Genomic DNA, 56,922 nt, shown 5'->3' with positions numbered 1-56,922 from the left:
GATGCAAAGATCCCGACCGTGTGCGCATCGCTCGACCAGGCCCTGGAAGCGCTCGACAAGGACCGCGAGTTCCTGACCCGCGGTGGCGTGTTCAGTAACGAGATGATCGATGCCTACCTGGCGCTCAAAGAAGGTGAAGTCCAGCGTCTGCGTATGACCACGCACCCTGTCGAATTCGACATGTACTACAGCCTGTGATGTTCTTGGCTTAGTTGGGGCGGACGGGGCGGCCCGCCGGCCCGTCCACCCCGGTGCTGCAAATGATAAATGTTGATGCGTTTGATCTACTGGCGACGGCTGTCCTGCTGTTGAACGAAAAAGGGCATGTCGAATGGGCCAACGCTGCAGCCGAAGACCTCTTCGGCCGGTCCCGCAGACAACTGCATGGCCATTCTGCTGCGACCTTGTTTGGCCATCCGGAGGCCGTGCAGTCGTCCATCGACCGTGCCGTATCCGGCCATTTTGCCGATGTGCGCCAGTTGTCTTCGTTGCGTCGAGCAGGCGAGTGCGTCGAGGTCACCGTGACAACGGTGTCACTGAGCGGCCAAGCCTGGCCTGTGCTGATCGAGGCGCGCGAGATCGAACAGCGCGTGCTGGCCGATCGCAATCACCGCCTGGTCGAAGAAATCGAAGCGCATCGCGAGTTGTTGCGTAACCTGGCGCACGAGGTCAAGAACCCGCTGGGGGGGTTGCGTGGTGCGGCGCAATTGCTCGAGGCCGAGCTGCCCGATGCGGCGCTGGCCGAATACACCCAGGTCATTATTTCCGAAGCCGATCGCCTGCAAGTCCTGGTCGACCGGCTCAGTGGTCCGCAACGCGTTCCCCTGAATGCGCGGCCCGTCAATATTCACGAGATCTGCGAGCGCGTCTGCGCGCTGATCCAGGCCGAGTTTCGCGAGAAAATCACGCTGGTGCGCGACTATGACGCATCGGTGCCGGATTTGCAGGGCGATGCCGCTCGTCTGATGCAGGCCGTCCTGAACGTCGCACGTAACGCGGCTCAGGAGCTATCTCTGCAAAAGACCGGGGCAGACGTGCCTTCGCCGCAGATTACGCTGCGCACGCGTGTTGCGAGGCAGGTCATGCTAGCCCATCGCCAACATCGTTTGGCGCTCGAACTGGCGATCATCGATAACGGGCCCGGCGTGCCCGAGGCGATTCGCGATCGTATTTTTCATCCCCTGGTCACCGCACGGCCAGGCGGGACAGGACTGGGCCTGAGCCTGGCCCAGGATTTCGTGCAGCAGCACGGAGGCATTATCGAATTTGAATCCCGCCCCAGGCACACAGAATTCCGTCTGGTCTTACCGATGGAGCAGCCACAGTGAGCAAACCTGTTTGGATCGTTGATGATGACCAGGCCATCCGGTGGGTCCTGGAAAAAGCGCTCGCTCGTGCCGATGTGCCAACGCGCAGCTTTTCCCAGGCCACCGATGTGCTGGATGCGTTGGAAACCGAAACGCCGTCCGCCCTGGTCTCGGACATTCGCATGCCTGGCGGCAGCGGGCTGGACTTGTTGCGCCAAATCAAGGAGCGCCATCCGCGCCTGCCAGTCATCGTCATGACTGCATTCGCTGACCTGGATAGCACCGTGTCGGCGTTTCAGGGCGGCGCGTTTGATTATCTGGCCAAGCCGTTCGACGTGAACGAGGCGGTTGCCTTGATCGAGCGCGCAGTGCTCGAATCCGCGCCCGAGGAGAAAACCGTTGCCGGCGAGGGTGCAGACCCTTTGCAAAACAATGAGCGCTGGATGATGACGCAGTCGGCCTCCAGCGCCATGCAAGAAGTCTTTCGCGCGATCGGCCGTTTGTCTCAATCCAAAGTCACCGTATTGATCACCGGCGAGTCTGGTACCGGGAAGGAGTTGGTCGCAAGGGCTTTGCATGGTCATGGTGCGCGGGCAGGCGGGCCGTTCGTGGCGCTGAACGCCGCCGCCATTCCGCGCGATCTGCTCGAGGCCGAGCTTTTCGGCCACGAGCGCGGGGCCTTTACCGGCGCGAATACCTTGCGCCGTGGCCGTTTCGAAGAAGCCAACGGCGGCACGCTGTTTTTAGACGAAATCGGCGATATGCCGATCGAGCTGCAGACGCGTTTGTTGCGGGTGCTGGCCGAAGGCAGTTTTTATCGGGTGGGCGGCGCTCAACCCGTGCGTGTCGATGTGCGCATCGTCGCCGCCACGCACCAACCGCTGGAGCAGCGCGTCGAACAGGGCCAGTTTCGCGAGGACTTGTTTCACCGTTTGAATGTCATTCGCCTGCGCTTGCCGCCGTTGCGCGAGCGTGTCGAAGACATTCCGGCCTTGGCGAATCATTTTCTGGCTGCCAGTGCGCGCTCGCTGGGCGTTCCGGTCAAACGCCTGACCCCGGATGCGATTTCTGTTCTGACCCGATTCGATTTCCCGGGCAATGTCCGCCAATTGGAAAATTTCTGTCATTGGCTGACCGTCATGGCGCCGGGGCAGATTATCGAGCGGGCCGATCTGCCGCCAGAAATCCGCGCCATCGAATTGGAGCAGCAGGCGCCACATCATTCCGGGGCGGCGGCGCCCAACGTGATCAACGGTGGGGCTGCCAGTCCGATGGGGGCCGGTACGGCAGGCAGGAGCAGTTTCCCGGCTGCCGCTGCTGCCCCAGCCTATGCGGCATCCGCGCCGGCAATGCCGGCTGCCAACGCGGGTATTCCGGACTGGCAAGGTGCGTTGTTGCGCGAAACTCAGCAACGCCTGGAGCGCGGCGAACCTGCCGTCATGGCGACACTCACCCGTCAATTTGAACGCATTCTGCTGCAAACGGCGCTCGACGCCAGTCGAGGCCGGCGGGTCGAGGCGGCTTCGCGCCTGGGTATCGGCCGCAACACAATCACCCGTAAACTGCGGGAACTCGGCATTGAAGATTAATGCCGCACTCGCTCGTGTTTACCGGGCAGGGGCGAGTGTCTTGGGACTGTATAGATAGTGTGGTGCAATAGGGGCTTCGGACTTGTAGGAGTTCGCAGTGCCTAAAGTTGTTCGTCGCAAACATCCTGAACCAGTCTCGGCCTCTACACAGGCCGCAGCCGCGCAAACTGAAGCTAAAGCAAGCAAGGTTAAGATGACCAAGACCAAAGCTGCCAAGGTTAAAGAGGCGAAGGCCAAAGGGCTCAAGCTTATAGACGTCAAGGCCAAGGACGCCAAAACAAAGGGCCGCAGCATCAAGGTCAAGGGCGCTAAAGCAAAAGGCGCTGACGTCACGCCCAAGCGTGCCAAAGCAAAGGATTCCGGCGCCAAAACCAAGCGAACTAGAATCAAGCAGACCAAACCAAAATCTGCCGCCGAGCTATCGACGCAGGTCTGGTCGGCCGATACGATTCCCGATCTGCCCCACATGGAGGCAGAAGGCATCGCGCTACTCGGCGAACACCTCACCGGAATCAGAGTCTTTCTGGAATATGGTTCGGGCGGCAGCTCATTGATGGTCGCCCAGGCAGGCGTCAAGAGCATTTATTCCGTCGATACCGACAAGCAGTTTTTAAAGGCTGTCAGGCAGCGGCTGCTGGACGAAGGCATACCGCGTCGCCGCTACATCCCCATCTACGCGGACATCGGCGCCACCAAAGAATGGGGCAGGCCGGTGGACGAGTCTCACGCCAGAGATTGGCCTGCTTATTGCACGGCCCCTTGGGAAAAACTCCTCAAAACCGGTGAGCGGCCCGACCTGGTATTGATCGATGGGCGGTTCCGCGTTGCTTCGTTCCTGATCACGATGCTGATGGCGCCGCCGGGCTGCGTCATTTTGTTCGACGATTATGTGGACCGGCCCGAATATCATGTCGTCGAACGCTATCTGCAGCCGGCGCGCTTGGCAGGCAGAATGGCGGAATTCGTCGTGGAACCCGTTGCAGAGCCTTTCGCGGCATTGATCGATCTGTTGAAATACAGCACCGAGTCTCGGTGAGTTATGCCCGCTGGGCTTTTGACGAGGGTCATACACCCAGCAGGCTTTCGCATAACCGGGGTGAACGCAGCTTTTGCAGCCACCATTTCAGTGCCTGTCCTGGGATCGGCTCGCGCCAGGCGTAGACCAGTTGTTCGGTAATCGGCACTACGTCATCCGTGGGGCATTGCACCAATTGCCCTCGCATGATGTAGGGCGCTGCTAGCGACAGGGGCAGGTAGCCGCATCCCAGACCGCGCACCTGCGCGTCGATCTTCGCTTGCATGGTCGGCATCATGATGAAAGGCTGCTGGTTCAGCAGACCGCGCGTGCGCGGCGGCAGATCGCGCGACGTATCGGCCAGCGCAATGGCGCAGTGGGCCGAGATATCGGCCGCCGTCAGTGGGCGATTCAACTGCGCAAGCGGATGATGGGGCGCCACGCAAAAGCCGAACTGCAGTTCGCCTAAGGGCTGTGACCAATAGGCCCCAGAGGGCACCCCCGCTGCATCCGCGCCAATGACCAAATCTGCGCGCCCTGACGCCAAAGCGTCCCAATTTCCGCTGAGCACCTCGGTGGACAGCCGCAACGTCGTGACCGAAGCCAGCTCGCGAAACTCGGCAATCAAGTCATACAGCTGCGCCAGGGGCAGTACGGCACTGACTGCCACCTTCAGATCCAGCTCCCATCCCGTCGCCACTCGTTTGACGCGTCCCGCCAGCGCATCCAGCGATTGCAACACCTGCCGGCCATCCTGTAGCAGCGTTTCCCCCGCAGGCGTGAGGTGAGCGCGGTGGCCGCTGCGATCAAATAACAGCACATCCAGCGCGTCCTCGAGCTTGCGTACAGCATAGGTCACTGCCGAGGGCACTTTGCCCAACTCGCGCGCCGCCTTGGCAAAACTGCCGTGCCGAGCGATGGCGTCGATCATATAAAGCAGTTCAGGCGTGATGGCTTGCATGGCAAAAAGTCATTCAAATAAATTGAATGATCTCATCAAACCAATTCAGTCTCAAGCCCATGTGATCCGCGCACAATACGTTTCATGGATGGTGATTAGACAACAACGTCTCACCACGAATCATTCAGATTATCGAAAGGAGCTTACTATGTTGACCCTGCGCCGTAGCAACGAACGTGGTCATGCCAATCACGGTTGGCTCGACAGCTATCACACCTTTTCTTTTGCGAACTACTACGACCCGGCGCACATGGGGTTCGGTTCGCTGCGCGTCATCAATGACGATCGTATCGCCCCGAGCCGTGGCTTTGGCACGCATGGCCACCGCGACATGGAGATCATCACCTATGTGCTCGATGGCGCTGTGGCGCACAAGGACAGCATGGGCAGCGGCTCGACCATCCGCCCGGGCAACGTACAGCGTATGAGCGCTGGCCGCGGTGTGTTGCACTCGGAATTCAACCCGCTGGAAGACCAGACCACGCATTTGCTGCAAATCTGGATCGAGCCCAATGTCACGGGTATCGAACCCGAGTACGAAGAGCAAGAAGTGCCCGAAGCCGAAAAGCGTGGCCGCCTGCGTCAGGTGATCTCGCCCGACGGTGCCGATGGCTCCATGCGCATTCACCAGGACGCGCGCTTGTATGTCGGCCTGTTCGATGACGTGGAAACCGCTGAATTGCCTCTGGCCGCGGGCCGTCGTGCCTGGGTGCATGTGGCGCGTGGCGAGGTGACGGTCAATGGCCAAGCCCTCAAGGCCGGCGACGCGTTAGCCCTGATCGACGAGGCTGCGGTACGCATCAGTGACGGCAAACAGGCCGATGTGCTGGTGTTCGATCTGGCCTGAGGCCGCTGGCAGGACCGGGTCCAGCCGGACCCGGCGGTACGTCCCCGCATGGTTATCCGCGATAGCCATGCGGGCTGTAATCCCCCAAAATGCGCTAAACACGCCCGCGCGGCGCGACACCCCAGGAGAACCGCATGTCCCTAGTTGAAACGCTCATCGTCCCCCGCACCAGCGATCTGGGTGACGGCGTTACCGTCCGCCGCGCCTTGCCGTCGGCCCAACGCCGCACCGTCGGCCCGTTCGTCTTCCTGGATGAGATGGGTCCCGTGTCGTTCGAACCGGGCGCCGGCATGGACGTACGTCCTCATCCGCACATTGGTTTATCTACCGTGACCTTTCTCTACGAGGGGGCCATGATGCACCGCGACGGCGCGGGTAATGTCCAGGAGATCCGTCCCGGCGAAGTCAACTGGATGACGGCCGGCCGTGGGATCGTCCACTCCGAACGCAGTCCCGCTGCACAACGCAGCGCGGGCCAGCGTATTGCGGGTTTGCAGCTCTGGGTGGGCTTGCCCAGCCAGCATGAGGAAACCGACCCTGGATTCGTTCACTACGGTCTCGACGCGCAGCCTATCGTCGAAGGAGAGGGCGTACGCGCCCAGGTCGTGGCAGGCTCCTTGTTCGGCAAAACCTCTTCAGTGCGTACGCTGTCGCCCCTGTTCTTCGGCGACATCGTGATGAAGCCCGGCTCCACCGTGGTCATTCCCGCCGAATACGAAGAACGCGCCGCCTACCTCAGCCGCGGCTCCGTCGAGGTCGATGGACAAGTCTATCAACCCGGGCAGCTCATCGTGTTCGCCGCGGGCCAGCCCGTGACTGTACGAGCCGTGGACAACGTCCGCTTTGCGATACTGGGTGGCGAGCCGCTGGATGGTCCGCGCTTTGTCTGGTGGAATTTCGTCTCCAGCCGCAAAGACCGCATCGAGCAGGCCAAAGCAGACTGGCAGCGTGATCGTTTCAGCCAGATCGTGCCGGGTGACGAGACGGAATATATTCCGCTGCCCGCGCCGAAAGTGTGAAAAACTATAGCGGATCCTACCGAGGCCTTCGCATCCGGCCAGCTGTCGGCCTGGCCGATCAGTCGCCTGCCGTCGAGAGCCTCGCCGAGCATACCCCACAGCGAGAGGAGGGCAGCAGCTCATGACCCCATTCTCTGATCCAACGGCCGTAGCGAACTATGCGGAAAGGACAGCGAGGATCGTGCCCGGTCTTCGGGACTTGCACAGGATGACAGGCGTTCTGTTGGCCGAACGTGCACCTGCCGACGCGCGCGTCCTGGTGCTCGGCGCTGGCGGCGGGTTGGAGTTGAAGGCCTTCACCGACATGCAGCCAGGCTGGAGCTTCGACGGTGTAGATCCGTCTCCCGAGATGCTCGATTTGGCTCGCACAATATTGGGCCCGACAGCGTCCCGCGTGCGCTTGCACGAAGGCTATATCGACACCGCGCCCAACGGGCCCTTTAATGGCGCGGTCTGCCTGCTGACGCTGCATTTCCTGCCGCGCGAGGAACGCCTGCGAACCTTGAAGCAAATGCTCATGCGGCTCAAGCCCGGGGCGCCTTTGGTCATCGCGCATCACAGCTTTCCCACCGAAGATCCTGCCAGGGATCGGTGGCTCGCGCGTAATGCGGCATTCGCGACTGCCTCTGGCGTCCCTGTGGCACAGGCCCAAGGCGGTATCACCGCGATCAAGGAACGGCTACCGGTGCTTTCGCCGCAACAGGACGTCGACCTGCTGCGCGAGGCTGGATTCACAGACATCGACCTGTTCTATTGCGCGTTCACGTTCAAGGGGTGGGTCGCCTACAGACCATGACTCGTCGCCGTGTCCGCGCGCATATACGTTGGCGACGGATACGACCCCGTGCGAACACGTAATGGCGGATCAGCGCCCGCGCGCGTACGCCTGTTGCCGCTGCTCCACCAACGCCTCGCGTCGCACAAAGTCCCGTACAAAATCCGTGGCAGGGTGGTGGTGCAAGTTATACGGCGTATCCCATTGCACGACTTTACCTTCGCTCATGATGCCGATGCGATCGGCAATAGCAAAAGCTTCGGCCTGGTTATGGGTGACGAGAATAGCGGTGTGGCCCGTGGACTTGAGAATATCGCGCACCTCGAACGCCAGGCGTTCGCGCGTATCTACATCCAGATTGGAAAAGGGCTCGTCCAGCAGCAAGAGATCGGGCGAGGGCGCCAGCGCCCGGGCCAGCGCCACACGCTGCTGCTGTCCCCCGGAAATCTCGTGCGGATAGCTATCGGCCGCTGCCGACAAGCCGACCAGATCCAGCATTTCCTTGACGCGCGCCGCGCGCTGGGCCTTGTTCATCACCTTGCGCAGCCCGAACGCCACATTTTCCGCGGCCGTCAGATGGGGAAACAGCGCGTAATCCTGGAACATCATCCCTACACGGCGGTGTTCCGGGGCGACCAGCACGGACTCGGATGAAATGATGGTGCCGTCCAGTGCAATAAGCCCGGCACGCACCGGCTCAAAGCCCGCGATGGCGCGCAAAATCGTGGTCTTGCCGCAGCCGGACTGGCCCAGCAAACAACCAATATGGCCAGCCGGCAGCGCCAGCGACAGATCCTGCACCACCGGGCGCAGGCCCTGCGGCGTATCGTAGGCCAGGCGGATGCGGTCGAGTTCAAGCAAATCGGCCACGTTCAATGTCCCATTTTCAAATTAGTACGTGCCAGCAAAATCACCGGCACGAGGCCCGCGACCACGATGGCCAAGGCCGCGACGGCGCCTTCCTCGTAGGTGCCGCGTGCGGCTTCGGCATAAAGCCACGTCGCCAGCGTCTCGAAATTCAGCGGCCGCAACAGCAGCGTGGCCGGCAATTCTTTCATCGTATCGACAAACACCAGCAGCGCCGCCGTCGCCAACGCCGGCTTGAGCAAGGGCAAATGGACCCGGCGCAGCGTCCCGCTCGCGTTTTCACCCAGCAATCGCGAGGCTTGCTCCAAAGACGGCGGAATGCGCGACAGGCCGGCTTCGATCCCGCCTACCGAAATCGCCAGAAAACGCATGGTATAGGCGCATACCAGCGCACCCGTCGATCCCATCAACAGCAAGCCCTGCGTACCAAACACCGAGCCCAGTTGACGATCGATCCAGGTAAACGGCATCAGCAAACCGATCGCCAGCACGGTCCCGGGTACGGCATAACCGAGGCTGGCAATCCGGGCGCACGCGCGGCCCGGATTCAGCCGCGCACTTTCCCGCAGCGTCCGTCCGGCCCACGCCACGATCAGCCCGCAGCCCAGCGTGACCACTGTCGCGGCAAACGCTACGGTGACTGTGTTGGTCAAGCCATTGATCAACTGATCAGACACCCCGCCCACGAGATGCAGGCGTTTGGACGTCTCTACCACCAGATACCAGGCCGGCGCGATAAACCCCAGCAACACCGGAATCCAGCCCAGCACGATAGCCAGCAACGCGGCGCTGCCGCGCAACCGTCGAGCCTGCATGGGCCGCATGCGCTGCGTGTTGGCGTAACGTTGCCGCTTGCGGCCGTGACGTTCCAGCAAAATCAGCCCCACGACGATGGCCAACATCGTCAACGCAATCTGCGCTGCGCTTGCCAGGTCCGAGCGTGTCACCCATGTCGTGTACACCGACACCGTCAGCGTCTGCACGCCTAAAAACTCGGATGCGCCGATATCGTTCAGCGTTTCCAGCAACGCCAGGCTGGCACCCACCGCAATCGCCGGGCGCGCCAAGGGCAGGGCAACGCGCACAAAGACACCGACTTTACCCGCGCCCAGCGTACGTGCCGCCTCGAGCAGGCTCGCGGCTTGCGTCATGAACATCACGCGCGTGCTCAAATAAACATACGGGTACAACACGAAACCCAGCACAAAAATGGCGCCATAAATCGAGCGCAAATCCGGCAGGCGAAAATCCCGCGGGCTGTCATAGCCCAGTATCGTACGGATCGCCGTCTGAATCGGCCCGATCGGATGCAGCAAGTCCAGATAGGCGAACGCGATAATGTAGGTCGGGACGGCCAGAGGCAGCAGCAGCGCCCAGGTCAATATCCGCCTGCTGGGAAAATCGTACGCGGTGACCAGCCAGGCCGCGCCGGTGCCCAGCATTGTGACCAATATCCCAACACCCAGCAGCAGCATGGCGGTATTCGCCAGCGCCTGAGGCAGAACGTACGTCGCCAAGTGCGACCAGTGCGACAGGTCCGCATCCAGCGCCTGCCAGGCCAGCGCGCCGAGGGGCAGCAACACCGCGAACGCGATCAGGGCCGCGCCCAGGAGCCAGCCCGCACCGCGTTCAGGGCCGCGTAGTCGCCAGGGGCGTGGCAAAGAATCAGTTTGCATACAAAGAAAGAAACATCCTAGCGCTGCGCCTGCAGTTTCCGTCGTTCGGTGGAAAAAGCAAATGTCAGGCGCCTTGCGGTGCCTGACACTGGTTGATGACTGTCCGCCGAGATAGGCAGCAGCGCTGGCGGTGATAATGAGTTAAGGCTGAGGTGCGGGCTGCATGATATCTGATGCAGCCCTTGGCTCCGCCTGTCGCCTCGACGCGATCAATTATCGAAGCCGACCTTATCCACCAATTCGCTGGCTTGCTTGCGATGCTTCGCGATTTCCGCCACGGGCAGCGAATCGATCTTCAGTTCGCCAAAACTCGCCACCACGGGGTCCAGCGTCACGCCGGGACGGATGGGGTATTCGTAGTTGGCGCGCGCGTACAGGGCCTGTGCCGGCTCGGAAACCAGGAACTCCAACAGTTTGACCGCGTTTTCCTTTTGCGGGGCATGGGCCGCCACGGCCGCACCACTGATGTTCACGTGCGTGCCATCGCCGCCATTCTTGAATGTCGGGCGCACCACCTTGATCGCGTCGCCCCATTTGCGGGCGTCGGTACCGGGTTCGGCGTTTTTCATGTGGCCGACATAGTAGGCGTTGGCGATACCGATATCGCAAATCCCGCCCAGAATGTCGCGCGCGACGTCACGATCGCCGCCCGCGGCCTTGCGTGCCAAGTTGGCCTTGACCCCGCGCAGCCATTTTTCCGTTGCCTCGGCCCCGTCATGCGCGATCATCGCCGCGACCAGGCCGGTGTTGTACGGGTGCTGGCCCGAGCGGATGCAGACCTTGTTCTTCCATTGCGCATCGGCCAGGTCTTCGTAGTGGAAGCTGTCCAGCTTGAGATCATTGGCCACATACAGCACACGGTCGCGCAGCGACAGGGCATACCATTTGCCGTCCGCACCGCGCAGATTTGCCGGAATGACCTTGTTCAGCGTCTCCGACTGGACTGCTTGCGTAATCCCGCCGTCCACCAGATCGATCAGGTTGCCGATATCGACCGTCATCAGCACATCGGCCGGCGATTGTGCGCCCTCGGCTTTGACGCGTTCGAGCAGGCCATCTTTCACAAAGACGGTGTTGACCTTGATGCCGGTTTCCTTGGTAAAGGCGTCCAGCATCGGCTGGATCAATTTGGGTTCGCGCGTGGTGTACAGGCTGACTTCCTCGGCTGCATTGGCCGGCGTGGCGAGCACGGCGCCCGCGAGCGCCAGCGCGCCAAAGAGGGGGGACAAGGAAAAGCGTCGGGTCGACATAGAGGGCCTGGCTCCGATATAGCGTTAAATAGACGACTGAAATGCCGTTTGTTTCGGGCACCGCTTTGGACCTGGGCCGCGAGTGGCGCCAGGCGGGGCAGGTTCCCGGTAACGAAAATTATTATCAAGTGGGTGCGACAATAACAGGAACCGCCCAACCGTTCAACTGAGCGTCAGCTAAAGCCCTGTTTCCGGGGCTGATCCGGGGTTCTACCAAAAAGTTATAAGAGAATTACGGAATAATGAGATGAGTTATCAAGTAGTCTTGGTAAAATCGGGAAAACCCTGAGCCCCGCGCCAGCTTATTGCAAGCCTTTTGCACAGCGCGGAAATCCACTCGGCGCACCTGGTGCGTTGCACTTTTTCAACGACATGGCAGCTTTTAATACCGAACGCGTACTCAGCGTGCGCCACTGGAACGATACGCTTTTTTCCTTTACCACCACACGTGACTCGGCCTTGCGTTTCCACAACGGCCACTTTGTCATGATTGGCCTGGAAGTCGAAGGCAAGCCCCTGATGCGCGCCTACAGTATTGCCAGTGCCAACTACGAGGAAAACCTCGAATTCCTGAGCATCAAGGTCCAGGACGGCCCCTTGACCTCCCGTTTGCAGCACCTGAAAGAGGGGGACTCCATCCTCGTCAGCCGCAAACCGGTGGGGACATTGATCGTCGACGACCTCAAGCCCGGCAAAAACCTGTTCCTGTTCGGCACGGGCACTGGCCTGGCGCCCTTCATGAGCATCATCAAAGACCCGGACGTCTATGAACGGTTCGAAAAAGTCGTCCTGGTGCACGGCGTGCGCTGGGTGAGCGAGTTGGCCTATGCTGATTTCATCGAAAACGAGCTGCCCAACAACGAGTTCTTTGGCGACGTAGTGCGCGACAAACTCGTCTACTACCCCACCGTCACGCGCGAGCCGTTCCGCAATCAGGGCCGCATCACGCAACTGATCGAAAGCGGCAAGCTCTGCGCCGATATCGGCCTGCCACAGATCAACCCGGAAACCGATCGCGCCATGCTCTGCGGCAGCCCGCACATGCTGGCCGATATCAGCGCGATGCTGGATTCCCGGGGCTTCCAGGTATCACCGGGCGTCGGTGAGCCGGGCGACTACGTGGTTGAGCGCGCCTTTGTCGAAAAATAGCGCATGCACCGCACTCGCGTAGCGAGTCGGCGGTATTTGCCACCAAGAAAAAGAGGATGCGCGACGCATCCTCTTTTTTTCGCTTCACGTCTGGATCGACGTCCCCGTGGCGTCACGTCGTTGCTCTGCAATGATCTCCTCTCTCGCTCCCGCGAGAGCCACACCCAACACGGTGACCGCGTTCTGTTCACGGTCATGTAGCAGAGTTGCCATGGCTGTGGCAATGTCCGCTCCCGCCATAATGAGTGTCCTTGCGTCTATCCGATTGCCTTGCTTGCCCAGTTCCATCAGCAGTCTGTCAGTCGGCACTCCCAGGTCAATCAGCGCCTGCAGTTGGGGAATCTTTTTGTCGCTGATGAATTGTTCCAGCAACCCATCAGTATCCACCTGCATCCCCACCAACGTCGCCACTCGGGCGCGCTTGACGGCAGCCGGCACCGTGTCGTCCGCGGCCAGAGCTAACAGCGCTTTCTGTCCAGCCGGGACGCCTCCTGCGCGCAGTAATTTCTCTGCGGCTTGGGAGTCGTCAGCCTCGATGGCGTGCATCAGGGCGATAGACAAATCGGCTCCCATGGTTATCAGGTCTCTTTCGTCTATGACACTATCGTTGCTGACCGCGAGCGCCATCGTCTTATGAATGTTTACCCCCCAAGCCGCCAATCTGGCAGCCTCTTCTCGGTACTTCGTTTCCAGCAACGACAGCAATGCCCCCGGGCCGTCTGCGCCTAGGTCGATCAAAGTGCGTGCCAAGTGGCCATCGTTACGTTGCGCGGCCTCTACCAGTGCCTCCCGTCCGTTCGTCAAATCTGGAATGAACCGGCGTGCCAACGCCGATTCGCCGTTTTTGATGAGATGAATAAGTGCTTCAGTCGATACATCCAGCGCTCGGGTCAAGGCTCGTGCGCCATCCATGTCGCCGGCCAGCACCCTGTCAATCAGTGTGGCCGGTGCAGCCTTGCCGGCTTTGATCAATGTGCGGATGCCATTTAAATCATCGGCGCCACTCAGTTGTTTCAACGCATCAGCGATGTCTGCTTCTCGTTCAAGCAACATCGCCGCCTCTGTTGTATCTCCGTTGATTGCGGCAGACAGGAGCGCCACGTTTTTCTCAGTGGGTGAAAGATCCGAGATTTTTTCTTTTCTCAGCTCGATTTCTGCGGATAGCCCGTTCGGCAGCGCGGATGCGTCGGCTCCTGCGGCAATTAATAGTTTTATCGCCTCAAACCTGTCCGGATCCTTGCGGCGTTGGCTATTGGACCACATGTCATGCAATAGCGTCGACGTGGACATACCAGTATTAATCAGTGTTTTTGCCGCAGCAAAGTTTCTTGTATGAGCAGCGCGCTCCAACGTTCTTTGCAGAGTCACCAGGCCAGCAGAGGCCAATGCTCGCAGCGCGTCAACATTCCCGCTTTTCGCCAACTCGTCGCATCCTAGCTGCCCGGAGTCCATCTGTTCGGCCAACACAAGCATGGCCGCAATGTCCCCGCTATCCGCCAGCCTCAACAGTGCTGCCGTGGCGCTCGAGGGTTTCGTGTCGCCCGTTTGCTTGCTTACCAATTCGTCCGTCGCGATCAGCCGGCTCAAGCCCAGGCTGTTGAGCTCGCTCTTAGGTCTTTTCGCCAAGGTCGTCAGCGCCGTCGTGACGTCCGACCCGGTTTGAATCAAAGCTCTCCTTCCGGAGGTCGTGACGCTGCGTGCGACCGTAGCACTCCTGGCGGCAGGAGACTGTGTCGCCATCAAGACCAGCGCATCGGATCCTTTTGCGCCAAGTAAAACCAACGCCTTTGCGGCATCCAACCAGTATTTTGTACCCGCATATTCGAGCGCGACTGTTGCATCCACCCCTAGCGATATGAGCAATTTTGCCGCGTTCGGGTCCGACTGATTTTCATCATGTTGCAGCACCTCCGCGAGCGCCTTTGATGCCTCCTCCCTTGGCATGCTGGCGACCAGACGTCTTGTTATTTCTGTATGGCCTCGTTCCGCTGCGGATTTCACTGCGCGAGGCAGGCCGGCATGGGCACCGTTTTTGATCAGCGTATCTACCAACTCGGGATTATCTATGGGGGATTCGGCCGCGTACATGATGGGGGTATATCCGAACTGATCTTCGACATTAATCAGATCGACGTCGAACTCATTGGCGAATTGCGCGAGATTCGATGCTATTGAATAGCTGCCGGAGGTAATAGCGATATGTAGGCAGTTCTGACCGTTTTCGTGCCGGTCTTCGACGGTCCACACCGTGTCATCGTCTGCCATCAATGCCTCGAACATCGGCCAATCGTCTGCTCGGAGGGCGTGAGTCAGGCGGTTTCGATCATTCCGTTCGGCTTGCGAGGCGGGCAGCTCGGGCGCAGGGATAGCGCAAGGCGGGTTGCGTGTGACGTTGATGTCATGGGGCATGGGAGCTTCCCTGGGGGAAAATACGATGGGCCATCGAAATGGGGATCGCCGCCCAGCCACAAACTAATATGTCTCTGGTTTGAGCGGCTTTGGTTGTGTAAGTATCAATTTCATTGATGTCGTTCCATACGTATATATCTAAGGGCGGCTTGAGTCGTCACTGAACCGCTGCCCCGAGCTCGGCCAGGTCTTTGATGGCGCTCTGGTATGAGGATGGATCCTCGCGCATGGCACGCCTGAGCGTTGCATGGATGTCTACGCCTAGGGCAATCAACCGGCCCGCCGCCTCTCGAAACCCGGCATGCAACAGCGACAGCAAAGCGCCAGGACCATCTGCGCCTATCGCGATCAATGCTGCCGCCATATCCTCATCGCCATTTTCGGCCGCCTGCGTCAGCGCATGCCGTCCATCGGTCAAGGCGGAAAGGAGTGTGCGTGATGCATCGTGGTCTCCTGCTGCAATGAGAGTAATAAGCGCATCGCCGGCAATGTCCTCAAACTGAGCCAGAGGCTTTGCGACATCCAGGTCGCCGTCCCGTACCAGATCGATCAGCGTCTGAGACGAAATCGCGCCTGCGTTAATTAACCTGGATATTCCCAGTGTTTTTTCTAAGTCGTTCAGACCTTCGGCTTGGTGCAGGCACTTTAAGGCAGCCTTCGCGTCTGATACGCCGCTACTCAACATCACGATCTCTGCTATGTCATCTTTCTTTATCGCAGAGAGCAAGGTTATGATTTTCTCACCCTCTGAGAGAGCCGCTATTTCGGTTTTCCGTTTTTCGAACGCTGCTGCGATGTCGTCTGTCAACGGTAACGATTCTGCCCCTGCGGCGATCAATAGCTTTATTGCTCCGCACGAGGTGGGATCCGACCAGTTGCGGTGCTGAAGGATCAGTTCGTTCATCGCCGCATTTGCCGGCACACCGGCGGCGATCAGGGTTTTGACTCCCACAAAATGGCCGTCCAGAGAAAGCTGGCGCAGATGCTGTTCTGGATAGGTCATGAGCGAGGAAGGCATCAGCGATTTTATGGTCGCGACATTGCCGCTGTTGGCCAGTTCGCTCCAATCGAGATGCTCGGAGGCGATGGCTTTTCGTAATCTCACCACGGCCGTTGTATCAGCGTCCTTTGCCAGCCTTGACAGGGCGGCTGTCTGGCTGTGCAGCTTTGCGGACGAATCGAGCGCATGTCTGCTGTGGTTTTCGAGAATCAAGCGCCGCACAGCATGGCCGTGGGCTTTCTCGTCGGGATTCTTTGCGAGACTGATGAGTGCCGTCATGACATCTGCGCCCGCCCAGAGCAAGAGCCTTAGCGCGTTGGTGTCGCGCGATATTGCGGCTGAGGCCAGCGCTCGCGATCCGTTGGCGCCCATCAAAAGCAATATGCTCGCCGCCTCTTCGCATGAGCTTTTCGTCGCGTAATCCAATGCGTCCGAAACATGGGCTCCCAGCGAGATCAGCAGCTTTGCAGCGTTGGCTCTGGCTTGAGGCGTATGTGCTTCATCGGCCACGACGACTTGTGCCAGGGCCTTTGATGCATCGGCGCCGGCATCCAGCAGGCGTCTCGCTGTTTCGGTGTGGCCTCTTAGCGCGGCGCAATGCAAGGCCTCTGATAGATTGTCTTCGCGCAAGGCTTGCAGCAGGGGTGCCTGAATTTCGCGTGCATGTGGAGTTTCAGCAAAACTGTCCGCATCAGTCGAGAACAGCAGTTCTTGCGAGTAATTGAGTCCATTGAACATACGGGGGGCTCCTGGGGGCAAGGACGATAAAGATATCGTCCCATTTTGTAAGGAGGCACCCGCCATCTGTTTTCCACGCCCCGAAAAATCGGACACTTCTGTAATACGAGGCTTGAGTCGACCAGACGCTGCGCGATGTATCTCTGTGCCATCGTGAGAACACTCGGCCAGACAACATGGAGTGGGCCACATCGCGCCGCACGCAACCGTGCCGAGGCGATATGGCCCTAGGAACTGCCGCCAATCAGCGGGCGTCCGATCATTCCGGCGTAATACCCGCCTTGCGGATGATATCGCCCCATTTTTCTGACTCGCTGCGTTGAAAGTCAGCGAGTTCTTTCGGTGTCGATGTGGCCGGCGCGGTGCCGGTGGATTCATAGAAGTGTTTGGCGGCTTGGCTTTCTGTGGCCTTGGTCAGCAGATCGTGCAGTTTGGTGACGATCTCGTCTGGCGTACCGTCTGGCACGTACGCGGCGAACCAATAACCCATTTCATATCCCGGAACGCCGGCTTCAGCGATGGTGGGCAGATCAGGAGCGAGCGGCGAGCGCTGGCTACCGGTAAAACCTAGGGCGCGCAGCTTGTCCGAGGCGACTTGGGGCAAGCCAGTAGCCGTGTCCGTGATCATCATGTCGATCTGGCCGCCCAGCAAATCGGTGACCGCCAGCGGATTGCTCTTGTAGGGCACGTGCAGCAATTTGATGCCAGCCATCTGCTGCAGCAACTCGCCGGCGATGCGGCTGCTGGAGCTGCCGCTGCCGAAACTCAGCTTGCCGGGCGATTGCTTGGCAAGGGCGAGAAAATCGCTCACGGTTTTTGCCGAAGACGAGGGGTTGATCACCATGATCTGGCCGCCTTTGCCAAGCAAGGTGACCGGCGAGAAATCCTTGACCGGATCGTAGGGCAGGCTTTTGTACAGATGTTCGTTTGCGGCGTGCGTGGTGTTGGTGGTGATCAATACCGTATAGCCATCGGCGGGCGCCCGGGCGGCGGTCTGCGCGCCGATGATTGCGCTGGCGCCAGCTCTGTTTTCGATGACGACGGACTGTCCGGTTTGTTCGGAGACGCCTTGGCCGATGGCGCGGCCGATCTGGTCGGTGGCGCTGCCGGCAGCAAAGGGCACGATGAATGTGATCGGCTTATTCGGAAAATTCTGTGCCGCGACGGACAAGGGCAGGGCAGTGCATAGCGCGGCAATCATGCGTAAAGGGGTCAGGTGCATCGTAGTCTCCGTGTGTTGTTGTGTTAAAGGTATTGCCGTGAACGGTGTATTGCTGCGGAAAACGAGGGCTATCCAGACAACCTGGCGTCGCCATAGACAACCGCGGGCGGGCTAAAGACGGCGCTCAGTCAGAACGCCGCCGGAAATCATGCGTTCGACAGAGCGTCGCCTGGCACGTTGGGCAAGCGTTGCGCGAGTTTCGCGCTCACTTCGACTGGCAGATCCAGTAGATGAAACGACAGGCTCTTGCCATGCGCGTCCAGGTTCAATGCATCATTCACGCCGCCGTCCAATACGCCCTCCAATACGAAATTCATGGCTTGCAATGTCGCAATCTCATAGCGTGTGACGCGAGCCGGATGACGATAGTCGAACCATTGCGCCACGCGCGCATCCGTGACTTGCTCGACGAGCACGTCGTAGCACTCCTTATCCCAGGCAATCAGACTGAGATTGGAAATATTGCCCTTGTCGCCAGAGCGGCTGTGCGCCAGACGATACAGGGGCACCGATACGGTGGCGGCAGGTGAGTTGCCAGGCGAGGGCGTCGTCATTGTTGGGTCTCCAGCATCGTCCAGCCGCTTTCCACGGCATCTCGTGCAATGGTGCAGGACACCATATTCAATCGTGGCCGCAGCGAGGTGCGTACGCCACCACCGCCGGCTGGGCCGCAGCAATAGAGCGCCGTCACTTCGCGCAGCAAGCGTTCCGCTGTTTTCGCCTCGATGTGTTCGGCCGCCAAGCGCAGACGCACGTCGCGCGCGTTTCCGGGTGCCTGCGCCCGCAGCATGCCGCCGTTGTCGTCACCCAGAATGCTGACGACGCCAATCAAGTCCATGCGTACCTTCAACGCCGAGCCGAGGCGTTTTTGCACCATATCGGCTGCGAGGCGGGCGCGGGCTTCGGCCTGTACGCCGGCGTAGGAAATTTCTGCCTCGGCCAGCCAGCCGCCGCGATGACAGACGTTGACTTTTAATTCATTCGGGCGCGGGTGTCCGGTAATACCTGTGACGGCTACGCGATCAGGGCCGATCGTTTGAACGGCGGCCTGGCTCAGGTCTGCGACGACATCCGGCGTCAAATAGCTTGCGGGGTTATGGACTTCATAAAGCAGTTGCTCTTTGACGGTGCGCGCGTCTACGACGCCTCCGGTGCCATCAGGTTTGGTAATCACGAATCCGCCGTCCGCATCGATCTCGGCAATCGGATAGCCTGCTGTATGAATGTCGGGCACGTCTTTCAGTCCCGGCACGCAAAAATAGCCGCCCGTGACTTGGGTGCCGCATTCGAGCATATGGCCTGCCATTGTGGCCCGGCCCAATCGTACCCAGTCGTCTTCGGCCCAGTCGAAATGCGCCAATGCAGGCCCCAGCGTCAATGATGGGTCTGCCACGCGTCCGGCCACGACTATTTGCGCATCTGCGCGCAATGCCGCCGCGATTTCGCTCGCGCCCAGATAGGCCGTGGCGCTGACGACGTCCATCTCGTCGAAAGCCGGCCCCAGGCGCTCGCGCAGCAGCGCGTGCTGCTCCCGTGTGGTCAATGCGTCGCCGTGCACGACGGCAATTCGCGGCGTAGGCAATCCCTGCGCGCGCGCCAGCTCAGCAATACGGCGCGCGGCGCCCGGCGGATTTGCGGCCCCAAAATTACTCACGATGCGCACATCGTGTTGCAGGCAGCTCGCCAGAATGGGATTCAACAAATCATCCAGCAAAGGCTCATAGCCGCTGTCCGGATTGGCATTGCGCGCCAATTGAGCCAACGCCAGTGTGCGTTCGGCCAAGGTCTCGAAAATCAGCGTGCCGCCGCCGCGCGCGGCCAGCGACCGTACGATCGGCAATGCGCCATCCGTGCGGTCGCCGGAAAACCCCGTGGCACAGCCAATCAAAAAAGGCGCTGCTGTCATTGTTGTCTCGCGATCAAATTCTTGTCATGTCTGCACTTGCTGTGCAAAGTCGACTCACTATAGGTAGGCTTGCTTAATAAGTGAAATAGAAATAAAAGATCAATTCATCCAAAATTTCTATGAATCTATCTACCCGCCAACTCCGCGCATTCGTCGCGCTGGCCGACGAGAAACACTTCACCCGAGCCGCGCAGCGGTGCCATCTGACGCAACCGGCGTTTAGCGCGTTGATCCGTACGCTCGAGGACGCCGCCGGGGTGCGGCTGTTCGACCGCAATACGCGCAATGTCGAGCTCACCGCAGAGGGCAGGGTGCTGGACGCTTCGGCGCGCCGTTTGTTAGGCGAGTTCGATCTGGTCGTCGAGGACCTGCGCGACCATGCTGCGCGGCGACGCGGACACGTCACTATTGCGGCCTTGCCGTCTTTGGCGGCGGGGTGGCTGCCTGGATTGTTGGCGCGCTTTCATCGGGACTATCCGGGGGTCACTCTGCAGTTGCGCGATGCGCTCTTGGATCCGTGTCTGGATATGGTGCAAAGCGGTGCGGCCGATTTTGCCGTCGCGGCGCAGCGTGCGGATATGACAGACCTGGAAAGCGAGTTTCTCCATGCCGACCGATTTTTTCTCGTTTGCCGAAAGGACCATCCTTTGGCCGCGCGCGATCAGGTCCGTCTGCGCGATCTCATCCGGTGGCCTTTGATCCAGTTGGCGAGAGGCAGCAGCGTGCGCCGGTATCTCGACGAGGCCTTGGGCCCGGCCTCACCGCAGTCATTGCTCGAAGTCGAGCACTTGGCTACCGTGACCGGGCTCGTCCTGGCCGGTATGGGTATCAGCGTCGTGCCGGCTATGACGCTGTTTCATTTCCGGCGGGACGAGCTGGTGATCAAACCCCTGGCAGGCAAACCCCTCACACGGCCTCTGTATTTGGTGCGCCGCGAAGGCCGCGCGTTGTCGGTCGCCGCGCAGACCCTGTATGACTTGCTGCGAGAGCACCGTCAGCGCATTGGAATATCGATTTCGGCTGAATCAGGCTGAATTAGCCAAAAAGCGGCGAACGCCTCTATTCTTGTCATATAGCTGTCGACAATGTCCGAGTCAGCCAGGCGGCTCAAAGCATCCCGCCTCGCTTTCGCAAATACCTATTGCCGTTTAAACTTCAATAGTCCAGTATTACGATCGATTATTCTTCAAGGATTCGGCTTATGAGCAAGCAAATCATCCATACCGATGCGGCCCCGGCCGCCGTTGGTCCTTATTCGCAGGCCGTTGCCGTGACTGGTACCAAGACGGTTTATCTGTCCGGCCAGATTGGCCTGGAGCCGGGCACGGGCGATCTCGTATCGGAAAACTTCGACGCTCAGGTGCGTCAGGCTTTTGCCAACATGACCGCCGTCATCCAGGAGGCAGGCGGGACGCTGAACGACATCGTCAAATTGACCTTGTTCCTCACCGACTTGAACAAATTCACCGCCGCCAACGCCATCATGGCCGAATTGATCCCGCAGCCGTTCCCGGCCCGTTCGACGGTCGGTGTGGCCAGCTTGCCCAAAGGCGCGCAATTCGAGGTCGAAGCGATTCTGGTTCTGGCCTGAGGCGCCTGGTTTTTTCGCATATGCCGGCAACTGCCGCTGCCCGCAATCGTACCGGCGCGCCCAAGCGCGCCGGCGTGGATGCGGCTGCCGATAGCGCGGCCAGCTTGCGACCCGAAGCGAAATCGGGTACCAAATCGGGCCCGGCCCGGTCGCTGACCGATGTGCAGCGCAAGCTGCATAGCCTCGGCCTCGTTACACCCAACGACTGTATCTTGCACCTGCCGCTGCGTTACGAGGACGAGACGCGTATTGTTCCGATAGGCTCGTTGCGCCCCGGTGCGCCTGCGCAGGTCGAGGGCGAAATCCTGCGTAGCGAGGTGTTGTTTCGTCCGCGCCGCCAGTTGACTGCCGTGATGGCGGACGACAGCGGCGAACTGCAATTGCGCTGGCTGAATTTCTATCCGAGCCAGCAAAAACAACTGACGCCGGGCCGCCGGCTGCGTGCCCGGGGCGAGGTGCGTGGCGGTCTGTTTGGCCGCGAGATGGTGCATCCGCGCATGACCAGCGCTGATGCCGCCTTGCCCGAGGCGTTGACCCCGGTTTATCCCAGCACAGAAGGGCTGACCCAGCCGTCGTTACGCAAGGCCATTGCCCAGGCCCTCGATCAGGCCGATTTGAGCGATACGCTGCCCGACGAAGCCCTGCAACGTTATGCGCTGATGCCGTTTGCGCCCGCCATCCGCCTATTGCATGCGCCACCGCCAGGTTTATCCGAGCAAGACCTGGTCGAACGCGGTCATCCCGCCTGGCACCGCATCAAATTCGACGAATTGCTCGCCCAGCAGTTGTCGCTGGCCGCAGCGCGCGCGGCGAGGCGCAGCATTCGGGCTGTGCCATTGCCTCTACAGGCCGACCCGGCCGACGCTGGTGACGATTTGGTGGCGCGCCTGTATCGAGCATTGCCATTTACGCTGACTGCGGCACAACAGCGCGTCATCAAGGAAATCTCGGCCGACCTGGCGCAGCCGTATCCGATGCATCGTCTATTGCAGGGCGATGTCGGCAGCGGCAAGACCGTGGTCGCCGCTGTCGCAGCCGCTCAGGCCATTGCCTGCGGCGCACAGGTGGCATTGATGGCGCCGACAGAAATCCTGGCTGAACAGCATTTCCATAAATTGGTGTCGTGGCTGCAGCCGTTGGGTGTGAACGTCGCATGGCTCAGCGGCAGCCAGACGGCAAAGGCCCGGCGCCAATCCGCTGCCGGTGCGGCCGACGGCAGCATTCAGCTGTTGGTCGGCACACAGGCGCTGATACAGGACCATGTCGAGTTTCAGCGTCTAGGCCTGTCTATTGTGGATGAGCAGCATCGCTTTGGCGTAGGTCAGCGATTGGCCTTGACGCGCAAAGGCGAGGTCGCGCCTGACCAAGCAGAACAGATTCCCACGATCCCGCATCAGCTCAATATGAGCGCCACGCCGATCCCGCGTACCTTGGCGATGACTTTTTTCGCCGATCTGGACGTGTCCGTCATTGACGAGCTGCCGCCGGGCCGCACGCCTGTGGTGACCAAGCTCGTCTCCGATAATCGCCGCGAGGAAGTCATCGCGCATATCGCCAACGCCGTACGCCAGGGGCAGCAGGCGTATTGGGTCTGCCCGCTGGTCGAGGAAAGCGAAGCCCTCCAGTTGCAGACTGCTGTCGACACGTACGGCGCCATGTGCGCGGATCTGCCCGACTTGCGGATCGGCCTGGTGCATGGCCGCCTGCCGCAAACCGAAAAGGCCGCGGTCATGCAAGCCTTTCGTGATGGCGAGATCGATTTGCTCGTGGCCACCACCGTCATCGAGGTCGGTGTTGACGTGCCCAAGGCATCGCTCATGGTGATCGAACACGCCGAGCGTTTTGGCTTGGCACAATTGCACCAATTGCGCGGCCGAGTGGGGCGGGGCAGTGCCGAGTCCGTTTGCGTACTGCTCTACCAGACGCCGCTGTCGCAAATCGCCCGCCAGCGACTGCGGGCCATGTTCGAGACCAATGACGGTTTCGAGATCGCGCGCCGCGATCTGGAGCAGCGTGGCCCGGGCGAGTTTCTAGGCACCCGTCAATCGGGTATGGCGCTCTTGCGATTTGCCGATCTCGAAAGCGATGTCGGTATTGCCGAGCAGGCGCGCGAGGCTGCCGCATGGCTGCGTGCCGATCATCCCGATGCGGTAGCGGCGCATTTGGCACGCTGGATGCGTGGACGCGAAGACTTTCTGCGGACCTGAGCCTACTATGCACATCCTGCGCGCCATGCAATCTCTCATGCTTCGCCTTTTTCGGCTGGCCCGCCTCAGGGCAAACATCGCCCCTTTCCATCCCGGTATGAATGCCGCGGTTTCCCGGAGCATAAGATGACTCTGACTGAACTCAAATACATCGTCGCCGTCGCACGCGAACGGCATTTTGGCCGTGCGGCCGAAGCCTGCTTTGTGAGTCAGCCCACCTTGTCCGTGGCGATCCGCAAACTGGAGGATGAGCTGGGCGTGACGCTGTTCGAACGGGGCGGCGTCGAAGTCGGCGTGACCGCTATCGGTCAGCGCATCGTGACCCAGGCGCAAAAGGTGCTCGAGGAAAGTGCCAGCATCAAGGAAATCGCCCGTCAGGGCCATGACCCGTTGGCTGGTCCGCTGCGCGTCGGCGTGATTCACACGATCGGGCCGTATCTGTTGCCGCATCTGGTGCCGACGCAGATTGCCCGTACGCCGCAGATGCCGTTACTGCTGCAAGAAAACTTTACCCTGCGTCTCGTCGAACTGCTGCGTCAAGGCGAAATCGATTGCGCCATCATGGCATTGCCTTTGCCCGAGGCGGGATTGATCACGCAACCGCTTTACGATGAACCCTTTGTCGTGGCAGTGCCGCGCGATCACGAATGGGCCGACCGAGAAGCCATCAGTTCCGAAGACCTCAAACAGCAGACTATGCTGCTGCTGGGCACGGGCCATTGTTTTCGCGATCAGGTCTTGGAGGTCTGTCCCGAGCTCTCGCGCTTTTCCGCCGCGAGCGATGGCATTCAGCGGACCTTTGAGGGATCGTCATTGGAGACCATCCGCCATATGGTCGCTGCCGGCATAGGCGTGACCGTCCTGCCGGTGACGGCCATCCCTGAATCCCCGCCACCTAAAGCGCTCTTGCGCTATTTGCCTTTCGAGGGCCGCCCGCCCGAGCGGCGTGTGGTGCTGGCGTGGCGCCGCAGTTTCCCCCGTCTGGCCGCTATTGAAGCGTTGGCCCAGGCCGTCTACGAATGCGGTTTGCCTGGCGTGACCATGCTCGATCACGAGGCGGCGGTAGAAAGCTGATTTTTTTCAGTTTTGCGACAGGTTGAGTAAGGCCCTCAGGCGATAAACAATCTATATCAATCCAGTGGTATTCTTATTCTGTCTACAACCCGCACTAGGAGCACTACATGGCAAAGTCCAAAGCAAGTAGTACCGCCGCTGTTCGCATCAATATCGGCATTTCGGACAAAGACCGCGAGGCAATTGCGGCCGAGCTCTCCAAGGTGTTGGCAGATTCCTACACGCTGTATCTGATGACCCACAATTTCCACTGGAACGTCACGGGGCCGCTGTTCAACACCCTGCATCAGATGTTCATGACGCAGTACTCCGAGGAATGGGCTGCGCTGGACGATATCGCCGAGCGCATTCGTGCGTTGGGCGTCCATGCGCCGGGCACCTATCGCGAGTTCGCCAAGCTGTCCTCTATTTCCGAGCCGGCCAACGTGCCCGACGCCATGGAAATGGTGCGTCTGCTGGTCAAAGGCAACGAAGCCGTCTCGAAAACCGCTCGCTCCGCCTTTGACAAGGCCGACAGCGCCAACGACCAGCCTACCGCTGATTTGTTGACCCAACGCATGGACATCCACGAAAAGAACGCCTGGATGCTGCGCAGCTTGCTCGAGTAATCGTCATCTTGCGTTCCATAGTTCCATAGTCAGTGCCGCCGGCTTCTCACCAGAGAGGCCGGTGTCGTTTTGATTCGTGCCATGGCGTGATTGCCTGGCACCTTTCGTCCTTTACCCGTCTATTCGTCTGCATGGCTCATTCATCCGGCTTATCCGCTCATGTTCCCGCGTCTGTCCTGATCACCGGTGCGACAGGGGGAATCGGTGGCGCGTTGGCGCTGGAATACGCCCGTGCCGGTACCAAGACATTGATCTTGCAGGGGCGCAATCGTCAGCGCCTGGATGAGTTGGCCCAGGATTGCGGCGCCATGGGCGTGCGCGTGATCGTGCACGAACTGGATGTACGGGACCATGACGCGCTGCGGCAGTGGCTGATGCAGATCGGTCAGACCGAAGCCCCCGACCTGGTGATTGCCAACGCCGGCGTCAACATTAATACCGGTCCTCAACAACAGGGTGAAAGCTGGGACGATATGCATCGTCTTTTCGACGTCAATGTCAAGGCCGCCATGGCCACCCTGCACGCCAGTTTGCCGGCGATGCAGGCGCGCCGCGGTGGGCAGATTGCCTTGATCAGCTCGCTCGCTGCTTGGCGGGGCCTGCCCGAGACCCCTAGCTACAGCGCCAGCAAAGCGGCTGTCAAAGTCTATGGCGAGGCGATGCGCGACCTCTTGGCCGGGCAGGGGGTCAAGGTCAATGTCATCATGCCCGGCTACGTCGAATCGCAAATGTGCTTTGACATGCCCGGTCCCAAACCCTTTTTGTGGCCTGCCGCCAAGGCGGCTCGCGTCATCCGGCGCGGCCTCGCCCGCAACCGCGCGCGCATCAGTTTTCCGTTTCCCTTGAATTTGGGCTGTTTTCTGCTGTCCATCATCCATCCTGCTGTGTCCGGCTGGATACTTCAGCGGTTAGGCTATCGCGGCTGACGCTTGACTGTGCAGGATTTCCGCCTACTGCACGCGCCATCTCGTGTGCGAGAGCGCCGGTAACGCGGAATTGGTACACTATCCGGTTTAGCCTCGCACTTTTCGCGGGCGTCTTTCCCTATTCAAAGCCGTGATATCTACCGCCAATCTCACTATCCAGTTCGGTCCCAAACCCCTTTTCGAGAACGTCAGCGTCAAGTTCGGGGAAGGCAACCGCTATGGTTTGATCGGGGCCAACGGCTCGGGCAAGTCGACCTTTATGAAAATCATCGGCGGCGACCTGGAGCCGTCCGCTGGTAACGTCTCGCTCGAACCCGGTGTACGCCTGGGCAAGCTGCGTCAGGATCAGTTTGCTTTTGAAGACCTGCGCGTTTTGGACGTGGTCATGATGGGCCATACCGAAATGTGGGCCGCCATGACCGAGCGTGATGCGATCTACGCGAACCCTGAGGCGACCGAGGACGATTACATGCGCGCGGCCGAGCTCGAGGCCAAGTTCGCCGAGTACGATGGCTACACCGCCGAAGCGCGCGCCGGCGAACTGCTGTTGGGCCTGGAATTCGCGGTAGACCAGCATCAACTGCCCATGCGCGAGATCGCACCGGGCTGGAAACTGCGTGTGCTGCTGGCGCAAGCTCTGTTCTCCAATCCCGATGTGCTGCTGCTGGACGAACCGACCAACAACCTGGATATCAACACGATCCGTTGGCTGGAAAATGTGCTCAACGGCTATCAGAGCACGATGATCATCATCAGCCACGATCGTCACTTCCTGAACCAGGTGTGCACCCACATGGCCGACCTGGATTATGGCGAGATCCGCATTTATCCGGGTAACTATGACGACTATATGCTGGCGTCGACCCAGGCACGCGAACGTCTGGTCGCCAACAATGCCAAGGCCAAAGAGCGTGTCGCCGAACTGCAGGACTTTGTGCGCCGCTTTGCCGCCAACAAGTCCAAGTCCCGCCAGGCCACCTCGCGTCTGAAGCAGATTGACCGTATCAAGGCCGAGCAGGTCGTGGTCAAACCCTCGTCGCGCCAAAACCCCTATATCCGATTCGAGCAGAACAAGGTCATGCACCGCTTGGCGGCGACCATTGAAAAGCTCTCCAAGTCCTATGATGCACCGGTCATCCGCGATTTCTCCGCGATGATCGATGCGGGCGAAAAGATCGCGATCATCGGCGCGAACGGTGTGGGTAAAACGACGCTCTTGCGCATGTTGGCGGGCGATCTGGCAGCGGATTCCGGCACGCTGAAATGGTCGGATAACGCCGATCTGGGCTATATGGCGCAAGACGTGTCCGATCAATTCCAACAAACGGATATCAATTTGTTTGATTGGATGAGCGACTACCGTCAACCGGGCGATGACGATCAATCCATTCGTTCCGTGCTGGGCCGTTTGCTGTTTTCGGCCGATGATTTGCCCAAAGCACCCAAGGTCTTGTCCGGCGGCGAAAAGAACCGCATGACTTTCGGCCGCTTGATGTTGGGTCGCCATAACGTCATGCTGCTTGACGAGCCCACCAACCATTTGGATATGGAATCCATCGAGTCGCTGCAGTTCGCGCTCGAGAAATACCAGGGCACCCTGATTTTCGTGTCGCACGACCGCGAGTTCGTGTCTGGCCTGGCGACGCGCATCATCGAAGTCCTGCCGGGTGGCGAGATCGTTGACTACCGTGGCGGTTACGAGGATTACCTGTCCTCGCGTGGCATCGAGGGCTGATCCCGCACTGGGAACATTGCAGAGGTAGTCGCAACAGAACCCCGCGCCTGGATAGCGAATCCGAGCGCGGGGTTCTTTGCATGGCCGCTTTCTCGTGACGGTGTCCGCCGATGATCTATATATCTAAAAGTAATTTATCAATTATGAAAATATAGTTTGAGTTCATATAACGAATTGTTAGATTAGGACCTAATTACTCTACGCCCGCGTTGCACGAGCCTGTCTATGAATCTGACCTTCGATCACGTCCACAAGAACTTCGGCGATTTACATGTCGTCGACGGCTTTTCCAGTGAGTTCAGAACTGGCGAGCTGGTGGCATTGGTCGGGCCGTCGGGCTGCGGCAAATCGACGCTGCTGCACATGGCTGCGGGATTGGAGTCGCCGACGCAGGGGCAGGTCTTGGCCGACGGCAAAGCCATCACCGGGCCGCATCCCAGCCGCACGCTGGTATTTCAAGAGCACGCGCTATATCCGTGGCTGACGCTGCGCGACAATGTGTCGCTGGCGCTCGAGTTTCAAAACATCCCGAAAGCCCAGGCGCGTGACAAGGCGGTGGCCTGGTTGGCGCGCGTAGGGTTGGCGGGATTTGAAAACTACTATCCGCAACAGGTCTCGGGCGGTATGCGCCAACGTGCCGCATTGGCTCGCGCATTCATTGCTCAGCCGCAAACCATGCTGATGGACGAGCCTTTTGGCGCGCTGGATGCCTTGACGCGGCTGAGTCTGCAAGACGTTTTGCGTCAATTGATCAAACAGGAAAAGCCTACGGTTCTGCTGGTGACTCACGATGTCGATGAGGCGTTGTTCCTGGCCGACCGTATTGTGGTGTTCAGCCCGCGCCCGGCGCGTGTGCTGCGCGAATTCAATCTGACGCAGCGGCGCAAGACCCACGACCTCTCGGACCTGGCTGCCGAAAAACGCGAAATCCTCAGCCTGCTGGGCATCCAAGTCGCCGAAAGCGCCGACGACAGCGAGGGCGATGTCGCGTTGGCAGCTTGATTTCATACGTCTGTTCAGACGTGTCATCCGAATCTATCCATACCTATACCCCTATCCGGGAGCACAAATGAGATTGAAGCAATGGTTGTCCTTGCCGCTGGTCGCGGCGTTGGTGGCGGCGGCGCCGGCGTTGGCCGCTGAGAAATTGCGTGTGGGCTATCTGCGTGTGATGGACGATGCGCAGGCCATCGTTGCACAAGAAGGCGAGTTCTACAAAAAGGCGGGCCTGGACACTGAGCTGATCGAGTTCAAATCGGGCACTGACCTGATCAAGGCCATTGTGGGCGGACAGGCCGATATCGGCGTATTGGGCTTTACCAACGCGGTAGCCTGGGCGTCAAAAGGCGCTGATCTCAAAGTCGTCGGCGGAGCCCAACAGGGCTATCACTCGCTGATCGTTCGCGACGACGCAGGCGTAGAGAAAATTGCCGATCTCAAAGGCAAGACCCTGGCCTCACAACAAGAGGGCAGCACAGCGGATGTGGTGCTGAAAGGTGTCGTGCTGAAAGAAGGCAATCTGCAGCCTTCGGACGTGAACATCATGGGAGTGAGCCCGGCGGTTGCCGTGCAATCGCTGGTGGGCAAGCGTGTCGACGCAGCCTTCCTGTTTGAGCCGTATGACCGCATTGCGCAATTGGTTGCGCCGGTCAAGCAGATCTACGAAGTCGGTCAATCCTGGCCGTTTCCCTGCATGGTGGTGATCACGTCGGGCGAGGTTCTTGCAAAGCGTAAGGATGCAGTATGGAAGGCCCTGGACGCACAGAAGGCCGCCATCGATCTGCTGCAGAACAATCCAGAACAAGCCTCCAAACTGATCGCGTCGTATTTCATTGCCGAGCCTACGCTGAAAACCCTGAACAAGGGCGAGCTGCCGCGCGAAACCATCATCACCGACGCGATCAAGACGCAGGTTTTCACGGCCAAGCTGACCGACAAAGACGCAGCCCGCATGCAGGAAATCGCGGATATTCTGCAAGCGCAGGGGTCGCTGAAGACGCGTGACGGCAAGCCGTACGACGTGTCCAGCATCATCGATCTATCCTGGCAAGAGGCTCGCAAGCTTTGACCTCATCGACTCGTGTAACGGGACTGCGCAAGCACCTCGCCGGGGTGCTTGGCGTAGTCTTCATTTTGTTCCTGTGGCAGGCGGCTGCGTGGGCGTTGCCGGACTTTCTGATGCCAGGCGTGCCGGCCGTCGTCGAGCGCTTGTTCAACGACCTGGGCGAGTCATCTTTCCATCAGAGTCTGATGGGCACGCTGGGGCGTCTGGGTGCGGGTTATGGGCTGGCTTTGCTGGCCGGGGTGGGCTTTGGCCTGATCGCCGCGGTGCTGTATTTTTTTCGCGAAGTCCTGCGCAGCGCGATCGTCATTCTGCAGTCGATCCCGTCTATTGCCTGGGTGCCGTTGTTCCTGATCGTGATGGGCTTCGGCAGTGCTCCTATCATCATTGTCGTGGCGCTGGCGGCGTTTTTTCCAGCGGCTCTCAGCGTGATGAACGCGACGGAATCCGTGCAGCGTGTGCATGTATCGGCTGCGCGTGTGATGGGGGCCACACCATGGGGGCTGATCAAACGCGTGTACCTGCCTGCGGTCATGCCTGAGCTTATTACCGGCGCGCAACTCGCATTCGGTAATGCGTGGCGTGCCCTGATTTCGGCGGAAATGCTGATCGGTTTCGGCAAAGGCCTGGGCCGCTCGCTGGCCTATTCAGGCGAGATCGCCGATATGACGGGCGTGATGGCCAATATCCTGGTTATTGCGATCCTTGCTGCACTGATTGATCAATTCGTACTCGAAAACCTCAAGCATCGCTTGTTGCGTTATCAGTACGTATAAAAGGAGAGGGCGGGTGGCAACCCGCTCGCATCTGGGCTCATGAAGGCATTGAATGTTCTTTCTCGCGCAGGCCGGCGTGCATTGCTGGCTGCGCTATGGGGGCCGTTGATCGCCTGTCTATGGGTGCCGATCCTCGCCTCTGCCCAGACTGCCGCTGTGGCTTCATCGCAGTCGGAAGAGGCATTTTCCCAGGCACGCGCGCGAGGTAGCTTGGTCGTAGGCGTGCCTTATCTGGCGCCCGAGCCAGCCGCTGGCGCGAAGATTCGCACCCCGGAGCGCCTGGACACGGTGATGGCCCAGCGTCTGGGCCAGCAGCTGGGGCTGCCCGTCAAAGTCGTACAAGTCGATCCCGCGCGGCGGTTGTCGGCGTTGGCCGCAGGCGACGTCGACGTGTTGATTGCTGATCGCGTGCCCGATCCGGGTGCGGCAAAGCATTCCGGGGACGCTCGAGCAGCTTCGAGTGCTGCGATGCCGAGCACACTGTTGGACGAGTCACGCTTAAATCTTGCGACATCAGACGGTCAGGGGACGGCCGCTATTCCTACCGGCTATGCTGCCCGGCCAAAGGCCATCATTCGTAGCGATACCAAGCTGCGCCAATGGAAAGACGTCAAAGGCCTGACTGTTTGTATGTCTAGCGCTGCTTTCCACGCTCAAGCGCTAGCAACTCAATGGGGAGCGACGGTGCGCCCTTACCGTGTGCCGTCAGATGCCTTGGTCGCGGTGCGAGAGGGGGGCTGCGACGTCGGGCTCATTGATGACGTTGCCTGGGCTCCGCTCATGAAATTTCCCGAGTGGAAAAAATTTTCTTCCACGCTGGACGAAGCCGGCCCGCGGGTCGAGCGCGTCTGGTTAGTATCGACGAACGATCGCGTCACAAGGGCTTGGCTGACCGATGCTATGCAGCAGTGGCGTCGTGAAGGTATTGTTCAGGGCATGGTAGACAAATGGGCCCGCGACGTCGCGTTCGATGTCTATCTGGATCAAGAGGTCCCAGACTGCCACGGATGAAAGAGGAGCCTGCTCGTCTACAATTCCGGCCCATGAGCGATACCTTAAGCGCGCCTTGCACCTACGAAGAGGACATCAAAAAAAGCCGTTTCGCGGCCTACGCGGCTCCCGTGGCCAGCGTCGGCGAAGCGATGGATTTTTTTGCACAGCATAGCGATCCGGCGGCCACTCACAACTGCTGGGCCTATCGCATTGGTCAGGCCTATCGTTTCAACGACGACGGAGAGCCAGGCGGCACCGCTGGCCGGCCTATTCTGCAAGCCATCGAAGGCCAGGATCTCGACCGGGTCGCGGTCCTGGTGGTGCGCTGGTTCGGCGGTATCAAGCTCGGCGCAGGCGGTCTGGCGCGCGCTTATAGCGGCTGTGCGGCACAGTGCCTGCGCTTGGGGCCGCGTACCCCGATCATCGCAACTGAGACGGTTACTTGCCGGTGTAACTACGCGGAATTGCCGTTGATGAAGGCGCGTATCAGTCAGGCCGGCGTTGTGATCGACGCGGAGCATTTCGATGGCGACGGCGCAATGTTGACGCTGATCGTACCGTGTGCTGTGCTGGATGAATTGGAGCGCACCGTCGCGGATATCACCCGAGGCCGGTCTGAATGGCAGGTGGTATGACGATGCTACGGGTACCGCGATTGCTACTGCGGCTGCATACAACTATGCGCTTAAGCGCGGCGATTTGACTCGCTGCTCTTAGATGCTATTAGAAGACGCTATTAAAAGCGATATTTCGCTGTCACGTTGCCTCCGGTCTCGTGATAACCCGCATTGCCTTGGTGATGGAACACCTCGATGTTGAGCGACACGTGGCGGTTCATGTCGCCTTGTACGCCCAGTTTCACTTGGCCGATATTGCGTCCGCTATTCATGTTCGCCTCGGCGTTGTCCATGCTCACGCCATAACCCTTGTTGGCATGCAGCCAGTTGGCTTCGATGTGCGGTGTGATGACGGAGGTCAAGCCGGTCGTAATGTGTGCGGCGGCACGCACGCCGAATGCTGTTTGCACGCGTGATCGGTTTATGAAATCGACATCGGTGCCGTCGGCTTGGCGGAAGTTTTCGCTGCGCACATTCTGGTACATGACCTGTGCGTGAGGTTGCAGCACATACTTCACGTTATTGCGGTCGGCGAGCGGGATGTGGTAGCCCAGCTCCAGCGATGCGGTCATGCCTTTGGAGTCGTATTTTTCCGCCGGCAGATCACCGCCTTTGACGCGATTGTCGAAGTGGTTCCACAACACTGAGCTATCGGCGTAAAAGCCGTGTTGGGTCGCAACGCTCTTTTGGTAGGTGCCGTACAGACCGACACTATAGCCATTGACCTTGCCTTTGGTTGAGTAGTCGAAGCTATTTGAGTTGGTATGACCGCTATAGTGGCCATAGCCGCCCATGACGCCGATCGTGAATTGATGCTGGGCATGGGTCGATTGCGCCAGCATATCGACGCCCATCATGACGGTGTTCTTGTCGGCCGCGGTACGCAATTCACCAGAGTTGTCTTTCAGATGGCCGCGCGAGCCGCTGTATCGGATCCATGCACTGCCTTGCTGCGGGATGGCTTCAGTCTGGTAATAGCTGCCTAGACGATCGTTCAGATTCATCTGGAACATCGTATTAGCCGCCCACGCGTTGCTGATGTATGAGCCTGCTGCAGGGCGGATCGGCATGATGACTGCGGCTGGCGATTCGTCAAGCATGGGTGATGCTGGCTGCGCCTGCTCCAACATCACGGGTTGTGCCGGGACGGGCGCTGTTTGGCTTTCTGCGGTCGTACCGCTGACTTCGTCATTTACTGTCGCCGCGTTGTCGCTCTTTACCTCCGTGTTATTTGCGGATGCCGTGGCATCGCCGCCCACCTCTACGTTGTCTATGGGTGCTGTGGTGTCATTGGTCGCCTCCACATTATGGGCGAGGAGGGCACCAGGAGTCTTTTTGTCTGATTGATGGGAATCTGCGTCTGGTGCCTCGTCCTTCGAGCTCCAGAAATATTCTTGCGCTTCTGCTAACGCCGAGCCCGTGGCGTCTTTCAACGCTTCCAGGGTTGCGGCTCCGGATTCTGTTTGTGTCAACCAGACGGCCGTAGCGCTAACGGCCACAGCGACGGTGATATATGGATGCTCATAGGCGCCTCGACCGAGATACTTCACGGCCTCAATGGCAGTGCCTACAACACCTCTGTCAGCATCGGCTATTTGACGTACGTAAACAACAGGATCGGGTGGAACGGCTGGTACAAATCGATTGGTGTCGTCGAAGTATGACGCATCAAACAGGTTGATGCCGCCTCCAGCAGCATCAGCCTGCGCCGCAAGCGTCGCAAGCGCCAAACTCAGTACCGCTATCAGGCACGTTTTGCTGCTGCGCTTCTTCGTCCCGCAGCACCAGTTGATGTCGCCTCTGGCATGACGATCCAGTGCAGAGAGTAAACCGCGCTTGTCCATGTTACTTGCCTCCTTGGCCATACAGGCAAGCAGGTAACATCCCGCGGTATCGAGCGTTCTGTTGTTGCCGCAAAAATCCGTTAATTCGGACGCAGCGATGCGCTGACGCAGTGGCGGCGACTGCGTCAGCGTTCAGGCTTTTTTACTGCTGCTTATCGTCTCCTGCATCTTTGGCTGCAGCGATATCCTGATGCACTTTCTCCATATCCAGGCCCTTGACCTTTTCCAGCAGTTCGCCCAATTGCCCGGCCGATAACGCGCCTGGTTGAGAGAACAGCAGAACCTGTTCGCGAAACACCATCAGGGTCGGGATAGAACGGATCCCCAGGGCGCCGGCGAGCTCCTGCTCGACGTCCGTGTTGACCTTGGCGAAAGTCACATCGGGATGTTGTTCTGCAGCCTGTTCGAACACCGGCGCAAAACCGCGGCACGGGCCACACCAAGGGGCCCAGAAATCGACAATCACAGTGTTGTCGGGCGTGATCGACTCTTGGAAAGAGGCTTGAGTGAGTTCAACGATATTGCTCATACGATGCTCCGATAGACCTTGCTTTTCAGTATGCATAAACAAGGTTGTGTGTAGGAAGTCCACGTTCTTCAGAGCGTGGGGCGGCCAGCTTGGTATGGTTGCCTGAGAGTGTTCAGGAGGCGCTGCCCTGGTTTTTCAACGACGCCAAGATTTCATACGAACGCAAGCGGTCCTCGTGACGATAGAAGTCCGAAACGATCATGACCTCGTCCGCCTCTGTGCGCGCGATCAATGACTCGAGACCCTGCTTGACAGTTTCCGGACCGCCTACGATAGAGGCGGCCAGTTTTTGATGCACCGCTTGCTGCTCCCATTCGTTCCACAACCCGTCCATGCTTTCGACAGGCGGTTGCAGCGGCAGGCGGTTGCCGCGGATCAAGGACAAAAACTTCATTTGCTGGGTGGTGGACAACATGCGTGCCTGTTCATCGGTGTCGGCGGCGACCACCGGCACGCCAATCATGGCGTAGGGGCGTTCCAGCGTCGCGGAAGGTTTGAACAAGTGGCGATACAAGCGCATCGCTGCCATGCCTTCAGGCGAAAAGTGTCCTGCGAACGAGAACGGCAAGCCCAGCTCGGCCGCCAGACGTGCGCTGAAATCACTGGAACCCAATAACCAGATCGGAATGTCCAATCCCGCACCGGGGATCGCACGCACCGCTTGATTCGGCACTGCGGGCGCCAGAAATGCGCGTAGTTCGGCCAGCAGCTCCGGAAAATCGAAACCGCTGCGGGGACCGCGGCGCAGGGCCTGCTGCGTGGCGCCGTCACTGCCGGGCGCACGGCCCAGGCCCAGATCGATACGGCCCGGGAACAGGCTTTCCAGTGTGCCGAACTGCTCAGCAATGATCAGCGGTGCGTGATTGGGCAGCATGATGCCGCCCGATCCTACACGCAGCGTCTTGGTATGAGCCGCGACTTGGCCAATGATCACAGCAGTCGCGCTGCTGGCCACGCCCGTGATGTTGTGATGTTCCGCCAGCCAGAATCGCTGGTAGCCCCAACGCTCGACATGTTGCGCCAGATCGACCGTATTGCGGAATGCGCCTGCGGCGTCGCCGCCTTGCACGATAGGGGCAAGGTCGAGCACGGAAAAGGGCACGCGGGCCAACTGGGACATGGGGAAATTCTCCGGAAATAGTAGGGCGGAATGCGTCGGCTACGCCCTGCATTCCTCTAATACTTGGGGAGTGTATCGGTGAAATCAAGCTGATACCCGATCAACCTTGTGGTTGATCGGGTTGATAGCGAGCGTCAATGATGCCGATGCGCAAGCGTCATGCCTGCCACATATTGGCGTCGCCAGGGGTGCGATGTCTTCGCCTGGCCTACCCAGGAAAGAAGGCGTAGCGGATGACAAACAACGCTGCGACCAGCCAGGTCGCGGCATGGATCGTGCGGAAATGGCCGGTGAAGGTCTTCAACACGACATAGCTGATGAAACCAAACGCCAGGCCATTGGCGATAGAGTACGTAAAGGGCATGACCAGCGTGGTCAATGCAGCGGGCGTCGCCTCGGAAATATCGTTCCAGTCGATGTCGATCAATTCGCGCATCATCAGGCCGGCGACATAGAGCAGGGCCGGCGCAGTCGCGTAGGCCGGCACGGACCCGGCCAATGGAGAAATGAACAACGCGGCCAGAAACAGCAGCGCGACCACCAGCGCGGTCAGTCCTGTGCGGCCGCCGGCCTGCACGCCTGAGGCGCTCTCGACATAGGCGGTCGTGCTGCTGGTGCCCAGCATCGAGCCCGCCACGATGGCGGTGCTATCGGCGAACAATGCGCGGCCCAGGCGGTTGGGGCGGTCCTCGGGCACGAGCCCGGCGCGCTTGGCAACGCCCATGAGGGTGCCGGTGGCGTCAAAGACCTCCACCAGCACAAAAACCAGGATCACATGTACAAAGCCCGTATGCAAGGCACCCAGTATGTCGAGCTGCATGAACGTCGGTGCGAGGCTGGGCGGCGTCGAGAATACGCCATGGAATTCGTTATGGCCCGTCGCCATCGATAGCAGCGTCACTACCAGGATCCCAATCAGAATGGCGCCGCGCACGCGCAATGCGTCCAGGACCGCAATGACGAAAAATCCCAGAATCGCAAATAGAGGACCGGCTTCGCGCAGGTCGCCCAGTGTCACCATGGTGGCTGGATGCGGCACCACGATTTTGGCCGACGACAGGGCAATAATGGCCAAAAACAACCCGATACCGGCTGCAATGGCGCTACGCAGTGAGTGCGGGATGCCTTTGATCAACCAGGCCCGCACGCCTGTTATGGTGAGCACCAGGAAAATCACGCCAGAAATAAAGACCGCGCCCAGCGCTTGTTCCCAGGTATAGCCCATGGTCTTGACGACCGTGAAGGCAAAAAAGGCGTTCAAGCCCATGCCCGGGGCCATGCCGATGGGCCAGTTGGCCACCAGCGCCATGATCAATGAGCCCAGCGCCGCAGCCAGGCAGGTTGCGACGAATACGGCGTCGCGGTCCATGCCGGTGGAGGAGAGAATGTTGGGGTTGACGAAAATGATGTACGACATGGTCAAAAACGTCGTCAAGCCCGCGACGATTTCGGTCCGCGTATTCGTACCGTGTTCGCGTAATTGGAATAGCTTCTCCAGCATGGCAAGTTCCCGGGTTGGTTTTTATAGGGTTATCAAGCCGCCATTTTCGCACCAGATGTAAACTCGCGGCCATGATCATTCTAGGTTTTGAAAGCTCGTGTGACGAGACCGGCGTTGCCGCCGTCTGCACAGAGCGCGGCTTGCTCGCGCATGCCCTGCATTCTCAGATCGCCATGCACCAGGAATACGGAGGCGTGGTGCCCGAGCTCGCCTCGCGCGACCATATCCGGCGTGCGGTGCCGCTGGCCCGCCAGGTGCTCGAGCAGGCTGGGTTGACGTTGAAAGACGTGGAGGCGGTGGCCTATACCGCGGGGCCGGGTCTGGCCGGCGCGCTGCTCGTCGGCGCCAGCGTCGCCCAGGCATTTGCCTGGGCGCGCGGCTTGCCCGCCATCCCGATTCACCATCTCGAGGGGCATCTGCTGTCGCCCCTGCTGGACACGCCAAGGCCTAAATTCCCTTTTGTGGCGCTCTTGGTGTCGGGCGGACATACCCAGCTGATGCGTGTCGATGGAGTGGGGCGGTATGCGCTGCTGGGCGAGACGCTGGATGACGCGGCTGGCGAGGCGTTCGACAAATCTGCCAAACTGCTGGGCCTGGGTTATCCGGGCGGGCCGGCGCTGTCCCGTATGGCCGCCAATGGCGACGTGCAGCGTTTTACGTTGCCGCGCCCGATGTTGCATAGCGGCGATCTGGATTTCAGCTTCAGCGGCCTGAAAACCGCGGTATTGACCCGTGTCAAAGAGGCGGAGCGTGCCGGGACGTCGCTGGATGAGCAGACGCGTGCCGATCTGGCTGCCGCCACGCAGGCAGCGATTGTCGATGTGCTGGTGGCCAAGGCGGTCAAGGCACTGCAGCAGACCGGTCTGAAACGATTGGTCGTCGCGGGCGGCGTCGGCGCCAATCAATTGCTGCGTGCCCAGTTGGCCGAAGCGATGCGCCCCTTGCGTGCGCAAGCCTATTTTCCGCCGTTGGCTTTGTGTACCGATAACGGCGCGATGATCGCCTTTGCGGCCGCCGAGCGGGTCAAGGCAGGCCTGGTGACGTTAAAGCCGGGCGAGCATGCCTTTACGGTGCGCCCGCGCTGGGATCTGGCAGATATTTGCGTCGATACGCCCGCCTGAGTTGGTGCAGGGGCATCAAAATCAGGCGGCCTGCAGGCGGATTATCGCCAGGCAGGCCGCTGTGTCGTCGTAATAAAGGACGCCCGATCACCTGAGGCAGCCATCGATCGAAGGCTGCCTTATTTCTTTTTCGAGCCGATGCGGCTTTCTTTGCCCGACAGCAGGCGGCCAATATTGGCGCGGTGGCGATAGAACAGCAGCAGACTGATTATTGCCAGAGCAATGCCCACGGGCCCTTGCGCATACCAGGCCACGCCCGAGCCGAACAGGTAATACACCGGGGCAAAAAACGCAGCGACCAGCGCAGCCAGCGAGGAATAGCGCGTAAATACGGCAATGATCACCCAAGTGGCCGCAGTGGCCAGCGCCAGGCCTGGGTGAATCGCGAGCAGGATACCCAGTGCCGTCGCGACGCCTTTGCCGCCTTTGAAGCCCAGAAAAACAGGATACAGATGCCCCAGAAAGACGGCCAGCGCGACTAGCGCGTAGATCGTCCAGGGCAGGCCCGGCGCCAGGGTCTGCGCCAGCCACAGGGCGAACCAGCCTTTGGCGGCATCGCCCAGCAGGGTCAGCGCCGCTGCCGCCTTATTGCCGGTACGCAGCACGTTCGTGGCGCCGGGGTTCTTGGAGCCGTAGCTGCGAGGATCCTGCAAGCCCATGAGTTTGCTGACGACCACGGCGAACGGAATCGAACCGATCAGATAAGCCAGCGCGATCAACCCGGCACTGAAGAAGAACGAGGGGGCAGTGTGCACCATGAGAAAGTGTCCGTTACAGAAAGGTCGTGGCTGCGGATTCTACCGCGCGCGACGCATGGCTGTGTGTGGGGGTTATCCATAGAGCTATTTGTCAGTCACCTTCCGGCGGTACAATCGACCCCGTTTCATTTTGTTGATTTTGCGGGATGCTCAATGCGAATACTGGTTTCGAACGACGATGGCTATAGCGCCCCTGGGCTCGAAGCGCTGGTTCAGGCGCTGCAAGGGCTGGGCGAGATTACCGTCGTTGCTCCCGAAACCAATCACAGCGGCGCGTCGAATTCCCTGACGCTGAACAGGCCCTTGACGGTGCGTACCGCAGCCAATGGTTTTGTGTGCGTCAATGGCACGCCTTCCGATTGCGTGCACGTGGCGCTGACGGGTTTGATGGACGAACGGCCGGATCTGGTCGTCTCCGGCATCAACAACGGCGCCAATATGGGTGATGACACGCTCTATTCGGGTACCGTCGCGGCCGCCGCCGAGGGCTATCTGTTCGGTATTCCTGCGATCGCGTTTTCCTTGGTCGAAAGAGGCTGGGAGCATATCGAATCGGCTGCGCGGGCTGCACGCTCGGTGGTCGAACGCCAGCTTGCACAGCCGCTGGCTTCGCCGGTCCTGCTGAACGTCAATATTCCATGCCGTCCTTTCGAACAGATGGGCGGTTTGCAGGTCACTCGCCTCGGCAAGCGTCATCCTTCCCAGCCGGTCGTACGTACGACTACGCCTTATGGCGATACCGTCTACTGGATAGGGCCTGTGGGCGTGGCGGCGGACGCTTCGCCAGGCACCGATTTTCATGCTATTTCCGAGGGCAAGGTATCTCTGACGCCGTTGCGCCTGGATTTAACCCAACACAGCCAATTGGATGAACTCCGGGGCTGGGCGGAGCCGCTATGCGCAAGCCTGTGAGCCCACCCATCCCGCCCGGCCGCACCAAAGCCACCCCGGGTTATGGCAGCACCGGCCTGGCCCCCGGCTATACCGCCACCAACAGCAATACGCGGATTTCGCCGGCCACGCTGGCCAAACCCGCTGCCATCGGCAACCCGGCAGCTCAGGTCAGTAACCTGGGCCTGAATTCCGACCGCTTGCGTCAGGCCATGGTCCAGCGCCTGCGTAGCCAGGGAGTCACCGATGAGCGCGTACTGAGTGCGATGGCGGCGGTGCCGCGCCATGTATTTGTGGACGAAGCTCTCGCCAGCCGTGCATACGAGGATGCGGCGTTGCCGATCGGGCATTCGCAGACCATTTCGCAACCGTGGGTGGTGGCGCGGATGATCTCGGCTGTCTGTGAGGATCGAACCCCCACGCGCGTGCTCGAGGTGGGCGCTGGCTGCGGCTATCAGGCCGCGGTGCTGGCTCAGTTCGTACGTGAGGTGCATGCCATTGAGCGCATCCGCGGGTTGTTCGAGCTGGCACGCAGCAATCTGCGCGCTTTGCGTCTCGCAACGCGTGTGCGCCTCGTGCATGGCGACGGCATGGTAGGCTTGCCCGGCGTAGCGCCGTTCGATGCTATCGTTGTGGCTGCGGCCGGTCTGGCTATTCCGCAAGCGTTGCTGATGCAATTGGCGCCAGGCGGACGTCTGATCGCCCCCGAGGGGACGTCCAGCCAGCGATTGGTATTGGTTGAACGCACCGGGACTTCCACCTGGAAGCGCACCGAATTAGAAGCAGTACGTTTCGTCCCATTGCGGGCCGGAATCCAATCTTGAGCAACAGGAGAATTACATGCTCAACGGGCAGTTGCCACTGACCGCTCTTTATTTTCCTCAGGTGTCGTTTGCACGCCTGAAGCGGCCCGCCATGTGGGCGGCCGGCGCGCTGGGTTTGAGCCTGATATACGGCTGCTCAACCTCGACGTCGCGCGCGCCCGTGGTCGATCTATCCAATCAGCCTTCAGGCAGCAGCATGGCATCCGCCGGCGGCAGTTACGTCGTCAAGCCCGGCGATACGCTCTACCAGATCGCCCGCAGCAACGGCGTGAGCGTAGACAGCCTCAAGCAGTGGAACAATATCTCCGATGCCAATCAGTTGAGCGTGGGACAGGTGCTCAAGCTTTCTGCTGGCGGCAGTGCGGGCAGTACGGTGGCCAGCGCGCCGCCGCCAGTTTCGTCAGGTACCACGGCAACGCCGGTTCCTCTGGGAGAGCAGGGCAGTTCGACGGGCGCCGGAACGGGCGCGACGACTGCGCCCGGGACGACGAGTTCGACCACGACGCCGCCTGCATCCAGCGCGACGCCGCCAGCGACGAGTACGACTCCTGCCGCCAGCGAAACGCCGCCGGCCTCGGTTGCCACGCCCAAGCGCGCGGCCGATGCGAGCTTGATCAGTTGGGGCTGGCCTGCCAGCGGCGCGGTTACGCAAACGTTCACCACCGCATCCAAGGGGATCGATATCGGCGGTTCGCTCGGCGCCCCCGTTGTGGCGGCCGCGGATGGCAAAGTCATGTACAGCGGCAATGGCGTGCGTGGGCTGGGCAATCTGATCATCATCAACCACGAAAACGGCTTTATCACGGCCTACGCGCATAACCAGACCTTGTTGGTCAAGACTGGCCAGGCGGTCAAACGCGGCTCGAAAATTGCCGAGATCGGCCAAAGCGACACGACTTCGCCACGGCTGCATTTCGAGATCCGCCGTCAGGGCACACCGGTAGATCCCTTGCAGTACCTGCCGGCACGATGACCCCGACGCTCGTCTTTGACCTGGAAACGCTGCCCGACATCGACGGGCTGCGCAAGCTGAACGGCTGGGGGGCAGACGTCCCCGACGCCGAGGTCGCCGAGCGTGCCTTCGCGGCACGCCGCGAGGCAGTCGGGCACGATTTTCTGCCGCTGCATCTGCAGCGTATTGCGGTGATCGGTTGTGTGTTTCGCGACGATCAGGGCTTTCGCGTCAAGACGCTGGGGCAGCCCGACGATCCAGAGGCCGCTCTGATCGGTGGTTTCTTCAAAACCATCGAGCGTTATACGCCACGGCTGGTCAGCTGGAACGGCTCGGGTTTTGACCTGCCCGTACTGCATTACCGCAGCTTGATTCACGGCGTCCCCGCGCCGCGCTACTGGGATACTGGCGACGAAGATCGCGAGTTCAAATTCAATAACTACATCAGCCGCTATCACAACCGCCATATCGACCTGATGGATTTGCTGGCCAAGTACAACGGGCGCGCCAATGCGCCTTTGGACGAATTGGCCAAGCTGTGCGGTTTTCCGGGCAAGCTCGGTATGGATGGCGGGCAGGTTTGGCCAGCGTGGCAGGCCGGCCGCGCGGATGAGGTTCGCGCCTATTGCGAAACCGATGTGGTCAATACCTGGCTGGTGTATTGCCGGTTCCGCTTTTTGCGGGGCGAGCTGGACGCGGCGTCGTACCAAGCCGAGATCGATCTGGTACGCGATACGCTGGCGGCCAGCAATGCGCCGCATTGGCAGGAATATCTGGCTGCCTGGGACGCCACGGCGTAAGCTTCGGCAATCGACTGAAATATTCTCGGCCGATCCGAAATTCACCCGTAACGGGTCTGCACTGACAATGGTCTCGCGTTCTACTTTTTCAGGAGACCACTATGTCCCGATACGCGATCCGTTCTTCCCTGGCTGCCCTGGGTTTCATCGTTGCCGCTGCCGGCTTGTCCGGTACCGCGTTGGCCGCGTCCGATACCGCACCGCCTGCCGCCGCTGCGAAACAGCATGACGGCATGCATGGGGATCGCCACGGCGATCATCGTGGCGGTCATTTCAAGCATGGTGATCGTCGCGGCGGTCCCGAGCTGCGCGATAGTTTTTGGGTGCCGGGCGTAGGCCCGCTGTCCAAGGAACAAGTCGCCTCGCTCAAGCTGGATGCCAAGCAGCAGGCCACCTTTGATACAGCCAAGCAGGCACAAGGCGATTTTTTCAAATCGATGCGCGAGAACCGTGGCAAACGCCATGAGTTGCTCCAGACGCAAATTCAAAACGGTAAGCTCGATCCTCATGCTTTGACGGCCAACGAGGACGCTCAACGTGCAGAATTCCGTAAGCAATCGGAGCAAGTCCGCGGTAAATGGCTCGCAGCCTGGGATAGCCTGAACGCTACCCAGCAGCAACAAGTGACCGATTGGGTCAAAGCGCGCCAAGCCAAGATGGAAGCTCATCGCGCCAAGAAGGCAGAACGTCTTGCCAAGCGTGACGCGGCCAAGGCCGAGAAAGCCAACGGCGATGTGCCCCCGCCGCCGCCGGCACCGTCTGACGTGCCTCCGCCCCCGATGACCAATTGATCATTGATCGATGCAGGACACACGGATAGCGGTTGCCTCGTCATCCGTTGCAAAGACAATAAGGCAGTAGCGCAGTAAAGCCACCACCGGTGGCGCCAAAGGCCACGACGAGTCAACGCTGATTTGTCGTGGCTTTTTAATTGCGGCGTGAGTGCGCAGTCCACGTTTTGTCCCAAAATGGCGCGGTCAAGCGAAAGACGCACCGAATGTGTGCCCATCCGCGATCATGAGTGCACCAACATGGTGTTTGTGTAGGCAAAGCTGCCGGGATTGACGATATTGTGCAGCGATAAAACCTGGCACGGAAAGTGCTTTTGAGAGATACGCCGGTGTCATTTTTCTGAAAAGAATCCGGTCATCCGGGCCGGCATTTTCGCCGCTATCACTCTCTTTCCGCACAGGATCCGCACCATGAAACGCACGCTGCTCGCCTTGCCCCTCGTGTTCTCGGCCAGTTATGCAGTTATCGCCCATGCAGAACCCACCGATTTGGGTGCAGGTTTCTCGCTTAGCGGCAATGCCGCTATCGTCAGCGACTATCGGTTCCGTGGATATTCACAGACCAATTTCCGTCCGGCCGTTCAAGTCGGTTTTGATTTAGCGCACAGCTCGGGTTTTTATCTGGGAAACTGGAACTCCAACGTCTCTGATTTCGTGTTCCCAGAGGGCAATCTGGAAATGGATTTCTACGGGGGCTGGAAAGGGGCGCTGGGCGACAGCGGATTGAGTCTGGACGTCGGCGCGCTGTATTACTACTACCCCGGCTCAAAGTCGCCCAAAGGCGGCAACTACAACAATACGGACCTCTATCTGGGGCTGAGCTACGAAAACTATTCGTTGAAGTATTCGTATACCCCGAGCGATTTTTTCAGCACGCCTGACAGCAAAGGCACATGGTATCTGGACGGCACAGCCAACTTTGACCTGGGTGACGGTTGGGGCCTCGTGGCGCACGTGGGCTACCAGAAGCTCAAGAAACAGGTCAACATGGATGGCGACGATATCAACCATTATGTGGATTACAAACTGGGCGTGACCAAGGATCTGAACGGCTGGGTGCTGGGCCTGGCCGCCGTCGGCGCCTCTAAGGACAACTGGCTGCCCACCAAAAACGGCCATCCGTCAGGGCGTTTAGGAGCAGTGTTTTCAGTGACGAGGGCGTTTTAATTGCAGTATCCAGTCCGGCGCTGCAAGAGATCAGGCGTAGCCGAACGCCAGATTTCAGGCGCTGCGGGTGTCGCAGATCGCTGATGCGGGCCTAAAACGGGTCCGCATCAGCATGCGGTCTGCAGTCTTCGGCTTCTCTTTTACAATACCCGGTTGCCCGTATCAGCCTGGATTGCACAAGAAATGGCCGAAGTACTGAATATCGAATCCCTGGACCTCGAGGCCCGGGGTATTGCACGCCGCGACGGCAAGGTCGTGTTCGTCGAGGGCGCACTGCCTTCCGAGCGCGTCACCGCCGAGACCGTGCGCCGCAAACCGTCATATGAAATCGCCCGCGTCGAGGACATACTGCGCCCATCGTCGCTACGCGTGGCACCGCGCTGCCCGCACTTTGGCGTCTGTGGCGGCTGTGCCATGCAGCACCTGGAGCCCAGCGCACAGGTCGCCATCAAACAACGCTCACTGGAAGACACGTTCTGGCATGTCGGCAAGCTGCGCCCGCAACGCATTTTGCCGGCATTGCACGGCCCGACCTGGGGTTACCGTTACCGCGCCCGTCTGTCCGTGCGCGTGGTTCCCAAGAAGGGCGGTGTGCTGGTGGGTTTTCACGAGCGTAAAAGCAGCTACGTCGCCGACATGCGCGAGTGCCATGTCTTGCCGAAACACGTCAGTGACATGCTGATGCCGTTGCGCGCCATGATTGCCTCGATGTCCAAACCCGATCGCATGCCACAGATCGAGGTCGCGCTAGGCGAGGGCGTCACGGCGCTGGTGCTGCGCCACCTCGAGCCATTGACCGATGGCGATATTGCGGTGTTGCGCGCCTTTGCGGCAAAACACGATGTGCAATGGTGGCTGCAGCCCAAGGGGCCGGATACCGTCCACACGCTGGAGCCAGAGCATGCGGACGCGCTGGCCTATACCATGCCTCAATTCGGATTGCGCATGCCGTATCGGCCGACCGATTTCACGCAAGTCAATCACGCCATCAACCGCGCCATGGTGTCGCGAGCCTTGATGTTGCTGGACGTGCAGCCTACCGATCGTGTGGCGGACTTGTTCTGCGGGCTGGGTAATTTCACCTTGCCGTTGGCGACCCAGGGCCGCGAGGCGGTCGGTGTCGAGGGCAGCAAGGCCTTGACCGATCGTGCACTGGATGCCGCCACACGCCATGGGCTGGCGGATCGCACGAGCTTTGCCACGTTGAACCTGTTCGAGGTGGATGTCGAGTGGCTGCGCGGGCTGGGATACTTTGATCGCATGCTGATCGATCCGCCGCGCGAAGGCGCGCAAGCCGTGGCGCAGGCGCTCTCCTTGCTGTCGCCCGAAGAGCGTCCACGCCGTATTGTCTATGTTTCCTGTAATCCCGCTACCTTGGCGCGCGATGCGGCGATCATGTCCCACGAAGGCGGTTACGTGGTCAAGAGCGCCGGCGTGATCAACATGTTTCCCCATACGGGGCACGTCGAGTCGATTGCGGTGTTCGAGTCGTTGCCGGCAGAGGAAGTCCTGGCGGTTCAAGAGCAGACACGATTGAGAAAGGCGAAAGAAGTCGAGGACGCAGCGATCGCAGCTTGATCGGTGGTCATATATACGGCGGATTCTGTATCGTGTTCGAAGGGCGTGGGCCCTTCACACTGCCAGCTTTCCCGTGACAGGATCGTATGCATCCTTGTTCAGCGGCTCTAGCGGAAACATGGGTTTCAAGCGCTTTTTGAAGTCGAACAGCGACCAGTCTGAGCTGGTCACGCCCGGACTGTCGCATTCGATGAGCGCCGACGAGATCGGCACGAACACCGGCCGGCAATACATGCGCGATTTCACCAGAATGAATTTGGCTTGCGTGGGCTCCAGCCCCATGCTGCGGAATACGCCCAGGTCCCAGGGTTCATGCGTGCGCTCGGTCAACACCAGTTGGGCAGCGCCGATATCCAGAACCGCGCTGCGCCCCATGCAAGCGAGCTGCCCCGTATAGGTGGGGCCCGAGATCACATATTCGCCATTGGTGACAGCGCGCACGGTGCCACGTAACGTCACTGGCGGCGTGTTACGGCCGATCTCGGCAATAGGACGTTTATTGCCTACTGGTAACTCGACCGTCGCGCCGACACCAGCTTCAGACAGTTTCTGCACTGCCTCCGGATCGCAATATAGTCCGGCTTGTATGCCCGTCAGGCCGGCCTCGAGTGCGGCCATCAGTACATCCATCGTATCGCAGGTCCCGCCGCTCATGCAGTTGTCGCCATGGTCCAAAAGCAGCACGGGTTTGTCTGCGGTTTCAGCCAGTGCTTTTGCACGGGCGAGCGACTGCGCCAGCGGCTCGCTGTCGTACAGGAATCCTTCGCGGTTGGCCCAGATAGCGCCGGCGATCTCAGCCGCCACGCGATCCGCGGCTGCCGTGTCGCCATCACCCACCACGACGACACTCAGGCAGGGGTTCGGAATGTCTGCCAGGCCAAAGCCCGCCAGGATGGACACGCCCAACGCACCGGAGGCCTCGGCGTCGCGTGCGGCTTGCACGGCATCCCGCATGGCGCCTTCGGCCGTGTTGCTGCGCAGGGTATGCGATACCAGCGGCAGGCTGCGCCATGCAATTACGGGCTTGCATTTGCCATCCATACTGTCGAATAGCAGGCGACCTGCATGCTCGCCCGTCTCGTACATGTCGATATGCGGATAGGTTTTAAAACTGATGATGACGTTGGCGTTATCGATCATTTTCTGCGTGACGTTCGCATGCAGGTCGAGCGCCACCGCGATCGGCGTGTCCGGCGCGGCAGCGCGCACGCGTTCGAGCAGATCGCCTTCGCCGTCATCGGTGGTCTCAACGGCCATCGCGCCATGCAGGTCCAGCAGGATGGCATCGCATCCCGCTGCCTCGGCAACGATGCAATCGCAGATCTGTTGATAGGCCTGCGCATCGACCCGGCCGCTAGGGTAGGCCGTCGCGGACACAGGGGTGACGAGTTCGGCCCCGCGCGCTTCGGCCAGATCGATGAATGCCGACATGGCCGTGCGCTTGCCCTTGTTTTCCGCGTAGGCGTCGGCGCCGTAGGTAGGACCATCGTTACCGAACGAGGATAGCGGTGTCGGGACCGGCGAGAACGTGTTGGTCTCGTGGTTCATGCGTGCGATCAGGACTTTCATGTGCAACGGCTCGGATCAGTGAGAGGGATTTCTTTACGCAGGGAAGGGCGTCGTCAAACGGTCTGCTTTGCTGCGCGCGTTTGAATCGCACCGCAGCAGCGCAACATCGCGTGCAGCAACACGTTGCAGCCTGCTTCCAGGTGGTCGGGTTGAGCGTCTTCGATTTCATTATGGCTGATGCCATCTTTGCACGGCACAAAGATCATCGCCGTCGGTGTCACGCGTGCCATGTAGACGGCATCGTGCCCCGCGCCGCTGATCACGTCCAGATGATCCAGGCCGAGTGTCGCTGCGCCGTCGCGGATCGCCTGCACCAAACGCGGCTCGAAAGGTTGGGGCGGGAAATAAACCACTTCTTTCGATTCGATCTCAATTTTTCCGGGAATGGCGAGGTCCTGTACGGTGCGTGCCAGAGCGGCGGCCATGCTATCCAGCGTGGCGTCATCCGCGGCGCGCATGTCGACGGTCAGGCTGACGCGGCCGGGAATGACATTGCGCGAATTGGGGAAATTATCCAGGCAACCCACGGTGCCGCGGCCATGGGGCGCATGATCGAGTGCAATACGATTGACCGCGCGGATCACGTCGGCGGCGACCAACAAGGCATCGCGGCGCAGTTCCATCGGTGTCGGGCCGGCGTGCGCCTCCTGGCCGGTGATGACGATGTCGTACCAACGCTGGCCCAACGCACCTTCGACTGCGCCGATGGTGATGTTCTTGGCCTCCAGGATAGGCCCTTGTTCGATGTGCGCTTCGAAATAGGCGGCGACGTCACGCCCGCCGACGGGGTCCGGGCCGGCATAGCCTATGTCATTCAACGCTTGGCGCACGGATACGCCGTCGCGGTCAACCGCATTCAGAGCATGAGCCAGCGTAAAGGCACCGGCATATACGCCGGAACCCATCATGACCGGCACGAAACGCGATCCTTCTTCGTTGGTCCACACGACGACTTCGACGGGGGCCTCGGTTTCGATACCGTGATCGTGCAGTGTGCGCAGCACTTCAATACCCGACAGTACCCCATAGTTGCCGTCGAATTTTCCGCCGGTCGGCTGCGTGTCGATGTGACTGCCTGTCATGACCGGCGGCAGATCGTCGCGCAGACCGGCGCGGCGCATGAAAATATTGCCAATCGCGTCCACGCGCACTGTGCAGCCCAGTTCGCGAGCCCAGGACGAGACCAGATCGCGCCCTTGGCGATCGAGATCGGTCAATGCCAGACGGCAGACGCCGCCCTTGTCGGTGGCGCCGATTTGCGCCAGTTCCATCAGTGAGTTCCACAGACGGTCGCCGTTCACGCGCAAGGCGCTGACGGATTCTAACGTTGTCATTTCCATGATGATTTCCTTCCAGCGTGCCGTACGTTATACACCCACGCCCAAATAACGGTCCTTGACGTCATCATTGGCCAGAAAGGCCTCGTTGGAGCCTTCGTAGACAATGGCGCCTTGTTCGATGATGAAATGGTGATCTGCGAGCTGTGTGCAGACCTCCAGATTTTGTTCGACCAGCAAGATTGTGACACCGGCTTGTTTGATCAGCTTGATCTGCGCCACGATTTCTTCCACGATGACGGGCGCCAAACCTTCTACAGGTTCGTCCAACATCAGCACGCGCGGGTGGTTCATCAAGGCTCGGCCGATCGCCAGCATCTGTTGCTCGCCCCCCGAGAGCTGTCCGCCGCCATTGCGCCGCCGTTCCTTCAGGCGCGGAAAGATCTTGTAGACGTCGTCCAGTTGCCAGGGCGATTGGCGGCGAGCGCCGAGTTTCAGGTTTTCCTCGACCGTCAGCAGCTTGAAGATGCCGCGGTGTTCCGGCACCAGGCACACGCCCATCGCGGCGATTCTGTGTGCGGGCAGGCTCGTGATGTCGCGAGAATGCAGCCGGATGCTGCCTGCCTTCGGCGCGATCACCCCCGCGATCGATTTGAGTGTGGTGGACTTGCCTGCGCCGTTGCGGCCTAACAGCGTGACCACAGAGCCCTCGGGTACGGTCAGCGACACGCCCTGCAGGATATGGCTTTTGCCGTAATAACTGTGGATGGCATCGATCTGCAGGGTCATGCGCGGCCTCCGGTAATCATGTTGCCCAGGTAGGCGGCACGCACACGCTCGTCGTTGCGGATAACGTCGGGCCGGCCTTCGACCAGAACCCGGCCTTGCTGCATGACCGTGATCGTGTCCGAGATATCCATCACGATGTTCATATTGTGTTCGATCAGCACCACGGTGTGATCGTCGCGCAGGCCGCGGATCAGGTGCTTCATTTCATCGAGATCGTCGACACCCATGCCGGATGTGGGCTCGTCCAGGAAAATGGCGCGCGGTCTGGCCGCCAGCGCCATGGCGACTTCGAGCCGCCGTTGCTGGCCGTGTGACAAGGCTCCTGCAGCCACGTTGGCCAGGCGCGCCAACCCCATCCGTTGCATCGACGTGTCGACGATATCGCTATGCGCGCGAGCGCCTGATGGCGGATGCCAGCAATCGAAAGCCCCTGATCGGTGCACCCCTTGCGCCGCCAGACGCAGGTTCTCGCGCACAGACAGATTCGTGAACAGGCTGGTGACCTGGAACGAGCGGGCGATGCCGCGTTGCACGCGTTGGTGGTCAGCTTCGCGCGTGACGTCGTGGCCGTCGAACACGATGTTGCCTTCGCTGGCCATCAGCGTACCGGTCAGTGTGTGGAACAGGGTGGTCTTGCCGGCGCCATTAGGACCAATCACGGAGTGCACGGTGCGTGGATAGATCTGCAGGTCGACGCCGTGCAACGCGACAAATTTGCCGAACCGCTTGATGACGCCGCGAGCTTGTAATAGGGGCTGCGCCGTCGGCGGTGACGAGGCAGCCGTGGCTGCAATGCCGTCGTGCGTCGTCATGCGCTTTCCTCCTTGGTGGTGTCGCCTGCGGCAGGCGTTCGGCGTATCGACAGCCACAGACGCTCGCCCAGGCCCCACAGGCCTTTCTGCATGAACAGGCTGACAGCAATCAACAGGAAGCCCAACAACATCAACCAACGTGGCCATAGCGTCGACAGCCAGTCCGCAAACAGGACATAAAACGCCGCGCCCAGCACTGACGCAAACAGATTGCCGGTGCCCCCAATCACGGTCATGACCAGAATCATTTCGCTGGTGTGGTACTCGATACTGGACAGCGGCGCGATGCCGGTCATCATGGCCAGGAACGCACCTGCCAGGGCGGTCACCGCACCAGAGATGGCAAAGGCCGCCAATTTGAACATCTTTACGTTGTAGCCTACCGCAGCCGCGCGCGCCTCGTTATCGCGTATGGCCAACAAGGTGCGTCCGAATACGGAATTCGTGATGCGCAGCAATAACCAGAACACGATCAGGAAACACACTGCCACAAAGGTATAGAACTGCCAGGGCGATGCGAGCGACATCAGCTCCGCGCCTGCCACTGACAGGGGCGGGCGAGGTACATCGAGCAAGCCGTTGTCGCCGCCGGTCAGGTGGGGCAAGCTATAGGCCAGGAAATAAAACATCTGTGCAAAGGCCAAGGTCAGCATGACGAAATACGTGCCGCGTTGGCGGATAGCGAACCAGCCAACAAAGGCTGCGGCGAGGGCGCCCACCACGACGGCGGCCGCCAAGGCCAGTGGCATCGGCAGCGCGAACCGCGTCAGCAGAATCCCGACCGTATAGCTTCCCAGCCCGAAAAAAATGCCCTGGCCGAACGATAGCAGCCCGGTAAAACCCAATAGCAGGTTGCAGCCCAGTACTGCCAGCGCGTAGATCAGTACCTCGGTCGCCAGCGACCCGGACTGCATGCACAGCGGCAATATCAACGCGACCAGCAACGCCAGCACCAGTTGCATGTGGGATTTCAATCGGATCATCAGCCTCTCCCCAGCAGACCGTGCGGACGCAGCAGCAATACTGCAGCCATGGCGACGTAGATCATCAGGCGGGCGCCTTCAGGCCACAGCGTGCTCATGACACTTTGCACGATGCCAATCAGCAGGCCGCCCACCAGCGCGCCGGAAAAGCTGCCCATGCCGCCCACCACCACAATAACGAATGCGATGCCCAATGCTTCGATACCCATGAACGGCTCGACACCTCGGATGGGCGCAGCGAGCACACCGGCCAGCGCTGCGGTGGCCGCGCCCAGCGCGAACACCAGACTGAAGACACGGAACACATTGATGCCGAGCAGCGACACCATCTCCGTCGATTCGCTGCCTGCCCGCACTGCGCTGCCCAATCGCGTGCCCTCGAGCACATACCACAGCAGCAAAGCGAACACGGCAGTAAAGCCGATCACGAACAAGCGATACTTGGGATAGATAAAGCTGCCCCACATCACGACGCCTTGCAGGGACGCAGGAGCGGCGACATTGTCGCCCAGTGGTCCCCAGATCACGATGACGGCCTCTTGCAATACCAGCGCCAGGCCGACGGTGATCAAGATGTGGAATTCATGCGGCTGCGCGTACACATGCCGCAGCACCACTTTTTCAACCACCCAGGCGCAGGCGCCCACAATCAGCGGCACGATGGCCAGGGCGACCCAGAAATTCAGGCCCCATTGAATGGCCTGAAAACAGAAATAAGCGCCCAGCAGATAAAACGCGCCGTGCGCAAAATTGACGAAGCGCAAGAGACCAAAAATGATGGACAAGCCGACTGCCAATAGGAAGTACAGCATGCCCACGCCGATCCCATTGACCACCTGCAGCAAATAAACATTCATCCATTGCTCCGAGAAACCTCGGCATTCATGCCGGGGAGAAAGGGGGTGAAGCCCCAAGGCTGCAAGATTGGTCTGATTTGAGTTGGTGTCTGGATAAATATCCAGCTTTCTGGCTTAACTTGGATAGCATCTCGGGCATGCAAACCATTAGCCGCCGGGCTGGCGGTGTTAGCCCATGGAGAAACGGTAAGACCTGAGTGCATGAGTGATGATGTACAACGGCTCGGTTCGGTGAAGTGGGAATCCCTTTCCTTTAGGGTAGGGAACAGTCAAGCGGAGTGTGCGTAGAGAAGAGAAGATGTTCGAAGACGAAAACCGCGGCGTGCCTGATATCAGGCGCGTCGCGGCGTGCGGACATTACATCTTGCAGCCAGTCTCGGCAACAGGCAGGAACGATTGGCCGGAATGGACGATGGTTGCGTAATCGTCCTTGTCCTTCATTTCGGATTTTTTCTTGCCCTTCAGCAGGTAGTAGTTTTTCAGTACCTGGTGATCTTCCTTGCGGATTTCTTCGGTGCCGGTCAGGCCCTCGTAGCGCATGCCTTCCATTTGCGCGATGACTTTTGCGGGGTCATCGCTGTTGGCCTTGATCATGGCGTCCACCATGATGCGCGTGCAGATATAGGAGCCTGCCAGACTGTAGTTGGGATTCATCTTCAGCTTGGACTGCGTCAGTTGGACCAGTTCTTTATTCAGCGGAGAATCGATGCCGTGCCAGTATTGCGCGCCAAAATACACGCCTTCGCACAGGTCCGCACCCAGGCTTTCGAATTGCTCCAGACCCGATGCCCAGGCAATCAGGATGGTGCAGTTCTGCTTCATGCCAAAGCTGACGGCCTGGCGCAGCGTGTCCGACGATTGCGAGCCAAAGTTCAGAATCAGCAGGACGTCGGGTTGTGCGGCCATGGCGTTGGTCAGATAGCCGCTGAATTCTTTTTCGGTCAACGAGTGGTAGCTGTTGCCGACATGCTCAATGCCTTTTTCCTTGAGGATCGACTTGGCGGCGTTCAGCAGACCTTCGCCGAATACGTACTGCGGCGTGATGGTGTAGACGCGCTTGGCGTTTGGTTTTTCCGCCAGCAGCGGGCGCAGGGTCTGTTCGATCGCGCCAAAAGTGGGCACCGACCAGCGGAATGTCGCACGGTTGCAGTCCTTGCCAGTGATCTCGTCTGCGCCCGCCGTGGTGATGAAGACCGCGTTGGCTTTTTCGGCTTCTTTGCCCATGGCCAGTGCCTCGGACGATAGAATGCCGCCGGCCCAGAACTTGGCGCCTTTCTGCTGGGCGATTTCCTGAACCTTGCGCACCGCCGTCGCGGGCTTGCCTTCGGTGTCCAGCACGGTATAGGCCAAGGGGCGATCCAGCGCCTTGCCATATTGTTCCAAGGCCAGCTTCATGCCCAAGTCCGCGAATTTGCCGTTTGCGGCGAACGCCCCGGACATAGGCACCGGGCAGGCGAACTGAATAGCACCAGCGGATTGCGCCAACGCGGAACGAGCGGCCCACAATGAGCCCGGCACTGCGCCCAACGCAGCCATCTTCAAGAGGTTACGGCGATTCAAGATTTTTCTCCCTGGCCGCGGCGCGCATGGGCGGCGGCATATAGACGTTATATGCGCGGCTCGCGCGCATTCCTGTACGGCTGACTCTGACTCGAGGTGGACTGGGTGTTTCCACTGATGTTGCGCCTGCGCTCCTATTTATCATGATAAATAGGATTAATATCATAATCGTGCAGGGCGGCAATCGGTGTCAAGAATTCAGGTATCAGGTTTAACCCTGGGAGGCCGATGCACCGAAAGCAGTGAGGATGACAATGACGCGACCCATGCGCAAAGGATCGTTATGGACTTTGACAGTCAGGACATGCAGCCCGCGGCAGCGGTGGGCCAACCCAAACGCAGCGATCTGGTGGCCGAGGAAATCAAGCGGCTGATTACCGCCAAGAACCTGTTGCCTGGCGACAAGCTGCCGCGCGAAAGCGAATTGCAGAGCATGTTCGCCGTGAGCAAAAGCACGATCCGCGAAGCACTGAAGTCCCTGGAGGTGCAGGGCTTGGTGAAGGTCAGCACTGGGCCGGGCGGCGGAGGGATGGTGGTCGAGGTCCCGCTGGATCGTACGTTCCAGCTGATGCAGAACTACCTGTTCTTCAAGGAAGTGCGCATCGAAGACATCTACCAGGTGCGCAAGCTGCTGGAGCCGGAGCTGGCCGCCAGCGCCGTCGCGCACTTGACCGACGCGCACTTTGCCGCGCTGGAGCACAACATCCAATGCTGCGATCCCATGGCTGAACATGTCGAAGATCAGTTGGCGCAGCGCCAGGAGGAAATGAACTTCCACGATATTTTTGCCGCGGCCTGCCCGAATTCGTTTTTGCGCTTTAGTTGCGAAATGATCAATCAGATGATCCGGCAACTGACCGTATTCGACAACGAGATGCCGCCGCAGGAACAGGCAAAATTCGGTATGTCGAACACGAAATTCCACAAGCAGATCCTGCAAGCCGCGCGCGAGCGCGATGCAGATCGGGTACGGGTGTTGATGAGCGATCACATGCATGACTGCATGCGTTCAGTGACGCGCATGCACGGCAAACTGAAAGGCCGCTTGATCCTGGATTCGGAAATGTCTCGCCGCACGATGGCGCGCAATGCGCGCCGGGCAGGGCGCAGAAAAGCCGAGGCTTGACGTCGTTCAGACAGGATGGTGAGGGACACGGTATCGGCGGGCAAGGTGCGATACTGCATCCTCCTGCTCAGGAAATCATTGCTAAATGCGCGATGTATCCGCTGCGGCTTTCGCCAGACGCACGAGCACGATCGTCCAAGCGCTTGAGTATGCGGCGAGGGAGAGTGATGTTTACACGCTCGACGGTCTCGTCCATCACGGCGGGATCAATTTCAACGATTGCCCAAATCCAGCCTTGTAGGTCTGGATCGTCTCTGTGGCGGGCAATATTGGTGGGTGGCGGCACGCGCTCGCCTGAGTCGATGGCGGCTTCAATCCACATTTCAATAGCCACTTTCGCGTTTTCGATGGCTTGATCTATTCCTTCATCTGCCGCGGAATAGCAGCCTGGCAGGTCGGGGACAACGACCCCCCATGCTTGAGTGTCGCTGCCAGGTTCAATCGCGATGGGGTATTTCATGGCTTTCTCCGGTGTGGCGATGAATAGGCCCGAGAAATGTCCTGGGACTGTTCGCTACTTCAATCCTGCCTGTTTGAGAATCTTGTTGACCAGCCCGACGCCGAGATCCTTTTTGGGGTGAGGGACGCTGATGTGTCCAGTACGATCTGGATGGTGATAAATATGGTGTGAGCCTTTGACTCCCCGTAATCTCCACCCAGATTGCTCAAGCAGTTTAGTCAGTGCTTTGCTATCTAAGTGTGTATTATACACATTGATCCTCTCGCTGTTGCGAGCCTCGTTGATTTGGCGATTGAGACAAGAGAGGAATCTTAGAGAGCTGTCGGCGGCCGAACAATCCGCCTATAGGACCAATTTATCGCACATCACCTCAACCCTCCCGCGTCACCGCAGCGCCGCCCAACTCCGCGATGATCGGACATTCCGGCCGGTTGTTCCCTTTGCAGTGCTCAGCCAGATGCCGCAGTGTGTCGGCCATCTGCTGCAGCTCTGCGGCCTTGCGTTCCAAGCCTTCGACGTGGCCCAAGGCGATGCGTTTCACATCCGCGCTGGCGCGGTCTCGGTCTCGCCACAGGGCCAGCAGCTCGTGCATCTGCTCCACCGAAAATCCCAGATCCCGCGCACGGCGTACGAAGCGCAAGGTGTGCAGTTCCTTGTCGCCGTAGACGCGATATCCGGAGTCGGTGCGGGTGGCCGAATCGATCAGGCCGATGCTTTCGTAATAGCGAATCATCTTGGCAGAGATGCCGGAAGCAGCGGCAGCTTGTCCAATATTCATGGCTTCAATCTCCTAAACAGCGGCAGGTCGCGCGCTGGCATGAAAGCGGCGCAGGCGCAGCGCGTTACCCAGTACAAATACGCTGGACATGGCCATTGCCGCGGCGGCGAACATGGGCGAGAGTGCAACGCCATACGCAGGATATAGCGCGCCTGCCGCCACTGGAATCAAGGCAACGTTATAGGCAAACGCCCAGAACAGGTTCTGCCGGATATTGGCCATCGTGGCGCGGCTCAAAGCGATCGCATCGGGAACGGCATTCAGATCCCCCGCCATGAGGACCACCGATGCGGCTTCGATGGCAACATCGGTGCCGGTGCCGATAGCAATGCCGATATCCGAGGCCGCCAGCGCCGGAGCGTCGTTGATGCCATCGCCGACAAACGCCAGGCGGCGTCCGTTTTTGCGCAGGTCTTCAATCGCGGCGACTTTGCCGTCGGGCAGAACTTCGGCGCGCACTTCGTCGATACCCAACTGGCGGGCCACGCCACGAGCAGTATGCGTGTTGTCGCCGGT

General features: G+C 59.9%; 55 protein-coding genes and 1 pseudogene (2 of these 56 running past the window's edge). 30 read left to right on the top strand and 26 right to left on the bottom strand.

Annotated elements, in window-relative coordinates:
* The 4 genes from glnA to CAL20_RS12400 form a co-directional block, all read left to right on the top strand.
* A protein-coding gene (gene glnA, locus CAL20_RS12415) for a type I glutamate--ammonia ligase (RefSeq protein ID WP_094821301.1) crosses the window boundary here: on the top strand, positions 1-198 show its end. 1,215 nt of this gene lie to the left of the window's left edge; only the last 198 of its 1,413 coding nucleotides appear in the window; its start codon lies off the left edge, out of view; it ends in the stop codon at positions 196-198.
* A gap of 62 nt (positions 199-260) precedes the next feature.
* Positions 261-1,328: a nitrogen regulation protein NR(II) gene (glnL, locus tag CAL20_RS12410; RefSeq protein WP_094821300.1), complete on the top strand. Its 1,068-nt coding sequence runs from the start codon at positions 261-263 to the stop codon at positions 1,326-1,328.
* On the top strand, positions 1,325-2,896 hold the full coding sequence (ntrC, locus tag CAL20_RS12405; RefSeq protein WP_094821299.1) for a nitrogen regulation protein NR(I): 1,572 nt from the start codon (positions 1,325-1,327) through the stop codon (positions 2,894-2,896). The genes glnL and ntrC overlap by 4 nt, the downstream gene beginning before the upstream one ends.
* A 193-nt stretch (positions 2,897-3,089) precedes the next feature.
* Positions 3,090-3,932, top strand: coding sequence for a hypothetical protein (locus CAL20_RS12400; RefSeq protein WP_094821298.1), 843 nt, complete (start codon positions 3,090-3,092; stop codon positions 3,930-3,932).
* 28 nt (positions 3,933-3,960) lie between these two features.
* Here CAL20_RS12400 and CAL20_RS12395 read toward each other — a convergent pair whose 3' ends face one another.
* Entirely contained in the window at positions 3,961-4,872 is a 912-nt protein-coding gene (locus tag CAL20_RS12395) for a LysR family transcriptional regulator (RefSeq protein WP_094821297.1), read from the bottom strand.
* A gap of 148 nt (positions 4,873-5,020) precedes the next feature.
* On the opposite strand from CAL20_RS12395, the gene CAL20_RS12390 reads away from it, so the two are divergent.
* The 3 genes from CAL20_RS12390 (at position 5,021) to CAL20_RS12380 (ending at position 7,534) form a co-directional block, all read left to right on the top strand.
* Positions 5,021-5,719 (top strand): pirin family protein, encoded by a 699-nt coding sequence (locus CAL20_RS12390; protein WP_094821296.1) that lies wholly within the window; start codon positions 5,021-5,023, stop codon positions 5,717-5,719.
* Between the two features lie 134 nt (positions 5,720-5,853).
* The gene (locus CAL20_RS12385; RefSeq protein ID WP_094821295.1) at positions 5,854-6,738 is read left to right on the top strand and encodes a pirin family protein; all 885 of its coding nucleotides are present in this window, start codon (positions 5,854-5,856) and stop codon (positions 6,736-6,738) included.
* Between the two features lie 121 nt (positions 6,739-6,859).
* A complete protein-coding gene (locus CAL20_RS12380) occupies positions 6,860-7,534 on the top strand; it encodes a class I SAM-dependent methyltransferase (RefSeq protein ID WP_094838001.1) in 675 nt (224 codons plus the stop codon).
* A 69-nt stretch (positions 7,535-7,603) separates the two neighbouring features.
* Here the strand turns inward: CAL20_RS12380 and CAL20_RS12375 are convergent, their stop codons facing one another.
* From CAL20_RS12375 to CAL20_RS12365, 3 genes are all read right to left on the bottom strand, one after another.
* Positions 7,604-8,383, bottom strand: coding sequence for an ABC transporter ATP-binding protein (locus tag CAL20_RS12375; protein WP_094821426.1), 780 nt, complete (start codon positions 8,381-8,383; stop codon positions 7,604-7,606).
* A 2-nt stretch (positions 8,384-8,385) separates the two neighbouring features.
* A complete protein-coding gene (locus CAL20_RS12370) occupies positions 8,386-10,056 on the bottom strand; it encodes an ABC transporter permease (RefSeq protein WP_094821293.1) in 1,671 nt (556 codons plus the stop codon).
* Positions 10,057-10,265: 209 nt separating this feature from the next.
* The gene (locus CAL20_RS12365) at positions 10,266-11,306 is read right to left on the bottom strand and encodes a Fe(3+) ABC transporter substrate-binding protein (protein ID WP_094838000.1); all 1,041 of its coding nucleotides are present in this window, start codon (positions 11,304-11,306) and stop codon (positions 10,266-10,268) included.
* A 372-nt stretch (positions 11,307-11,678) separates the two neighbouring features.
* Between CAL20_RS12365 and CAL20_RS12360 the strand changes: the two genes are divergently transcribed.
* Complete coding sequence (locus CAL20_RS12360; RefSeq protein ID WP_094821425.1) at positions 11,679-12,455, top strand: ferredoxin--NADP reductase; 777 nt, start codon at positions 11,679-11,681, stop codon at positions 12,453-12,455.
* A gap of 84 nt (positions 12,456-12,539) precedes the next feature.
* Here the strand turns inward: CAL20_RS12360 and CAL20_RS12355 are convergent, their stop codons facing one another.
* Together CAL20_RS12355 and CAL20_RS12350 are read right to left on the bottom strand one after the other, a co-directional pair.
* Positions 12,540-14,864, bottom strand: coding sequence for an ankyrin repeat domain-containing protein (locus tag CAL20_RS12355; RefSeq protein ID WP_094837999.1), 2,325 nt, complete (start codon positions 14,862-14,864; stop codon positions 12,540-12,542).
* A 157-nt stretch (positions 14,865-15,021) separates the two neighbouring features.
* Complete coding sequence (locus tag CAL20_RS12350) at positions 15,022-16,077, bottom strand: hypothetical protein (RefSeq protein WP_143277061.1); 1,056 nt, start codon at positions 16,075-16,077, stop codon at positions 15,022-15,024.
* Between the two features lie 64 nt (positions 16,078-16,141).
* Between CAL20_RS12350 and CAL20_RS25620 the strand changes: the two genes are divergently transcribed.
* Positions 16,142-16,285 (top strand): hypothetical protein, encoded by a 144-nt coding sequence (locus tag CAL20_RS25620; protein WP_179266665.1) that lies wholly within the window; start codon positions 16,142-16,144, stop codon positions 16,283-16,285.
* A gap of 122 nt (positions 16,286-16,407) precedes the next feature.
* On the opposite strand, the pseudogene CAL20_RS25880 reads toward CAL20_RS25620, so the two are convergent.
* The 4 genes and pseudogenes from CAL20_RS25880 to CAL20_RS12335 form a co-directional block, all read right to left on the bottom strand.
* Positions 16,408-16,602 (bottom strand): annotated as a pseudogene (locus CAL20_RS25880) (hypothetical protein); the annotation flags it as partial.
* Between the two features lie 259 nt (positions 16,603-16,861).
* On the bottom strand, positions 16,862-17,824 hold the full coding sequence (locus tag CAL20_RS12345; RefSeq protein ID WP_094821289.1) for a Bug family tripartite tricarboxylate transporter substrate binding protein: 963 nt from the start codon (positions 17,822-17,824) through the stop codon (positions 16,862-16,864).
* Between the two features lie 146 nt (positions 17,825-17,970).
* Positions 17,971-18,378, bottom strand: coding sequence for an AtuA-related protein (locus CAL20_RS12340; RefSeq protein ID WP_094821288.1), 408 nt, complete (start codon positions 18,376-18,378; stop codon positions 17,971-17,973).
* Positions 18,375-19,730 carry an acyclic terpene utilization AtuA family protein gene (locus tag CAL20_RS12335; protein ID WP_094821287.1) on the bottom strand — a complete coding sequence of 452 codons (1,356 nt, stop codon included), beginning with the start codon at positions 19,728-19,730 and terminating at the stop codon, positions 18,375-18,377. The genes CAL20_RS12340 and CAL20_RS12335 overlap by 4 nt, the downstream gene beginning before the upstream one ends.
* A 119-nt stretch (positions 19,731-19,849) precedes the next feature.
* Between CAL20_RS12335 and CAL20_RS12330 the strand changes: the two genes are divergently transcribed.
* The 12 genes from CAL20_RS12330 to CAL20_RS12275 all read left to right on the top strand — a co-directional run bounded on the left by CAL20_RS12330 (position 19,850) and on the right by CAL20_RS12275 (position 32,337).
* Complete coding sequence (locus tag CAL20_RS12330) at positions 19,850-20,764, top strand: LysR family transcriptional regulator (RefSeq protein WP_094821286.1); 915 nt, start codon at positions 19,850-19,852, stop codon at positions 20,762-20,764.
* Between the two features lie 167 nt (positions 20,765-20,931).
* Positions 20,932-21,321, top strand: coding sequence for a Rid family detoxifying hydrolase (locus CAL20_RS12325; RefSeq protein ID WP_094821285.1), 390 nt, complete (start codon positions 20,932-20,934; stop codon positions 21,319-21,321).
* Positions 21,322-21,341: 20 nt separating this feature from the next.
* Entirely contained in the window at positions 21,342-23,528 is a 2,187-nt protein-coding gene (gene recG / locus CAL20_RS12320; protein ID WP_094837997.1) for an ATP-dependent DNA helicase RecG, read from the top strand.
* A 126-nt stretch (positions 23,529-23,654) separates the two neighbouring features.
* Complete coding sequence (locus CAL20_RS12315) at positions 23,655-24,602, top strand: LysR substrate-binding domain-containing protein (protein ID WP_094821283.1); 948 nt, start codon at positions 23,655-23,657, stop codon at positions 24,600-24,602.
* Positions 24,603-24,709: 107 nt separating this feature from the next.
* Positions 24,710-25,210 carry a Dps family protein gene (locus CAL20_RS12310; RefSeq protein WP_094821282.1) on the top strand — a complete coding sequence of 167 codons (501 nt, stop codon included), beginning with the start codon at positions 24,710-24,712 and terminating at the stop codon, positions 25,208-25,210.
* Between the two features lie 131 nt (positions 25,211-25,341).
* Positions 25,342-26,136: an SDR family NAD(P)-dependent oxidoreductase gene (locus CAL20_RS12305; RefSeq protein WP_094821281.1), complete on the top strand. Its 795-nt coding sequence runs from the start codon at positions 25,342-25,344 to the stop codon at positions 26,134-26,136.
* A gap of 130 nt (positions 26,137-26,266) precedes the next feature.
* Positions 26,267-27,871, top strand: a complete 1,605-nt coding sequence (locus CAL20_RS12300; protein ID WP_094821280.1) for an ABC-F family ATPase — start codon at positions 26,267-26,269, stop codon at positions 27,869-27,871.
* Positions 27,872-28,096: 225 nt separating this feature from the next.
* Positions 28,097-28,873, top strand: a complete 777-nt coding sequence (locus CAL20_RS12295; RefSeq protein ID WP_094821279.1) for an ABC transporter ATP-binding protein — start codon at positions 28,097-28,099, stop codon at positions 28,871-28,873.
* A gap of 67 nt (positions 28,874-28,940) precedes the next feature.
* On the top strand, positions 28,941-29,939 hold the full coding sequence (locus CAL20_RS12290; RefSeq protein ID WP_094821278.1) for an ABC transporter substrate-binding protein: 999 nt from the start codon (positions 28,941-28,943) through the stop codon (positions 29,937-29,939).
* On the top strand, positions 29,936-30,709 hold the full coding sequence (locus CAL20_RS12285; RefSeq protein ID WP_094821277.1) for an ABC transporter permease: 774 nt from the start codon (positions 29,936-29,938) through the stop codon (positions 30,707-30,709). Before CAL20_RS12290 ends, CAL20_RS12285 begins: the two co-directional genes overlap by 4 nt.
* Positions 30,710-30,748: 39 nt before the next feature.
* A complete protein-coding gene (locus CAL20_RS12280) occupies positions 30,749-31,720 on the top strand; it encodes a transporter substrate-binding domain-containing protein (RefSeq protein WP_094837996.1) in 972 nt (323 codons plus the stop codon).
* A gap of 32 nt (positions 31,721-31,752) precedes the next feature.
* Positions 31,753-32,337: an IMPACT family protein gene (locus CAL20_RS12275; protein WP_094837995.1), complete on the top strand. Its 585-nt coding sequence runs from the start codon at positions 31,753-31,755 to the stop codon at positions 32,335-32,337.
* Between the two features lie 101 nt (positions 32,338-32,438).
* Here CAL20_RS12275 and CAL20_RS12270 read toward each other — a convergent pair whose 3' ends face one another.
* The 4 genes from CAL20_RS12270 to CAL20_RS12255 form a co-directional block, all read right to left on the bottom strand.
* On the bottom strand, positions 32,439-34,163 hold the full coding sequence (locus tag CAL20_RS12270; protein ID WP_179266664.1) for an autotransporter outer membrane beta-barrel domain-containing protein: 1,725 nt from the start codon (positions 34,161-34,163) through the stop codon (positions 32,439-32,441).
* Positions 34,164-34,305: 142 nt separating this feature from the next.
* Positions 34,306-34,692, bottom strand: coding sequence for a thioredoxin (gene trxA / locus CAL20_RS12265; RefSeq protein WP_094837993.1), 387 nt, complete (start codon positions 34,690-34,692; stop codon positions 34,306-34,308).
* Positions 34,693-34,804: 112 nt separating this feature from the next.
* Entirely contained in the window at positions 34,805-35,812 is a 1,008-nt protein-coding gene (locus tag CAL20_RS12260) for an LLM class flavin-dependent oxidoreductase (protein WP_094837992.1), read from the bottom strand.
* Positions 35,813-36,020: 208 nt separating this feature from the next.
* Entirely contained in the window at positions 36,021-37,313 is a 1,293-nt protein-coding gene (locus CAL20_RS12255) for an NCS2 family permease (protein WP_094821271.1), read from the bottom strand.
* Positions 37,314-37,384: 71 nt separating this feature from the next.
* Here CAL20_RS12255 and tsaD point away from each other — a divergent pair, with 71 nt between their 5' ends.
* The gene (gene tsaD / locus CAL20_RS12250) at positions 37,385-38,434 is read left to right on the top strand and encodes a tRNA (adenosine(37)-N6)-threonylcarbamoyltransferase complex transferase subunit TsaD (protein WP_094837991.1); all 1,050 of its coding nucleotides are present in this window, start codon (positions 37,385-37,387) and stop codon (positions 38,432-38,434) included.
* Between the two features lie 119 nt (positions 38,435-38,553).
* Here tsaD and plsY read toward each other — a convergent pair whose 3' ends face one another.
* Entirely contained in the window at positions 38,554-39,192 is a 639-nt protein-coding gene (plsY, locus tag CAL20_RS12245) for a glycerol-3-phosphate 1-O-acyltransferase PlsY (protein ID WP_094821269.1), read from the bottom strand.
* A 153-nt stretch (positions 39,193-39,345) separates the two neighbouring features.
* Between plsY and surE the strand changes: the two genes are divergently transcribed.
* From surE to rlmD, 7 genes are all read left to right on the top strand, one after another.
* Positions 39,346-40,104 carry a 5'/3'-nucleotidase SurE gene (gene surE / locus CAL20_RS12240; protein ID WP_094821268.1) on the top strand — a complete coding sequence of 253 codons (759 nt, stop codon included), beginning with the start codon at positions 39,346-39,348 and terminating at the stop codon, positions 40,102-40,104.
* Entirely contained in the window at positions 40,089-40,907 is an 819-nt protein-coding gene (locus tag CAL20_RS12235; protein WP_094837990.1) for a protein-L-isoaspartate(D-aspartate) O-methyltransferase, read from the top strand. The genes surE and CAL20_RS12235 overlap by 16 nt, the downstream gene beginning before the upstream one ends.
* A 16-nt stretch (positions 40,908-40,923) precedes the next feature.
* Positions 40,924-41,880 (top strand): peptidoglycan DD-metalloendopeptidase family protein, encoded by a 957-nt coding sequence (locus CAL20_RS12230; protein WP_094821266.1) that lies wholly within the window; start codon positions 40,924-40,926, stop codon positions 41,878-41,880.
* Positions 41,877-42,659, top strand: coding sequence for a 3'-5' exonuclease (locus CAL20_RS12225; RefSeq protein WP_094821265.1), 783 nt, complete (start codon positions 41,877-41,879; stop codon positions 42,657-42,659). Before CAL20_RS12230 ends, CAL20_RS12225 begins: the two co-directional genes overlap by 4 nt.
* Before the next feature lie 101 nt (positions 42,660-42,760).
* Positions 42,761-43,450 (top strand): hypothetical protein, encoded by a 690-nt coding sequence (locus tag CAL20_RS12220; RefSeq protein ID WP_094821264.1) that lies wholly within the window; start codon positions 42,761-42,763, stop codon positions 43,448-43,450.
* A 411-nt stretch (positions 43,451-43,861) separates the two neighbouring features.
* Entirely contained in the window at positions 43,862-44,617 is a 756-nt protein-coding gene (locus CAL20_RS12215; protein ID WP_094821263.1) for a TorF family putative porin, read from the top strand.
* Between the two features lie 183 nt (positions 44,618-44,800).
* Positions 44,801-46,195, top strand: coding sequence for a 23S rRNA (uracil(1939)-C(5))-methyltransferase RlmD (gene rlmD / locus CAL20_RS12210; RefSeq protein WP_094821262.1), 1,395 nt, complete (start codon positions 44,801-44,803; stop codon positions 46,193-46,195).
* 54 nt (positions 46,196-46,249) lie between these two features.
* Here rlmD and CAL20_RS12205 read toward each other — a convergent pair whose 3' ends face one another.
* From CAL20_RS12205 to CAL20_RS12175, 7 genes are all read right to left on the bottom strand, one after another.
* Entirely contained in the window at positions 46,250-47,764 is a 1,515-nt protein-coding gene (locus CAL20_RS12205) for a M81 family metallopeptidase (RefSeq protein ID WP_094837989.1), read from the bottom strand.
* 53 nt (positions 47,765-47,817) lie between these two features.
* Positions 47,818-49,104 carry a Zn-dependent hydrolase gene (locus tag CAL20_RS12200; RefSeq protein ID WP_094837988.1) on the bottom strand — a complete coding sequence of 429 codons (1,287 nt, stop codon included), beginning with the start codon at positions 49,102-49,104 and terminating at the stop codon, positions 47,818-47,820.
* Between the two features lie 27 nt (positions 49,105-49,131).
* Positions 49,132-49,830, bottom strand: a complete 699-nt coding sequence (locus CAL20_RS12195; protein ID WP_094837987.1) for an ABC transporter ATP-binding protein — start codon at positions 49,828-49,830, stop codon at positions 49,132-49,134.
* Entirely contained in the window at positions 49,827-50,642 is an 816-nt protein-coding gene (locus CAL20_RS12190; protein ID WP_094837986.1) for an ABC transporter ATP-binding protein, read from the bottom strand. Before CAL20_RS12190 ends, CAL20_RS12195 begins: the two co-directional genes overlap by 4 nt.
* Positions 50,639-51,625, bottom strand: coding sequence for a branched-chain amino acid ABC transporter permease (locus CAL20_RS12185; RefSeq protein WP_094837985.1), 987 nt, complete (start codon positions 51,623-51,625; stop codon positions 50,639-50,641). Before CAL20_RS12185 ends, CAL20_RS12190 begins: the two co-directional genes overlap by 4 nt.
* Complete coding sequence (locus CAL20_RS12180) at positions 51,625-52,482, bottom strand: branched-chain amino acid ABC transporter permease (RefSeq protein ID WP_094837984.1); 858 nt, start codon at positions 52,480-52,482, stop codon at positions 51,625-51,627. Before CAL20_RS12180 ends, CAL20_RS12185 begins: the two co-directional genes overlap by 1 nt.
* A 357-nt stretch (positions 52,483-52,839) precedes the next feature.
* Positions 52,840-54,042 (bottom strand): ABC transporter substrate-binding protein, encoded by a 1,203-nt coding sequence (locus tag CAL20_RS12175; protein WP_094837983.1) that lies wholly within the window; start codon positions 54,040-54,042, stop codon positions 52,840-52,842.
* 283 nt (positions 54,043-54,325) lie between these two features.
* Here CAL20_RS12175 and CAL20_RS12170 point away from each other — a divergent pair, with 283 nt between their 5' ends.
* Positions 54,326-55,168, top strand: a complete 843-nt coding sequence (locus CAL20_RS12170) for a FadR/GntR family transcriptional regulator (RefSeq protein WP_094837982.1) — start codon at positions 54,326-54,328, stop codon at positions 55,166-55,168.
* A 67-nt stretch (positions 55,169-55,235) separates the two neighbouring features.
* Here the strand turns inward: CAL20_RS12170 and CAL20_RS12165 are convergent, their stop codons facing one another.
* The 4 genes from CAL20_RS12165 to CAL20_RS12150 form a co-directional block, all read right to left on the bottom strand.
* Entirely contained in the window at positions 55,236-55,628 is a 393-nt protein-coding gene (locus CAL20_RS12165) for a type II toxin-antitoxin system HicB family antitoxin (protein ID WP_094837981.1), read from the bottom strand.
* 54 nt (positions 55,629-55,682) lie between these two features.
* Complete coding sequence (locus CAL20_RS12160) at positions 55,683-55,880, bottom strand: type II toxin-antitoxin system HicA family toxin (protein ID WP_094837980.1); 198 nt, start codon at positions 55,878-55,880, stop codon at positions 55,683-55,685.
* Positions 55,881-55,998: 118 nt separating this feature from the next.
* Positions 55,999-56,406: a Cu(I)-responsive transcriptional regulator gene (gene cueR / locus CAL20_RS12155; RefSeq protein ID WP_094837979.1), complete on the bottom strand. Its 408-nt coding sequence runs from the start codon at positions 56,404-56,406 to the stop codon at positions 55,999-56,001.
* Between the two features lie 12 nt (positions 56,407-56,418).
* On the bottom strand, positions 56,419-56,922 hold the 3' end of the coding sequence (locus CAL20_RS12150; RefSeq protein WP_094837978.1) for a heavy metal translocating P-type ATPase. Its footprint extends 1,800 nt past the window's final position; only the last 504 of its 2,304 coding nucleotides appear in the window; the start codon falls outside the window, past its right edge — the gene reads right to left on this strand; its stop codon occupies positions 56,419-56,421.

The organism is Bordetella genomosp. 4, from assembly GCF_002261185.1.
Taxonomy (GTDB): Bacteria; Pseudomonadota; Gammaproteobacteria; order Burkholderiales; family Burkholderiaceae_B; genus Bordetella_A.
Note: the sequence above shows the minus strand (reverse complement) of the source record. Positions and strands in the feature narration are given on the sequence as shown.

Excerpts from the sequence above, each read along its gene's own strand:
- glnL (WP_094821300.1), top strand. The coding sequence starts at position 261 with ATGATAAATGTTGATGCGTTTGATCTACTGGCGACGGCTGTCCTGCTG.
- CAL20_RS12400 (WP_094821298.1), top strand. The coding sequence starts at position 3,090 with ATGACCAAGACCAAAGCTGCCAAGGTTAAAGAGGCGAAGGCCAAAGGG.
- CAL20_RS12395 (WP_094821297.1), bottom strand. The coding sequence starts at position 4,872 with ATGCAAGCCATCACGCCTGAACTGCTTTATATGATCGACGCCATCGCT.
- CAL20_RS12390 (WP_094821296.1), top strand. The coding sequence starts at position 5,021 with ATGTTGACCCTGCGCCGTAGCAACGAACGTGGTCATGCCAATCACGGT.
- CAL20_RS12385 (WP_094821295.1), top strand. The coding sequence starts at position 5,854 with ATGTCCCTAGTTGAAACGCTCATCGTCCCCCGCACCAGCGATCTGGGT.
- CAL20_RS12380 (WP_094838001.1), top strand. The coding sequence starts at position 6,860 with ATGACCCCATTCTCTGATCCAACGGCCGTAGCGAACTATGCGGAAAGG.
- CAL20_RS12370 (WP_094821293.1), bottom strand. The coding sequence starts at position 10,056 with ATGCAAACTGATTCTTTGCCACGCCCCTGGCGACTACGCGGCCCTGAA.
- CAL20_RS12365 (WP_094838000.1), bottom strand. The coding sequence starts at position 11,306 with ATGTCGACCCGACGCTTTTCCTTGTCCCCCCTCTTTGGCGCGCTGGCG.
- CAL20_RS12360 (WP_094821425.1), top strand. The coding sequence starts at position 11,679 with ATGGCAGCTTTTAATACCGAACGCGTACTCAGCGTGCGCCACTGGAAC.
- CAL20_RS12355 (WP_094837999.1), bottom strand. The coding sequence starts at position 14,864 with ATGCCCCATGACATCAACGTCACACGCAACCCGCCTTGCGCTATCCCT.
- CAL20_RS25620 (WP_179266665.1), top strand. The coding sequence starts at position 16,142 with ATGACATCTGCGCCCGCCCAGAGCAAGAGCCTTAGCGCGTTGGTGTCG.
- CAL20_RS12345 (WP_094821289.1), bottom strand. The coding sequence starts at position 17,824 with ATGCACCTGACCCCTTTACGCATGATTGCCGCGCTATGCACTGCCCTG.
- CAL20_RS12340 (WP_094821288.1), bottom strand. The coding sequence starts at position 18,378 with ATGACGACGCCCTCGCCTGGCAACTCACCTGCCGCCACCGTATCGGTG.
- CAL20_RS12335 (WP_094821287.1), bottom strand. The coding sequence starts at position 19,730 with ATGACAGCAGCGCCTTTTTTGATTGGCTGTGCCACGGGGTTTTCCGGC.
- CAL20_RS12330 (WP_094821286.1), top strand. The coding sequence starts at position 19,850 with ATGAATCTATCTACCCGCCAACTCCGCGCATTCGTCGCGCTGGCCGAC.
- CAL20_RS12325 (WP_094821285.1), top strand. The coding sequence starts at position 20,932 with ATGAGCAAGCAAATCATCCATACCGATGCGGCCCCGGCCGCCGTTGGT.
- recG (WP_094837997.1), top strand. The coding sequence starts at position 21,342 with ATGCCGGCAACTGCCGCTGCCCGCAATCGTACCGGCGCGCCCAAGCGC.
- CAL20_RS12315 (WP_094821283.1), top strand. The coding sequence starts at position 23,655 with ATGACTCTGACTGAACTCAAATACATCGTCGCCGTCGCACGCGAACGG.
- CAL20_RS12310 (WP_094821282.1), top strand. The coding sequence starts at position 24,710 with ATGGCAAAGTCCAAAGCAAGTAGTACCGCCGCTGTTCGCATCAATATC.
- CAL20_RS12305 (WP_094821281.1), top strand. The coding sequence starts at position 25,342 with ATGGCTCATTCATCCGGCTTATCCGCTCATGTTCCCGCGTCTGTCCTG.
- CAL20_RS12295 (WP_094821279.1), top strand. The coding sequence starts at position 28,097 with ATGAATCTGACCTTCGATCACGTCCACAAGAACTTCGGCGATTTACAT.
- CAL20_RS12290 (WP_094821278.1), top strand. The coding sequence starts at position 28,941 with ATGAGATTGAAGCAATGGTTGTCCTTGCCGCTGGTCGCGGCGTTGGTG.
- CAL20_RS12280 (WP_094837996.1), top strand. The coding sequence starts at position 30,749 with ATGAAGGCATTGAATGTTCTTTCTCGCGCAGGCCGGCGTGCATTGCTG.
- CAL20_RS12275 (WP_094837995.1), top strand. The coding sequence starts at position 31,753 with ATGAGCGATACCTTAAGCGCGCCTTGCACCTACGAAGAGGACATCAAA.
- CAL20_RS12270 (WP_179266664.1), bottom strand. The coding sequence starts at position 34,163 with ATGGACAAGCGCGGTTTACTCTCTGCACTGGATCGTCATGCCAGAGGC.
- trxA (WP_094837993.1), bottom strand. The coding sequence starts at position 34,692 with ATGAGCAATATCGTTGAACTCACTCAAGCCTCTTTCCAAGAGTCGATC.
- CAL20_RS12260 (WP_094837992.1), bottom strand. The coding sequence starts at position 35,812 with ATGTCCCAGTTGGCCCGCGTGCCCTTTTCCGTGCTCGACCTTGCCCCT.
- CAL20_RS12255 (WP_094821271.1), bottom strand. The coding sequence starts at position 37,313 with ATGCTGGAGAAGCTATTCCAATTACGCGAACACGGTACGAATACGCGG.
- tsaD (WP_094837991.1), top strand. The coding sequence starts at position 37,385 with ATGATCATTCTAGGTTTTGAAAGCTCGTGTGACGAGACCGGCGTTGCC.
- plsY (WP_094821269.1), bottom strand. The coding sequence starts at position 39,192 with ATGGTGCACACTGCCCCCTCGTTCTTCTTCAGTGCCGGGTTGATCGCG.
- surE (WP_094821268.1), top strand. The coding sequence starts at position 39,346 with ATGCGAATACTGGTTTCGAACGACGATGGCTATAGCGCCCCTGGGCTC.
- CAL20_RS12235 (WP_094837990.1), top strand. The coding sequence starts at position 40,089 with ATGCGCAAGCCTGTGAGCCCACCCATCCCGCCCGGCCGCACCAAAGCC.
- CAL20_RS12230 (WP_094821266.1), top strand. The coding sequence starts at position 40,924 with ATGCTCAACGGGCAGTTGCCACTGACCGCTCTTTATTTTCCTCAGGTG.
- CAL20_RS12225 (WP_094821265.1), top strand. The coding sequence starts at position 41,877 with ATGACCCCGACGCTCGTCTTTGACCTGGAAACGCTGCCCGACATCGAC.
- CAL20_RS12220 (WP_094821264.1), top strand. The coding sequence starts at position 42,761 with ATGTCCCGATACGCGATCCGTTCTTCCCTGGCTGCCCTGGGTTTCATC.
- CAL20_RS12215 (WP_094821263.1), top strand. The coding sequence starts at position 43,862 with ATGAAACGCACGCTGCTCGCCTTGCCCCTCGTGTTCTCGGCCAGTTAT.
- rlmD (WP_094821262.1), top strand. The coding sequence starts at position 44,801 with ATGGCCGAAGTACTGAATATCGAATCCCTGGACCTCGAGGCCCGGGGT.
- CAL20_RS12205 (WP_094837989.1), bottom strand. The coding sequence starts at position 47,764 with ATGAAAGTCCTGATCGCACGCATGAACCACGAGACCAACACGTTCTCG.
- CAL20_RS12200 (WP_094837988.1), bottom strand. The coding sequence starts at position 49,104 with ATGGAAATGACAACGTTAGAATCCGTCAGCGCCTTGCGCGTGAACGGC.
- CAL20_RS12195 (WP_094837987.1), bottom strand. The coding sequence starts at position 49,830 with ATGACCCTGCAGATCGATGCCATCCACAGTTATTACGGCAAAAGCCAT.
- CAL20_RS12190 (WP_094837986.1), bottom strand. The coding sequence starts at position 50,642 with ATGACGACGCACGACGGCATTGCAGCCACGGCTGCCTCGTCACCGCCG.
- CAL20_RS12185 (WP_094837985.1), bottom strand. The coding sequence starts at position 51,625 with ATGATCCGATTGAAATCCCACATGCAACTGGTGCTGGCGTTGCTGGTC.
- CAL20_RS12180 (WP_094837984.1), bottom strand. The coding sequence starts at position 52,482 with ATGAATGTTTATTTGCTGCAGGTGGTCAATGGGATCGGCGTGGGCATG.
- CAL20_RS12170 (WP_094837982.1), top strand. The coding sequence starts at position 54,326 with ATGGACTTTGACAGTCAGGACATGCAGCCCGCGGCAGCGGTGGGCCAA.
- CAL20_RS12165 (WP_094837981.1), bottom strand. The coding sequence starts at position 55,628 with ATGAAATACCCCATCGCGATTGAACCTGGCAGCGACACTCAAGCATGG.
- cueR (WP_094837979.1), bottom strand. The coding sequence starts at position 56,406 with ATGAATATTGGACAAGCTGCCGCTGCTTCCGGCATCTCTGCCAAGATG.